This window comes from Aureimonas sp. D3, assembly GCF_001463805.1.
Taxonomy (GTDB): Bacteria; Pseudomonadota; Alphaproteobacteria; order Rhizobiales; family Rhizobiaceae; genus Aureimonas; species Aureimonas ureilytica_A.
Genome location: NZ_BBWM01000032.1, coordinates 54717 through 109554, shown reverse-complemented (window position 1 = coordinate 109554; position 54838 = coordinate 54717). Strand labels below are relative to the sequence as shown.

The following is a 54838-nucleotide window of genomic DNA, read 5'->3' as shown; positions in this document are numbered from 1 at the left end:
CATGCCGCTCCACCGGGACATCAGCCTCTCGGGCGGCCCGCTCCAGAAGCGCCGTGTTGGCGATGTCGGAGATCGGATCGTCCTCGGCCTGAACCAGGAACAAACGCGGGCAGCGGGCGCGCACATGCGTCTCGACCGACCAGTCCGCGCTCATCGCGCGCGATGGATGATGCCCGACCAGTTGGACGCGCGTGGACGTGTGATCATAGGGCGGCAGCAGCGTCACCACGGGATAGATCAGCGCCGCGCGTGCCGGTCGCGCCGAGCCGCTGTCCAGCCCATCCACGGGCGCATAGGAGGCGAAGGCCGAGCGCGTGGCGGCAAGCCCCATGAGATGCCCCCCGGCCGAAAAGCCGAGGACGCCGATCCTGGCGACATCGAGTTTCAGCCGCCCGGCCGAGCCCGCGACAAGACGCAGGGCGCGCTGTGCATCCTGCAGGGGCGCAAGCGGCCCGTTGGTCCAGCCCTCACCGGGCAGGCGATAGCGCAGGACGAAGGCCGTGACACCGCGCGCCGCAAGCCAGCGTGCCGCCGGCCGCGCCTCGGTTTCCATCTGAATGCGCTTGTAGCCGCCGCCCGCCGCGACCAGCACGGCCATGCCGTTCGCCCGCTCAGGCCGATAGAGTTCGAGCGCCGGCACCGCGATGTTGCGGATCGCGCCCTTGTCGCTCACCTCGACGGGGCCGCTCGGCCCGCCGCCGCCCAGCGGGAGATTCGGCCAGAGCGGGAGGATGTCAGAGGCCTCGCTTGGTTCCATCCGGTCCCGCGCCCGCGCGACCATAGGCGAGCATAGAAGGCCCGTCGCGCCGAGGATCAGATGGCGGCGGTTGATCCGCATGACGGCTCCTTCGCTCGGTTGGAACTGTCCATGCGTCGATGGGAGCCGGTGCGCCGCCTATCCCCACGGCCCGCGCTTGCCTCGATCCGATCGCCCCGGCCCGCTCGGCGGTACGGAACCACCGCCCCAGGGGCCTTGGCGAGGCGGCTGCGCGCCCATGCGAGGGGGCACACCCATGTGAGGAGGAAGGAAAGAGCCCCCGCCCTCGCCTTCCATCGACAGAAGCGCGTCGATGCGGTTCTGCGTGTCGGGATGCGTCGAGAAGAGACTGTCCATCCGCTGGCCGTTCAGCGGGTTGATGATGAACATATGCGCGGTCGCGGGATTGCGCTCGGCCTCCATGTTCACCGTATGGCCGGCCGAGCCTGCGATCTTGGCGAGCGCGGAGGCGAGAGCGCGCGGGTCGCCGCAGATTTCCGCGCCGCGCCGGTCGGCCGAATATTCGCGCGTGCGCGAGATCGCCATCTGCACGATCATCGCCGCAAAGGGCGCGACCAGCGTCGCGACCAGAATGCCGATCAGCCCGAGCGGATTGTTGTTCTCGCGGTGGCCGCCGAAGAAGAACGCGAAATTGCCGAGCATGGAGATCGCGCCGGCCAGCGTCGCGGTGATCGTCATGGTCAGCGTGTCGCGGTTCTGCACATGGGCGAGTTCATGGGCCATGACGCCAGCAACCTCGTCCGGCGTCAGGCGGTTGAGAAGGCCGGTGGTCGCGGCGACGGCCGCGTTCTGCGGGTTGCGGCCCGTGGCAAACGCGTTCGGCTGGTCGTTCTCGATGAGGTAGACACGCGGCATGGGCAGGCCGGCGCGGGCGGCGAGCGAGGCCACCATATGGTAGAAGTCGGGCGCCGTGCGCTCGTCCACCTCATGCGCGTTGTACATGCGCAGGACCAGCCTGTCGGCGTTCCAGTAGGAGAAGAGATTGGTGCCGAGGGCGAAGAGGAAGGCGATCATCATGCCGCCGCGCCCGCCCAAGAGAAAACCGACCCCCATGAAAAGGGCGGTCATCCCGGCAAGCAGCATGGCCGTCTTGATCTGGTTCATGGGTCGATGCGTCCTTGCTCGGCGCGGGCGACACGTGGGAGGGCTTGCGGTCGGCGCCGTTTCAACCGATCTGCCGTAGAAGATGTGGGCGCGCACCTCGTTCGCGTCAACAAAGCGGGCCGGCTGACACGCCGCCACTCGCAAGACCGGAAAGGACCCTGCCATGAGCGAAGCGGAAAACGGAGCACCGAAAGAGACCCGCATTCTATCGCCCGCCGCCCAGCGCGCCCTGGCGGAGGCGCAAGCGCGCCGCGCGGCGGGCGAGGCGGAAAAGCTGGCGCTGGGCGACCTGCCGCCCGAGGTGAACGGGCGCAACGGCCCCGAGCCTGCCCGCTACGGCGACTGGGAAAAGAACGGCATCATCTCCGACTTCTGACCGCACGGGTTTGAGGCGGCGGGTTTGCCCAGCCGCCGCACGCCCGTCCTTGGATCGCGGCCAAGGCCGCCGCAGGCGCGCGCTCGCTGCCGACGTCGCATCCCTTTGCGCGCCCAACCGTTGCCTGGAGACGACGATGGCCTTGTCTCAGCTCGGTCTGCGTTCCGTGACCTGACTCTTGCCATAAGCGCGGAATAGGAATTTAATCTTTGCGGAGTAGGAACGCTGCCATGCGACTGTTCTGCCTTTTCCTCCTTCTCGGCCTCTCGCCCGCCTTGGCGGCGGACGAAGAGGCGCCGCCTCGCGAAATCCTCGGCCCGGTCAATGCGCGCGTTCTGAAAGTGCGCGACGGCGACACGGTGGAGGTCGAGGCCTTCATCTGGCCGCTTCAGACGGTGACCGTCGCGGTACGCCTGCGCGGCGTCGATGCGCCGGAACTCAAAGGCGAATGCGAGGCCGAGCGCGCCGCCGCCCGCCATGCGCGCGATCGCATGAGCGAGCTGGTGGGCGATGGGTTCGTCCAGCTGCGCCGCATCTCGGGCGACAAATATTTCGGCCGCGTCCTCGCCGATCTGGCGAGCCCCACGGAGCCCGATATCGGCCAGCGACTGCTGCGCGAAGGGCTGGTGGATGCCTATGACGGCGGCCGTCGGCGGAACTGGTGCGCCACGATCGGCGCGCTGAAACCCGGCCAGCCGCTCGGTAAGGGCTGACCGCGCCGCATCCGAATGCCGTTGCGGTTGGGGAGCATCGGCCTGGTGAGACGGTGCGTCCCCGCGTGCGGGCAAGATCCGGGGTTACTTCCTTTCCGGTCAGGGGAGCACGAGCCGGGTTCCAACCAACCCTTGTCCCCCTGCCCCAAACGATTATGTTCTGGCTTGCAAGGGGACGACCTCTTGCGTGCTCATGGCGCTGTTCGGCTTTCGGGACGACCCGGTCTTTTTCCAGGGGTGTTCCCATGGCCTATCTCCTTCTCCTCGTCGCCGGCCTGCTCGAAGTCGGCTGGGCGTTTTCCATGAAACTGTCGGACGGGTTCTCGCGTCTCGGGCCGACGATTCTGACCTTCGCGTTGATGGCGGCGAGCTTCGCGCTCCTGTCGCTCGCCATGCGCTCGCTGCCGCTCGGCACGGCCTATGCGATCTGGACCGGCATCGGCGCGCTCGGGGCCTTTCTGGTCGGCATCCTGATACTGGGCGAAAGCGCCAGTCCCATGCGCCTTCTGGCGGCTGCCCTGATCCTCGGCGGCCTCGTCCTGATGAAGCTCTCCTCCTCATCATAAGGCACGCGTCGGGACTGGCCGCGCCCCGATTGGGGGACTAGAAGGTTTCACGTGAAACACCGGGAGCCTGCATGACCTCTTCCTCTTCCCGCATGGCCTTGGCCGAAAGCAAACTGGCCGAGGTCGTGAAGGACGCCGTCGCCGCGCTCTCCCCCGGCTTTGCCGTGCGCCTCTGGACGGGCGAGCGCATTGGCCCCGCAAGCGGCCCGGTGCTGACGATCCGCAGCGCCACCACGCTGGCGCGCCTCGTGTTCCGCCCGCGCATCGATACGCTGGTCGCGCTCTGGATGGACAAGAGCCTCGACGTCGAAAACGGGACGATCTTCGACATTGCGGAAGGACGCTCCAAGACCTCCTCGCGCGGGCTCCTGAAGCGGCTCGACAAATGGCGCATCGCCAAGGCGCTGCCCTCGCTCCTGACGCTGCGCAAGGCGGCGAAGGCGGAGGCCGACGAAGCCAAGGTCGGCGCGGATGCGGGGGCCAGCGGCTCCACCAAGGCTGCGATCCAGTTCCACTACGATGTCTCGAACCAGTTCTACGGCCTCTTCCTGGACGAGCGCATGGTCTATTCCTGCGCCTATTTCACCGAGTGGCACGACGATATCGACCGCGCCCAGCGCGACAAGCTCGACATGATCTGCCGCAAGCTGCGTCTCCAGCCCGGCGAGCGGATGCTCGACATCGGCTGCGGATGGGGCGCGCTGCTGATCCACGCGGCGCAGACCTATGGCGTGTCCGGCCATGGCGTGACGCTGAGCCAGGCGCAGTTCGATCTCGCCACCGCCCGCGTGCGCGCCGCCGGGCTGGAGGATCGCATCACGATCGAGCTGAAGCCCTTTCAGGAGTTGACCGGCACATTCGACAAGATCTCGTCCATCGGCATGTTCGAGCATGTCGGCTTTGCCAACCATGACGCCTATTTCGGCGCGGTGAAGCGCCTGCTGCGCCCGCGCGGGCTCTACCTTCATCACACGATCGCCCGGCCCGCCAAGAAGGACTTCAAGACCTTCATGAAGGGCTCGCGCGAGTATCGCGCGCTGACCCGCTACATCTTCCCCGGCGGCGAACTCGACTGGATCGGCCATTCGCTCCAGAAGCTGGAGGCCAACCGCTTCGAGGTGCACGACGTCGAGAATTGGCGCGAGCATTACGGGCGCACCTGCCGCCTCTGGGCGCTGCGGCTTCAGGCGCGGATGGACGAGGCCGTGGCCGAGGTCGGCGAGCCGCAGGCGCGGCTCTGGCTTTTGTATCTGGCAGGCTGCGCGCTGGCCTTCGAGCGCGGCACGGTGATGATCAACCAGACGCTGGCTTCGAAGCGCGACAAGGGCCCGTCCGGCCTGCCGCCGACCCGAGCCGATCTTTACCGATAGTCGCCGTTTCAGGCCCGTTCGGCTGGCCGACGCCGGCAGTTCCTCAAATATGAAAAAGCCCCGCTCGGCGGGGCCTTTTCCTGTCAGGCATGGATCGGGTGGCGCAGCGCCGGCAGGGCGGTGTCGTCATCCTCGACGAGGCCGCTTTGGGCCATGCGCCGGGTCTCGGCGGCGACGAGAAAGCGGATCTGCTCCTGCAGGCTCGTGATCTCTTCGCTCAGCTGGTTGATCTGGGCTTCCGTGCGCAGGTTGGTCTCGTAGTCGAGGCGCACTTCCAGCCGATCCTTCGCAGCCTGCCGGTTCTGGCTCATCATGATGACGGGAGCCTGGAGCGCGGCCACCATCGACAAAACCAGATTCAGAAAGATGAAGGGGAACGGGTCGAAGGCGTTCTCGGCCAGAACCACCGTATTGAGGACGGCCCAGCCGACCAGAAACACGGTGAAACCGATGATGAAGCTCCAAGAGCCGCCGACGCTGGCGACCCGATCGGCCAGACGATCACCGAAGGTCATCCCATCGTTGAACATCTCGTTGGGATCGCGCATCCGGGAGGCGCGGCGGAGCTGATAGGCAATGAGGCGGATGGCCGTGTTCATGGCTCACTCACTTGTCACGACGGGCCGCAAAACCCGTCGCGTAGCGAGCCGAAGGGATCAGCTCAGCGACAGGCTCTGCGGCACGTGCGATCGACTGGGATCGTTACTGGGCATGATCCTTGGGGACCAGTTGATGAAGGGAGCGCCGGGCCGAAACGGCGGGGCGCGTGAGGGGACATGAACCTGTCGCCCCCTTTGGTCAAGTCTGCGTGAGGTGAAAAAAGGAGAAGGCCGAAACTTTTCGGCAGGACTGCTGGGGAGCAGGTTGCGCTCAACGAAAAAAGGCCGCTCCCCATGAGGAGCGGCCTTCCGTGATGTGGGATGATGCCGGCAGGTCGTCAAACCCTTGCCGGATCGACATATCGCTTAGGCGTTCGAAAGAGGCTGCTCCAGCGAACCCGTGAGATACAAAGACCCAACCGGCTTCAAACAATCACTCGACATTGGATCACCTCCTTTCGTCCCGTTGAACATGACAAGAGAATGGGGGCGTCGAGACCATCCCGCAAGGGCGGACGGTGCGTCATTGCGGCACGGCGGGTTGGCGGTCGTCTCGGGGCGGATGGACGTCACACCATTTCGAGCGGGCCAACCCGCGAGGCATCGTCCCCCTCCCCGCCACCCGGTGAACCTCCGGGCATCCGTGTCCCCCCTCGCCCGTTCTGAGCGCCGCATCCATCAGGCGCCGCCGTATCCGGTGAAAGGGTGACGCCGCCTCGACCTGCGATGTCACAAGGTCGGTGAACGCTATCGTCGGACGGATTTCGGCGAGCCGTCCACGCGCCCTTGCAACTCCGGCGGGGGACCCGTATTCTAGACCCGGAATAAACGACCTCGCGTCCCGAACGACGTCGTTCCCCGGTTCTCCACGGCTCCAACGAGTTTTCCGCGATCCGCCGCCTGGGGTCTTTGGCCCAAGCGATGCGCAGGACGCTTCCCGCGTTCGGCATTTTGGGATGGTCGCGAACGAACTCGGATCAAAAGATCGGCCCCGTCCAGGCTCGACGCCAGATCGTGGCGGGCCGGAAGCGCCACCGCTCGAAGCCATTCGGGCGGCGTGGCCGGGCGAGTTCGAGCATTTACAAAGGGGATCACCCGGGCAAAGCCGCCGGATCGTCCCCATATGATTGTCTTCGGCACGGAAGGACCCATCGCGATGCGGACACCGAACTACAATTTCGAGCGCCAGGAACGCGATAAGGCCAAGGCCGCCAAGAAGGCCGAGAAGGCCGCCGCCAAGAAGGCCAAGAGCGGCTCTGCGGCGAACCTGAACGACGAGTCCGAGACGCTGCCGGAGACTTCCTCCTCTTCCGCGAGTTGACGCGGAGAAAGGCACACGCTGCCATGTCGACCCCTAACAAGACGCCCGCCAAGTCCGGCAAGACCGCTCCTCACGAGGAGCCCTACGAGCCGGAAGCCTTCGCCAAGAAATACGGCATTCCGCCCGGCGAGGCGAAGACGATCATCAAGCGCTACGGCCCGTCGCGCCGCAAGCTGGACACCTATATGGCGGCTCGCAACGCCTGAGCGGGATTTGCTCATCTGAGCGTGTCCCGCCTTGTCCGGGCGCGAAAGCCAACGCGGCTTTGTCTGGAAAGGCTCTGGAACCCGCCCCGGCAAAGCGTGTAAACTTTGCCATCGGATGATACGGCAAAAACCTGTGACACCGCCCGGACGCCTCGCGCCCGGGCCATTTCCATTGAACAAGGACCAATGATGAAGACAGACATGGATTTCACCACCCGCAGGCAGACCACCAAGGACGCCAAGGCGGCTCTTCTGGAGAAGGCGAAGGCTCGTCAGAACGATCCCGAGGTTCAAGCGCGCCGCGCAGAGCGGGCTGCCGTTGCCGCCGCGCGCGAGGAGCGGGAAGCTGCCAAGCGTCGCCAGCGTGAAGAAGAGCAGGCCGAGCGCCAGCGCGAAGCCGAGGCCCAGCGTATCGCTGCCGAAGAATTGGCCGCGCAGTCGGCGTCCTCCGAGCGCGAGCGTCTGATTGCGCAGGCTCTGGCGGATCAGGCCGCGCAGAAGGCCAAGCGCGACTCGCGCTATGCCGCGCGCCAAGCCCGCAAGAACTGATCGGCTGGGAACCAGCCGTCCGGCGGTCTGCTCCGATGCCAGATCGCCCATTCTACCCGCCATCATCCCGGCCCAACCGATTTTTTTCCGGAAGGATCGGTTCGCCGGCCGGGCGATGGCTGCGGGCGAACACCCTCTGACCGCACCTGAACAAGGTGAGATCAGGCCAAGCACCGGCCTCGACCGGCAACTCGACCGGGCCGGTTCGGCGGGTCCCGTTCGCCACGTTTCGTTGCGAAAGGCGGAGCCCGAGAGTTCCTCCCCTCAGACCCTTGCCCGGCATCCCGCATCGAGCGCGCTGGGCGCCGCGCGGAACGGAACCCAGTCCCCGCGCCTGCCGGCCTGTCAGCAAGCCGCTGGAAAGGCGAAGGCCGGGCCGGGTCGGACCTCCTTCGATACACCGATCGGTTTGCCGCTCGCCATCCGTTTGCGGGACGGCGACCGATCCGCCGGATGATGACGTCCGGGTCCGGCAAGGCCAAGCCTCAAGGATCGACGCGCCACTGGCCCGGTCCCGCCCGAACCGGAGCCGGCATCGTCCCTGAGCGCCGTCAGGCCCTGAGCGCCGCCTCGATATCGTCCAGAAGCTTATCGCGGCCGATGCCCGTCAGAAAGGGCAGGCCCTTGAAGGTCGGCTTGCCCAGATCGTCCGGCACCGGGGTCGTGGCGACCACGATGTCGGCATCGTCCACAAGGCTCCGCACCTCGGTCGCCTTGCACTGGCGCACGTCGACGGGAATGCCGCGCTCCTGCATGGCTTCTTCGATCGCGACCGCGACCACGGTGGAGGTCGCGACAGCCGTTCCGCAGGCGATGAGAACCGTCTTCTTCTTCATGGATGTTCGTCCTTCATGGGGGCCGGCGTCACGCCGAAATCAGGGAGAGAACCTCGTCCGGCGTGTGGGCGGCGGCGATGCCCTCCAGAACGCTCTGGTCCTGAAGAAGGCCCATGATCGACTGGAGCATGGTGATCTGCGCGTCCTTGTCGGTCAGCGCGAGGGCGAAGACGAGCCGAACGGGAATCCTCTCGTCCGGGTCGTCCATGCTGGCGAAGGGAACGGGCTCGTCCAGCACCGCCAGCGCCACGGCCGGGGCCAGCACATGCTCGCGATCCGTATGCGGGATCGCGGCATTGATGGCCCCCAGCGGCAGGCCGGTCGGCATGGTGCGCTCGCGTTCGATCACGGCCGGGCCGTAGCTCGGCCGCACGCGCCCCGCCGCTTCCAGCCGGGCGGCCAGAAGCCCGATCGCCTCTTCGGCCGAAGCAGCCGTGGCGTTCAGAACGATCAGCGAGGCGTCGAGTGTGGATGTCAGCATGAGTTCTCCCTTAGCGGCGCGCGGCAACCGAGGGCGCGGCACGATCCGAAACGCTTGAAGCTTCAGCAGGATCATCGGCACCCGCCAGTTTTTCAAAGGCGCGAGGCGCGGCGCGATAGGCGAAGAGAAGCGCCAGAATGGCAAGCAGGACGAGACCCAGACCCAGAAGCCCCAGACCTTCCGCCGCCTCGATCACGAGATAGGGGATGTAGAGGAACCCGTCCACGACGCTGGTGATGGCGCTGGCCTCGGGCGGAATGGCGAAGCCCGACGCCTGTGCCGTCGCGGTCATCAGCGGCGAAAGCGCCATGCCGACATAGAAGCCGAGGATCAGCGTCACCGTGCCGATCACCACCATGCGGAACACATTGCCATTGACGATGGGCGCGGCCATGGCGACCACGAAGGGGATGACGGCGAGATCGGCGAAGAGAATGATGCGGTTGCCCGGCAGGATGATCGACAGAAGAATGGCGACCGGCACGAGGATCAGCGCCGAGGCGATGGCGGCGGGATGGCCGATCAGAATGGCGGAGTCGAGGCCGACATGGATTTCCCGGTCGCCCGCGCGCTTCTGCACGAAGCTGCGCGCCGCTTCCGATACGGGGATCAGGCCCTCCATCAGGATCTTCACCATGCGCGGCAGAAGCAGCATGACGGCGGCGAGATTGACGCCCGTCTGGAGCGAGCGGGTGAGGACAGTGCCCCAGTCTCCGCTGCCGGCATAGGCGGCAAGACCCAGCACGAGACCGATCGCCAGACCCATGACGATGGGCTCGCCGAACACGCCGAGGCGGCGCTGCACGGTTTCGGTGTCGATGCGAATGTCCCGGACGCCCGGAATGCGGTCCATCAGCCAGTTGAGCCCGATGGCGACCGGCACGATCTGCGCGGAGGCGAGATGGGGCACGGAGACGCCCGGCACACCGTAGAAGCGCTGCACGCCCTTGGCCGTCCAGTCCGCCAACACCAGCGACAGCGCGGCCATGAGGGCGGCGGCGATCAGCCCGTAGCCGAGGCTCCCGGTGGCGGCGGTGACGAGCGAGCCGACAAAGGCGAAGTGCCAGAAATTCCAGACATCGACATTCAGCGTGCGCGTCAGCCCGCTGAAGAGCAGCGCGACATTGACGATGATGCCGATGGGGATGACCCAAAGCCCGACCGAGGAGCCGAAGGCGATGGCGGCGGCGGACGGCCAGCCGACATCCACGATGTCGCGGTGCATCCCCGTATTGGTGACGATGGCCTGCGCCACCTGCCCCAGCGTCGTCAGCATGAGGCCGAGCACGAGATTGATGCCCACGAAGGCGACGCCGATCGTGAGGCCCGCGCGAAAGGCGCGGCCGGGCTTGGCGCCGAGCACCAGCGCGATGACGAAGATGAGAATGGGGAGAAGGACGGTCGCGCCGAGCGCGTCCACGACCCCCTTCAACTGGCCGAGAATATCGTTCATGGCTTCCTCCCGAAGCGTGATGGCTTGCCCGAAGCGTGATGGCTTGCCCGAAGCGCGATGGCTTACCCGAAGCGCTGTCGCTCGCGCGAAGCGTTATCGCTGGCACGGGTCGCCCGGCTTGTGTCCGCCGGGTCGCCCGCCGAGAAAGGGAACACTTGATTCCATCGAGATCAAGATGTTCACGGCTTTTGTCCGAAATTTATCAAAAGCGAAGCGAGACGGCTTTCCATGAGGAGCGTCCGTCGGTCTCCCCAAAGCGAACGGAGCCTTTGGTTGGCTTCAGCAAGGCCCATGGAAAAGGGGGCCGCAGCCCCCTCACCTGATGCTCTGACCTGAAGCTCCCGGCTCAGGCCGGTGTCATCTTGCGGTTCTGGCGGTTGTCGATGAGATCGTCCACCACGGCCGGGTCGGCCAGCGTCGAGGTGTCGCCCAGCGCGCCGAAATCGTCCTCCGCGATCTTGCGCAGGATGCGGCGCATGATCTTGCCCGAACGGGTCTTGGGCAGGCCAGGCGAGAACTGGATCTTGTCGGGCGAGGCGATCGGGCCGATCTCGCCGCGCACATGGGCAACGAGTTCCTTTTTCAGCTCCTCCGAGGGCGTTTCGCCTTCCATGAGCGTGACATAGCAATAGATGCCCTGCCCCTTCACGTCATGAGGATAGCCGACCACGGCCGCTTCCGAGACCTTGGGGTGCGAGACCAGCGCGGACTCGACCTCGGCCGTGCCCATGCGATGGCCCGAGACGTTGATGACGTCGTCGACGCGGCCGGTGATCCACCAATAGCCGTCCGCATCCCGCCGCGCGCCGTCGCCGGTGAAATACTTGTTGGGATAGGTCGAGAAATAGGTCTGCTCGAAGCGCTCGTGATCGCCGAACACGGTGCGCATCTGGCCGGGCCAGGAGTCCGTGATGCAGAGATTGCCCTCGGTCGCGCCTTCCAGCACCTTGCCTTCGCCGTCCACCAGCTCGGGCTTGACGCCGAAGAAGGGGCGCGTCGCCGAGCCCGGCTTGAGGTCGATCGCGCCTGGCAGCGGGGTGATCAGGATACCGCCCGTCTCGGTCTGCCACCAGGTATCGACGATGGGGCAGCGCTCTTCGCCGACCACGCGGTAATACCAGTTCCAGGCTTCCGGGTTGATCGGCTCGCCGACCGAGCCCAGAAGCCGCAGCGAGCGGCGCGAGGATTTGGTGACGAACTCGTCGCCCGCGCCCATAAGCGCGCGGATGGCCGTCGGCGCGGTGTAGATGACATTGACGGAATGCTTGTCCACGACCTGCCAGAAGCGCCCGGCATCGGGATAGTTCGGCACGCCCTCGAACATCAGCGTCGTGCCGCCATTGGCGAGCGGGCCATAGACCGTGTAGCTGTGGCCGGTGACCCAGCCGACATCGGCCGTGCACCAGAAGACCTCGCCCACGCGCATGTCGAAGACATATTGTTGGGTCATCGAGGCCCAGACGAGATAACCGCCCGTCGTGTGCAATACGCCCTTGGGCTTGCCGGTGGAGCCCGACGTGTAGAGGATGAAGAGCGGGTCCTCGGCGCTCATTTCTTCCGGCTCGCACTCGGCGGACACGCGCTCGCGCGCCTCGTGCCACCAGTGATCGCGCCCTTCGGCCCAGGCGATCTCGCCGCCGGTGCGCTTCACCACCAGAACCTTCTCGACCGTGTGTCCGGCCTTGGCGGCGATCTCCACCGCCTTGTCGGCATTGGCCTTCAGCGGCACCTTGCGGCCCGCGCGCAGGCCCTCGTCGGCGGTGACGAGCACCTTGGAGCCCGAGCCCTCCATACGGCCCGCCAGCGCGTCCGGCGAGAAGCCGCCGAAGACCACCGAATGCACCGCGCCGATGCGCGCGCAGGCGAGCATCGCGACCGCCGCTTCCGGGATCATCGGCATATAGATGGACACGCGCTCGCCGCGCCGGACGCCCAGATCCTTCAGGACATTGGCCATGCGGCAGACATCGCCATGCAGCTCCTTGTAGGAGATGGCGCGCGACTCCTCCGGATTGTCGCCTTCCCAGAGGATCGCGGTCTGGTCGCCGCGCTCGGTCAGATGCCGGTCGAGGCAGTTGGCCGAGAGGTTGAGCGTGCCGTCCTCGAACCATTTGATGGAGACGTTGCCCGGCGCGAATGAGGTGTTCTTGACCTTCGTATAGGGCTTGATCCAGTCGAGCCGCTTTCCGTGCTCGCGCCAGAACCCCTCGGGGTCGTTCACGCTCGCCGCGTACCAGCTGTTGTAGTCGCTGAGCGTCAGCTGCGTGCCGGACTTCCACTCTTCCTTGACGGCCACCGTGGTCATCGTCTCGTATCCTCCCAGTCGAAAGCGGCCCGCCCTGCGGCGCGACTCACCTTGCGCCGAACTCTAGAGCGGTTCCCGGCGGGAGGAAATACGCGACATCGCCGAGGTCAATCGGCGCTCTTCACCGGGCCGCCGAGCACGTCGTCGATGTAAAGCTCGCGCACCAGCGTGCGCACGACGGCGACGACCGGCACGGCCAGGACGAAGCCCAGAAGCCCGAACAGGAGGCCGAAGATCACCTGCGCGCCCATGGTGAGAGCCGGCGGCAGCGAGGTCGTGTAGCGCTGGGCGATGGGCTGGGCGACATTGCTTTCCACGCCCTGGATCAGAAGATACAGGCCAAGCGCCCAGAGCGCCATGTCGACGCCCTGCGCCAAGGCCGCCAACACGATGATCGCGCCGGCCACGAAGGCGCCGACGGTGGGCACGAAGGCCAGAAGCCCGGCCTGAAGCGCCAGGAGGAAGGCGTTGTTGACGCCGATCAGAAGCAGGCCCGCCCAGGACACCGTGAAGATCAGCGCCATGGAAATGGCATCGCCCGCCACCCAGAGGATCAGCGAATGGGCGGCCTTCTTCAGGACTTCCGAGATGCGGGCGCGCTTTTCCTTGGGGAACAGCGAAACCAGCCCGTCGCGATAAAGGCTCGGCTGCCACGAAACGAAGATCGCAAGAAACAGCACCACGAAGAAATTGCCGACCGCGCCCAGCGCGCCGAACAGCGCCTGCCCCGCCTGCGAGGCGAGGCCCGAGGGCAGAAGATCCTGAAAGGACTGCGAACCCGAATCCCCGTTCACCGGCAGGCCCATGCCCTGGAGCGAGTGCATCAGCTTGTCGGCCTGCTCGCGCACGCCGGCCAGAAGATTGTTGAACTCCTGCACGAGGGCGAAGCCGCCCCAAGCAAGCGGCGCGAGGATCAGGACGAAGGTCAGGAGATAGACCAGCATCAGCGAGGCCCAGCGCGGCAGGCCGAGCCGCTGAAACAGGCGCGCCACGCCGCAGAAGATGGCCGCCAGAAGCAGCGACGCGAAGATCAGGAAGAAGCCCGTCGCGGCATAGGCGAAGACCACGACGCAGAGGATCATGCCGAGCACGATGGCGGCGATCGTGACCGCGCGATAGGCGACCGGCTGCGGCGTGGCGGGCCCGGACGACAGGCTGGAAAAGGGATTCTGCACGCAAAGCACTCCTGACAAACGCGCGGGCTCGACGCGCGACCGGACGAGAGCCGGCAGGCGTTGGAATATTGCTCGCGCGCGGCCGAAATCGAGAGCCGGCTGCATTTGGGTGCCATGGGTGCTCGACGGGAAGAGCTTGGCCGGAATGGACGTGACAAAGCGCTTGGAAATGCCGCTGTCATTCATGCTTCGCGAATGTCTGCCAGAGCCTGCGCATGCACGACGATGACCTGTACTTTCCCAATACGCTCATTGAGGCCGTGCTGCGCGACACGGGGGCCGGCTGGGCTGGGCTGCCGATCCGTCCCGTTCCCTCCACTGGAACCGACAATCATCTCTTTCGCATCGGGGATTGCCACGTGCTCCGTCTGCCCCGCCGGGCCTCGGCGGTGCCACTGCTCGTCAAGGAACTGGACTGGCTGCCGCGCCTGCAAGGCCTGCCGCTTGCTGTCCCTCGGCTCCGGCTGCGAACAGAGATCGATGTGGGATGGCCTTGCCCTTTCGGCCTATGGGACTGGATCGAGGGCAACATCGCATCGTCGAGCGCCCTTGCCGATCCTGTGGCCGCAGCGCGCGCGCTGGCCGAGTTTCTTCGGGCCCTCCAGTCTTTGCCGAGCCAGGGGGCGCCGATGGCCGGCGAGAGCAATCACCAACGCGGCGTCGCATTGACCGACATATCCGAGCGCACGCAGGCGGCGATCGGTGCCGTCGCGGACGAAGTCGATGTGCGGCACGCCCATTCTCTTTGGGAACGGGCCTTGTGCGAACGCTATGCCAGCCCTGGCGTCTGGCTGCATGGCGACCTCAAAGCCGACAACCTGATCGCTCGGGAAGGGTTTCTCGTCGGTGTCATCGACTGGGGCCTTTCGGCCGTGGGCGATCCTGCGGCAGACTATGCCGCGGCTTGGTCTTGGGTCGACCCTGCCGCCCGCACCGCGTTTCGCGACGCCTGTGCGATCAGCGAAAGCGACTGGCTCCGAGCAAAGGCTTGGGCGCTTTATGGAGCCGTGATCGCTCTGTCCTATTATCGAGGCGGTCGCAACGAGGCACTCTGCAGGCAATCCCGGCGGACCTTATCACGCCTCCGGCTTCTGTCTTGAGCCACCGGACCTCGTCCTTTCAAGACGCGGGTGCATGGCCAGGGCCACCCGCAAAGGGTCTCGACCCATAGCGGTTACAGCACCTCACATTCCTGTTATTAAACCCCGGAGATACCTGGAAGGACCTTCATCTCATGGAAGCCCTGCTTGCCCCGCTCGTCGCCGGCCTCATTGCGGTCATGTCCGCCGGGGGGCTGGCGGGCGTCGCGATTTTGATGGGGCTGGAGTCGGCCTGCCTGCCGCTGCCCTCCGAGATCATCATGCCCTTTGCCGGCTATGTCGCCTCACAGGGGCAATACAGTCTCCTCGCAGCGGCGCTGGCCGGGGCGATCGGCTGCAATCTCGGCTCGCATCTGGCCTATGAAGTCGGCGCGCGCGGCGGGCGGCCTTTCGTGGAGCGGCTGATCGCGCGGGCGCGCTGGGGCGCCAAGGAACTCGCGCTGTCGGATCGCTTCTTCGCGCGCTACGGCTCGCTCGCCATCTTCATCGGCCGCCTTCTGCCCGTGGTGCGCACCTTCCTGTCGCTGCCCGCCGGCATCGCGCGCATGAACCTCTGGCACTTCCACCTCTATACGTTCACCGGCTCCTTCCTCTGGTGCTACGCGCTGGCCTGGCTCGGCGCGAGCCTCGGCGAGCACTGGAACGAAACGCCCTGGGTCAAGACGGCCTTCCATGTCGCGGACGCGCTGGTGATCCTCGCCGTGCTGGCGAGCGCCATCTGGTTCTGGCGCAGCCGTCGCCGCAGCCGGGCCTGACGGATCGGGCGCGGCGGCCCTTAGAACCGGGGACAAAACCCTTCGGCCCGGCCGCCCTGCCCTCGCCTTCAGCTTCTCGTGCCGAAGATGGCCGAGCCGACGCGCACGCTGGTTGCGCCGAAGGGAATGGCCCGCTCGAAATCGCCGGACATGCCCATGGAGAGCTTTTCGACGCCCGCCTCGCCCGCGATCTTCTGAAGCAGCGCGAAATAAGGGCCGGGATGCTCCTCGGCAGGCGGGATGCACATGAGGCCCTCGATCTCCAGCCCATGCGCCTCGCGGCAATGGCGAACGAAATCCACGGCCTCGCGCGGCGGAATGCCGGCCTTCTGCGGCTCCTCGCCGATATTGACCTGCACATAAAGGCGCAGCGCCCTGCCCTGCTTGCGCATTTCCTTGGCGATCTCGGCGGCGATCTTCTCGCGGTCCACCGTCTCGATCACGTCGAACAAGGCCACCGCCTCGGCCGTCTTGTTGGACTGAAGCGGGCCGATCAGATGCAGTTCCAGATCAGGAAAGGCGTCGCGCAGGAGCGGCCACTTGCCCTGCGCCTCCTGCACCCGGTTCTCGCCGAAGACGCGCTGCCCGGCCTCGATCACCGGCCGGATCTCCTCGGCTTCGAAGGTCTTGGAGACGGCGACAAGCTGAGTGCTGCCGACGGCGCGCTCCGCTTCGGCTTCAGTGGCGCGGATGCGGGCCTCAATGGCTTGAAGGCGGTCGACAGCGGTCTCGCTCATGGCATTCCTTGAAGAAAAAGCCGGTTTGCATTAGGTTTCGGAGTGAGTGTCGGAGCGCTAACTCCGACACTCGTCGCCTTAGATAATAACGCGGACCCGGAGGATGACTTGCCAGCCTCTCCGGGTCCGTTTCATCTCAAGCGTGATGCTCAGTGGTATCAGCCACATTGCTCATCACTCCGAAAGAAGACAAAGCCGATGCCACGGCTGCGGGGGCTCATCCTCCGCAGCGGCGCGGGCTGGCGTCGCGCGTCTGCTTCTGCCTTCTTCGTCGCGCCTTATGCGGCTTGTTTGGCGGCTTGTGAAGAGCGGCCGGCGCGCTTGTCGCGAGCGGCATAAGGCAATATTGACGGATACGTCCGTCGTATCCGACGGCTCGATCCGTCGCTATCCGTTGGCGACTCCGCCCGCATCATCCGCACGAGACCGCTCCCGCAATGGCCATCGAACGCTACAATCCCCGCGCCGCAGAACCCCGTTGGCAGGAGCGCTGGGCTTCCGAAAAGCTTTTCGAGACCGACACCGACGCGCCGGGCGAGAAATACTATGTCCTGGAAATGTTCCCCTATCCGTCGGGGCGCATCCATATGGGCCATGTGCGGAACTACGCGATGGGCGATGTGGTCGCCCGCTACAAGCGCGCCAAGGGCTTCAACGTCCTGCACCCGATGGGCTGGGACGCCTTCGGCATGCCCGCAGAGAATGCCGCGATGCAGAACAAGGTCCACCCCGCCAAGTGGACCTACGAGAACATCGCGACCATGCGCGGGCAGCTCAAAAGCATGGGCCTGTCGCTCGACTGGTCGCGTGAATTCGCGACCTGCGACGTCGAATACTACCAACGCCAGCAGATGCTGTTTCTCGACCTTCTCGAGAAGGGCCTCGCCTATCGCCGCAAGTCCAAGGTCAACTGGGACCCGGTCGACAACACCGTGCTCGCCAACGAGCAGGTGATCGACGGGCGCGGCTGGCGCTCGGGCGCGCTGGTGGAGCAGCGCGAGCTGACGCAATGGTTCTTCCGCATCACCGATTATGCCGACGATCTGCTGGCGGCGCTGGATCACCTGCCCGGCTGGCCCGAAAAAGTGCGCACCATGCAGCGCAACTGGATCGGCAAATCGGAAGGCTTGCTGGTGCGCTGGGCGCTGGCGGAGGGATCGACCAAGCCTGATCTCTCCGAGGTCGAGGTCTTCACCACGCGGCCCGACACGCTGTTCGGCGCAAGCTTCCTGGCGGTCGCGGCCGACCATCCGCTCGCCAAGGCCGCTGCCGAGACCAACCCGGAATTGGCCGCCTTCATCGAGGACGTGAAGCGCGGCGGCACCTCGGCCGCCGAAATCGAGACGGCCGAGAAGCGCGGGTTCGACACGGGCCTGCGCGTCACCCATCCGTTCGACCCTGAATGGGTGCTGCCAGTCTATGTCGCCAATTTCGTGCTGATGGAATACGGCACGGGCGCGATCTTCGGCTGCCCCGCGCATGATCAGCGCGACTTGGACTTCGCCTGCAAATACGACCTGCCGGTGAACCCCGTGGTCCTGCCCGAGGGCGGCGATGCCGCGAGCTTCGCGGTCGAGACCACGGCCTATGACGGCGATGGCCGTCTGTTCCATTCGCGTTTCCTCGACGGGATGACGCCGGCGGAAGGTTTTGCCGAAGTCGCCAAGCGTCTGGAAGGCGCGACGCTGAACGGCCGCCCGCAGGCCGAGCGCAAGGTGAACTTCCGCCTGCGCGACTGGGGCGTGTCGCGCCAGCGCTACTGGGGCTGCCCGATCCCGGTTCTTCATTGCGAGAGCTGCGGCGTGGTGCCCGAAAAGCGCGAGAACCTGCCTGTTCGCCTGCCCGATGACATCGACTTCGACAAGCCCGGCAATCCGCTCGACCGCCATCCGACCTGGCGTCAGACCACCTGCCCGCATTGCGGCGGTCCCGCCTTACGCGAAACGGACACGATGGACACGTTCGTGGACTCGTCCTGGTATTTCGCGCGCTTCACGAGCCCGCGCGCCAACGAGCCGACCGTGCCCGAGACGGCAAATCGCTGGCTGCCGGTCGATCAGTATATCGGCGGCATCGAGCACGCGATCCTGCATCTTCTCTACTCGCGCTTCTTCACGCGGGCGATGCGCGCCACCGGCCATGTCGGCATGGACGAGCCCTTCAAGGGCCTGTTCACGCAGGGCATGGTGGTCCACGAGACCTATCGCGCCATGGGAGATGGAGCTCGGGAATGGGTGCCGCCCTCCGATGTCCTGATCGAGGAAGTGGACGGCCAGCGCCGCGCCAAGCGCCTGTCCACCGGGGCCGAGATCGAGATCGGCTCGATCGAGAAGATGTCGAAGTCCAAGAAGAACGTCGTGGACCCCGACGACATCATCGCCTCGCTCGGTGCGGACACCGCGCGCTGGTTCATGCTCTCGGACTCGCCGCCTGAGCGCGACGTGATCTGGACGGAAGCGGGCGCGGAAGGCGCGCATCGCTTCGTGCAGCGCGTCTGGCGCCTCGTGGCTGAGACGGCCGAGCATCTGAGCCCCAAGGCGGACGACGCTTCAGGCGAGCCGAGCGACGCTGCCAAGCTGGTGCGCCGCGCGGCCCATCGCACGGCGGCGGGTGTCGGCGACGATATCGAGCGCCTCGCCTTCAACAAGGGCGTCGCGCGCCTCTACGAGCTGGTCAACACGCTGTCCTCGGCCTTCACGCCGGACGCGCTGGCGGGCGACGCGAGCCTGCGCGAGGCGGCGCGCGAAAGCCTCTCCATCCTCGTGCGTCTCGTCGCCCCCATGATGCCGCATCTGGCGGAAGAATGCTGGACGGCCTTGGGCGAGAGTGGCCTGTGCGCGGCGCAGGGCTGGCCCCAGGTCGATCCCGCGCTGCTGGTGGACGACGAAATCGTCCTGCCCGTGCAGATCAACGGCAAGAAGCGCGGCGACATCACCGTCTCCGCCAAGGCCGACAAGGGTGAGATCGAGGCGGCCACGCTGGCGCTCGACTTCGTCAAGGAAGCCCTTGGGGGCGCGGCTCCCAAGCGCGTCGTCGTGGTTCCCGGAAGGATCGTGAATGTCGTCGTCTAGGCTCCGCCCCGCCCTTCGCCTCCTGCCGCTGGCCGCCGCCGCGCTCCTCGTCGCGGGCTGCACCTCCGGGCCGCTCTATGGTGCCAAGGGCATCGACCCGGCGACGGGCGCGCGATCCAGCGCGCTTGTCGCGCTCAAGGGCCGCGTGTCCATGCCGACGGCCCAGACGCGCACGTCGCAGGTCTTCCGCAACGCCATGCTCTACGCCCTGAACGGCGCGGAACCGGCCCGCGCGCCGCTCTACGACCTGCGCTACACCGTGACTTCCACGGATCAGGTGTCCTCGCTGGAAGCGGGCACCGGGGCGCCCTCGGCCAGCCTTTATCGCATGACGGTCGATTTCGACCTCGTGCGCCTGTCGGACGGGCGCTCGCTTGTGAAGGGTCAGCGCTTTGTCCTCGTGCCCTATGACCGCACGCAGCAGCTCTTTGCCGCCGAGCGCGCGGTAATCGACGCGCGCGATCAGGCGGGCAAGGCGGTGGCCGAGCGCGTCATGACGGTCGTTGCCCCGGCGCTCCAGCGCGAGGCCGCAAGCCCCGCGCCCGCCGCCACGCCGGCCAAGTAACGCCGGGGCCGGGGCTATGGCGCAGAAGAAGGCGGGAGAGGTCGAGGCGTTTCTGTCGCGCCCCGACACGTCCTTTCCCGTCGTGCTTCTGTATGGCCCCGATCCCGGCCTCGTATCGGAGCGCGCCGCCACCGTCGCCAGGCTCAGCGGCGCCGATCTCGCCGATCCGTTCAGCACCGTGACGCTGAACGCCGACGAGCTGGAGCGCGACATCGGCCGCCTGTTCGACGAGGCGCGCACCCTGTCGCTCTTCGGCGGGCGGCGGCTGATCCGCGTGCGCGGCGCGGGCAATGGCAAGAACCTCGCCGACGCCGTGGCTGATCTCGCCGCCGACCCGCCGCCCGGCGCCACCATCGTGATCGAGGCGGGCGATCTCAAGAAGACCGCCGCCCTGCGGCAGCAGGTGGAGCGCGGCCGCGCCGCCATGGCGCTGCCCTGCTATCAGGACGAGGCACGCGCCCTCGACAAGATGATCGACGAGGAACTGAGCGCGGCGAACCTGACGATCGATCGTCACGCCCGCGAGGCCCTGCGCGAGCGGCTGGGGGCCAATCGCCTGGCCTCGCGCGGGGAAGTGCAGAAGCTTTGCCTTTACGCGCTCGGCAAGGGCCAGATCACCGAAGACGACGTCGAGACCATCGTCGGCGACGTGTCGGCCGACACGGTGGACGAGACGATCGACGCCGCCGCGTCCGGCGAGGTGAAGAAACTGCCCGAACTGATCGAGCGCTTGCTGGCGTCGGGCACCGCGACCTTCCAGCTTCATTCCGCGCTCCTGCGCCATTTCCAGGGCTTGCAGATCATGCGGTCCGAGGTGGAGGAGGGGGGCGCGACGGTGGCGTCCGCCGTGGAGCGCCGCCGCCCGCATTTCCGTCGCAAGCCCGCCTTCGAGGCCGCGCTCGGTGCCTGGACGGGCGAGGCCATCGCTCGCACGCTCCAGCGCATCGAGGCCGACATTCTCCTGTCGCGCCGTGAAAGCGCGCTGGCCGTCACCATCATGCGCCGGACGCTCACCGATATCAGCGTGGAAGCGGCCCGGCTTCGCACACGCGGGCGGCGCTAGAAAGTCCATGCGGCCGAGTGGCAGGCGCTGCACCATTCGGTCGAAGATCAGGCGTAGCCAAAGGGGAGGGGAGCGATCGTGATGCGACAGGGACGGTTCACCCGAATGGAAAGCATGTTGATCGTGCTCGCCGTCACGCTTCCTCTTCAGGCTTCGCCGACGCACGCGCTCGACTGCGAGGGAGCAGACGACCAAACCAGCCTCAACTTCTGCGCCGGGCGGGCCTATAGCGAGGCCGACAGCCAGCTCAACGACCTTTATCGCGACCTGAAAGACCGTTTGAAGGGCGATCCGAACCGGCTGGGACATCTCGTCAGCGCACAGCGCGCCTGGATCGGCTTTCGCGATCTGGAATGCGAGTTCGCCATCTCGGCGCTTCACGGCGCAAGCGCTCAGCCCATGGCGAAAGCCGACTGTCTCCGCGCGCAGACCGAGCAGCGCATCAACGCTCTGAACGCCTATGCCCATTGCGAGGAGGGTGATCTCAGCTGCCCCATTCCGCCGCCTAGCGAGCAATCGAATTAGCCGGCTTATTCTGGAGCGCCCGAATGGCGAAATGGCCGAGTCTTCCGCAATTGCGAAGCTTTCTCGCCGTGGTGGAAACCGGCAACCTGTCGCTGGCCGCTCGCCGCCTTCATCTGACCCAGCCCGCCGTGTCCCAGCAATTGCAGGAGCTGGAGCGCATTCTGGACGTGCGGTTGCTGGACCGCGCAGCGGGTAGGGCGCAGCCAACACCGGCGGGCGAGGCACTTCTGGAACCCGCGCGCCGCGCGCTGGCCGCAATGGAAGACGCGGTGGAAACTGTGTCGCGCTATCGCGGCGAGGAAACCGGGCGGCTTCGCATCGGCACCGGTGCGACAGCCTGCGCCTTTCTTCTCCCATCCGTGCTGGCGAATGTGAAACGCGACATGCCGGGGCTGGAGATCAGCGTCAGCATCGGCAACACGGTGGACATTCTGCCCCGGATCGAAGCGGGGGAGATCGATGTCGGTCTCGTCACCCTGCCGGTCCCGATAAGCCGCTCGCTGGATACCACGCTTCTGATGCGTGAGCCGCTTCTGGCCCTGTTTCCAGCCAGCGACGTCCTACCCGACCGGGCGACGCCGCAGGCCATGGCTGCCGAGCCCTTGATCCTCTACGAGTCCGGTGGCCACACGCGTGGCGGGCTCGATCGATGGTTCGACGCCGCTGGCCTCACAGCCCATCCTATCATGGAACTCGGCAGCGTCGAGACGATCAAGCGGATGGTGGCGGGCGGGCTTGGCACGTCGATTCTGCCGGGGCTGGCTTTGGGGGAGCCGATCGCCGGTACGATCTCTCGCCCGCTCGACCCGCCTCTCTGGCGCGAACTCGGCCTCACCTTGCGCGCCAACAAGATCCGCGACCGGGGGCTGCGTCTGTTCCTGCGCGAACTCGAAGAGGCCGTGCGTCACGAGACGATGATCGGTAGCGCTGTCGTGCCAGACCGCGTCGCCAACCCGACAGGGGGGCAACAGTCGAGGTCGTGACGTGGCGGACAGAGCCGGGAAAGCCTTTGGATCGCCCTGTCGAACTTGGAGATAAGGCGAGATGCTCCGTCACACATCGAGGCTTCAGCGCGTCTGGCCGCAGGAACAATTGGCTGAAATCAGCGGGCGGAGCGAGCGCACGATCCAGCGCATCGAGAATGGCCGCTCCGCCAGCCGTGAAACCATGAAGGCTGTCGCTGCCACCTACGAGGTCGATCTCCCGCAACTCATGGAGATCAAGGACAAGGACATGCTCATTTCCCTTACGCAGCAAAGCCATCCCGACGGGGCCCTCGCCCTGGCGAGGGTTCGCCGCATCAAGCGCTTCTGCATCCAGCTTGGGCTCGATGCGACGATCATGGCCGGGCTGACGCTTCTCAACCTTCTGACCACGCCTCACAGCCTACGGGTCCAGCGGCCCGCTTTGGCCTGGGGCGTGGCTTTGGCCGTCAGCGGGCTGAGCACGTTTGATCGGCTGCCCTTCGTCACACCCGCCTGGAAGCGCCGGCAGATCGAGACATATCTCGACCGACGGCTTTGATCCGGCCCCGGCCCAAACCAACAATGGGAGCGGGCGAAACCCGCTCCTTCAGGGCAGTGGGCTACAGGCTGCGAATGCGCGGCTCGGCGCTTTCCGCCGACACGCGCGTCTGGAGCAGGCGGCAGAGGTGATCGAGTTGGTCGAGATGGCGGAAGTCGAGGCGCAGCGAGCCGCCTTCGCCGCGAAGCTCAATGGCGACGGGCAGGCCGAGCGTGTCCGACAGGAGCTTTTCCAGCGCCTGCGTGTCGCTTTCGCGCACTTCGGCGACGGAGGGCGGAGCAGGGGGCGTACGGCGCTTCTGCGCGGAGCCGCGCGGGGGAGCGGGTTCGGGCAGCGGCTCGCCGCGCGCCAGCGTTTCGGCCTCGCGCACGCTGAGGCCCCCGTCCACGATCTGACGCGCGAAGGCTTCCGGGTCGTCCTGCGAGACAGCCGTGCGCGCCGCGCCCGCCGACAATTCGCCCTTGGCCACCATTTCCTTCACGCTGTCGGGCAGCTTCAGAAGGCGCAGCGTGTTGGCGACATGGCTGCGGCTCTTGCCCAGGATGTCGGCCAGATCGGACTGCGTGTACTCGTGCTCGTCGATGAGCATTTGATAGCCCATCGCCTCTTCGATCGGGTCAAGATCGGCGCGCTGGACATTTTCGATAATGGCGATTTCCAGCGACTCGCGGTCGCTGATTTCGCGTACGACGACGGGGACCTGTTTGAGGCCCGCTTCCTGCGCCGCGCGCCAGCGCCGCTCGCCCGCCACGATCTCGAACGCGCCGCTGGCAGTCTTGCGCACCAGAATGGGCTGAACGACGCCGTGCTGGCGGATCGACGCCGTCAGTTCGGCCAGATCCGTCTCGTCGAAATGCCGGCGCGGATTGCGCGGATTGGGCGAAAGCTCGCTCACCGCCAGCTTGCGCTCGCCCGGCTCCTCGACGCGCGCGGCGCCCGGCAGCGGAAAGGGCGTGGCGGCGCGGGAGGGAACGGCGGAGGAGGCCGAGCCGCCGATCAACGAGGCGAGGCCCCGGCCCAGACGCTGGCGTCCCTTGTCTTCGCTCATTCTCATCGCTCCTTGCGGATCGGTCCGCTTCTGCTCTTGGCGGGCCGCGCCCGCATCCTGTTCATTCCGGGGGCGAAACGACCATCCGCCCGAACTCTCACTCGTCAGGCGGCCGCCAATTGCCGCTCGCGCTGGATCACCTCGGAGGCCAGCCGGATATAGGCTTGGCTGCCGGGGCATTTCATATCGTAGAGAATGGCCGGCTTGCCGAAGCTCGGCGCTTCCGACACGCGCACATTGCGCGGGATGATCGTCTCATAGACATGGTCGCCCATGAAGGAGCGGACATCCCGCACGACCTGACTCGCCAGATTGTTGCGCCCGTCATACATGGTCAGGACGATGCCGTGCAGCGACAGGGCCGGGTTCAGCGTGTCCCGCACCTGCTCCACTGTCTCCAGAAGCTGGCTGAGACCTTCCAGCGCGAAGAACTCGCATTGAAGCGGCACGAGGATCGCATCCGCCGCCGCCATGGCGTTCACCGTCAGGAGGTTCAGCGAGGGCGGGCAGTCCACCAGCACGAGGTCGAAAAGCGGCGTTTCCTCGGCGTGGAAGTGCAGCGCATCGCGCAGCCGATAGGCGCGGCTGGTGGAGCCCGAGATTTCCATCTCGACGCCCAGCAAATCCAGCGTCGAGGGAATGATCGAGAGATCGGGCACGGCGGTCGCCATCGCGGCCTGCGTGATCGAAGCGCTTTCCACCAGCACGTCATAGGAGGACACGGCGCGATCGTCCCGATCGACGCCGAGCCCGGTGGAGGCATTGCCTTGCGGGTCGAGATCGATCAGCAGCGTGCGCTTGCCGATGGCGGCGAGCGCGGTCGCCAGATTGATCGCCGTCGTGGTCTTGCCGACGCCGCCCTTCTGGTTGGCGATGGTGATCACGCGCATGCGCGAAACAGGGAGCGTATCCATACCGTCTCGTTCCTGTAGGCCTGCTTTCGCAAGCCCAAAGCTAGGGGAGCGGCGCCGCCTTGCGGGCGGCGCATCCGACACCTCTTGAAGGGGCGAAGCTCAGGCTCCCGCCAGAGCCTCGAGCCGTCGGATTTCCAGCATCACCGAGCCATCCTCGATCTCTGAGCTATGCTTTACCATGTCGAAGCGCCAATGGGCAGAAGCCGCCGCGATTTCCTCATCATGGTTTCGCCCCTTGGGGAACCAGCACTTGGCATCTGGCTTCAAATGCGGGGCGACGAGGGCACAGAGTTCATCCAGCGAGGCGAGGGCGCGCGCGCTGACAGCCTCGGCCCCGCCAATGATCTCGCCGCAATCCTCGATCCGCTCGACATGAACTTCGGCGGGCAGGCTCAGTTCGCGGATGACGGTGCGCAGGAAAGCCGCCTTCTTGGCATTGCTCTCCACCAAATGCATTTCGGCCCCCTCGCGCCCGCAGAGCGTGATGGCGAGGACGAGGCCGGGAAAGCCCGCACCGGAGCCGAGATCGACCCAACGCGTGGCGTTGCGGGCCAGATGCGACAACCAGAGCCCGTCTTCCAGATGCCGGGTCCAGATTTCGGGAATCGTGGAGGGCGAAATCAGATTGATGCGCGTTTGCCATGTGCGGAGAAGTTCAACATAGGCGTCGAGCTTTTCCACTGTTTCACGTGAAACACCGTGACGCGACAGAACGAGCGAGCGTTCCTCGGCGAGCTTCGCGTCGGTCGCCGCGCGGCCCATGCGCGGACGGGAAGCGGGACGGGCAACCGCCGTGCGGGCGAAGGGGCGGATGGAGCGTTCAGGCTGCTTGCGCACGGTCGAACTTTCTGAGGGCCACGAGAATGATGGCGAGAGCGGCGGGGGTCATACCGTCGATCCGTTCCGCCTCCGCGACGGTTGCCGGACGGCGCTCGCGCAGCTTGTGGCGAATTTCGTTGGAAAGGCCCTTGAGCGTGTCGAAATCGAGGTCGGTGGGGATGCTCCGCTCTTCCTCGCGCTTCAACCGGATCTGGTCGCGCCGCTGGCGCTCCAGATAGACGTCATAGGCCGCTTCGATCTCGATGCGCTCGCGCACGGTGCCCTGGATGGAGGCGAGTTCCGGCCAGACCGGGATCAGCATATCGAGTGTCGTGTCAGTATTGGACAGGAGCGTCCAGGCTGAACGCGTGCGCCCGTCCTGATTGACGGCAAGGCCCTTGCGGGCCGCCTCGGCCGTGGTGATCGTGGCGCCTTCCAGAAGCCTGCGCGCTTCCCCCAGCGCCGCCTCGCTCTTGGAAAAGACCTCGGCGCGCCGGGCATCCACCAGACCCCATTCAAGGCCGAGCGGGGTCAGGCGGCGGTCGGCATTGTCGGCCCGCAGCGACAGGCGGAACTCGGCCCGGCTGGTGAACATGCGATAGGGCTCGGTGACGCCCGTGCGGGTGAGATCGTCCACCATGACGCCGAGATAGGCGTCGCCCCGTCCGATCACGACCGGCTCCACGCCGCTCGCGCGCCGCGCCGCGTTGAGCCCAGCCAGGAGCCCCTGCGCGCCCGCTTCCTCGTAGCCCGTCGTGCCGTTGATCTGACCGGCCAGAAACAGGCCGGGCGCCTTGGAAACTTCGAGCGAGCGCGTCAGCTCGCGCGGGTCCACGTGGTCGTATTCGATGGCATAGCCGGGTTTCAGAATGCGGACCTGCTCCAGTCCCGGCAGAGAGCGCAGGAAGGCTTCCTGCACATCCTCCGGCAGCGAGGTGGAGAGACCGTTCGGATAGACCGTGTCGTCGTCCAGCCCTTCGGGCTCCAGAAACACCTGATGGCCGTCACGGTCCCCGAACTTGACGATCTTGTCCTCGATCGAGGGGCAATAGCGCGGGCCGACGCCTTCGATCTCGCCCCCATAGAGCGCGGAGCGGTGGAGGTTCTCGCGGATGATGCGATGCGTCTCGTCGGTCGTGCGGGTGATGCCGCAGTTGATCTGCGGATTGTCGATCCGCGTCGTCAGATAGGAAAAGGCGTAGGGCTCCTCGTCGGGGCCCTGTTTGTCGAGGCTCGCCCAGTCGATCGTGCGCCCGTCGAGCCGCGCGGGCGTGCCCGTCTTCAAGCGGCCGAGCCGAAGCCCGAGCCGCGCCAGCGTGGCGGACAGGCCGAGCGAGGGCTTTTCGCCGACGCGGCCCGCCGGAATCTTGACCGAGCCGATATGGATCAGCCCGTTCAGAAACGTGCCCGTGGTGATCACCACCGCGCCGCAGCCGATGCGCCGGCCATCTTCCAGGATCACCGCCTCGACGCGGTTGCCCTCGCCGAAGCTCAAGTCGAAGGCATCGCCCTCGACGATCTCCAGGCCGGCTTGCGCACGGACCATCTCCTGTACGGCGGCCTTGTAGAGCTTGCGGTCGGCCTGCGTGCGCGGCCCGCGCACGGCTGGGCCCTTGCGCCGGTTGAGAAGGCGGAACTGGATGCCGCCGCGATCGGCCGCCTCGCCCATGATGCCGCCCAGCGCATCGATCTCGCGCACGAGATGGCCCTTGCCGATGCCGCCGATGGCCGGGTTGCAGCTCATGGCGCCGACCGTGGCGAAGCTATGGGTCAGGAGAACCGTGCGCGCGCCGGCGCGAGCGGAGGCAGCGGCGGCCTCGACGCCTGCATGGCCACCGCCGATCACCACGACGTCGGCAGAAAACTCGCTCAAATTCTGGGTCATGGGTTTGTTAAGACCCGAGCCGGGTCCGCTGTCAACGGAAGGCGAGACGTGGGCGGGAATTGACCTGCCACCACGCGGCCTGCTGGGCTAGGATGACACCTGTTTCATCGCCGCTGGCCCAGCCCGTCCATGAGTGAAATGCAGCTGACCGAACCCTGGAGCACCGAGCGCTTTTTGCGCTGGCAGGAAGGCGAAGACGCGCTCCACGAACTCGTGGGTGGATTTCCCCTGAAAATGCCGGAAGGCGTGTCGCGTCGCCAGAATCGTCTGGTGGTGGAGTTGATCGGCTGGCTCGGCCCGGCCCTGCGGGGAACGCCATTCGCACCCTTCACCCGGCGCTTCGGCATGGAAACGAGGCCCGGTCAGATCCGTCGCCCCGCGATGGGTGTCGATACCGTGGCGACCTCGCCGGAAGCTATGGTCGCGACCGCGCCCGTCGCCGTTTTCGAGTTCCTGTGCGATCCGCGCTTCGACTTCGATCGGCTGCGCAAGATCGAGGACTATAAGCAGGCGCCGTTTCTGAGGCACATCGTCTGTCTGTGCGAAGACCGACCGCTCGCGTTCCATGCATCCCGCCTCACAGGAGCGGGTTGGGATGGAACGAGGATCGAGGGTCTAAACGCCTCGATTCCGCTTGCCGCTCTCGGGACCAACCTTCCGCTTCGCGAGATCTACAACGGCGTTTCGGCCTGATCGGACGCCGGGCGCGGCGGCGCCCGCAGGCGGCTCATGGTGAAGGCGTCCACCAGCACGCCGTCGCGCAGGATCGACTGGCGCTCGCGCCCTTCGATCTCGAAGCCGCTCAGCTCATAGAGGCGGATGGCGCGGGCATTGTCGACGTTCACCGAAAGTTCCAGCCGCGTCAGGCCCAGCCAATTGTCGGCCAGGTCGAGAATGGTCTCCATCAGCCGCCGCCCGATGCCGCGTCCCGTATAAGCGTCGTGAACGCCCATGCCGATCCCGCCGACATGGGCCCGCCGTCCGGTCCAGCGCATGAGATGGATCGTGCCGACCAGTTCACCGTCCAAAAGCGCGACGAGAAGCGTCGCGTTCGGCCCGCCTTCGAACAAACGCTTGCGCGCGCTTTCCTCGCTCTCGAAGGGAAGGCGCAGCGTGCCGTGCCGGTAGCCTGGCAGGTTCATGAGCGCGGTGAGGCCGGTGAGGTCTCGCGGTTCGGCGGCGCGGATCGTCAGGTCCATTCTCGCTGTCTGCTCCTTACTTCCCGATGCAGAATTCCGAAAAGATGAGGCCGAGAAGGTCTTCCACCCCGACGCGTCCCGTCAAGGCACCGAGCCGGTCGGACGCCTCGCGCAGGGTCTCGGCGGCAATCTCGGGCGGCAGCGCCGCGTCGTAAGCCGAGAGGCGCTCGGCGCATTGGCGCAGGAGATCGCGGTGGCGCGCGCGCGCCGGCAAAAGCGCGGATGGATCGCCCGCCGCCTCGCGGGCGAAGGCGGCGATGCGGCGCGTCAACTCGTCCAGTCCTTTGCCGGTGCGCGCAGAGAGCGAGAGATCGGAGTTAGCCGGCAAAGTCGAAGGAAGATCGGCTTTGGTCGCCACCCGTAACACCGGCGTGCTGCCTGCCTCGATCGCTGCTTCTTCGGGCGCGGCAGGGTCGATCAGATGCAGCACCAGATCGGCCGCTTCGATGCGCGCGCGGGCGCGCGACACGCCGATCGCCTCGATCTCGTCGTCCGTTTCGCGCAGACCCGCCGTGTCGGACAGGAGGATCGGCAGCCCTTCCATGTCGAGCCTCGTTTCGATCACGTCCCGCGTCGTGCCGGGAATGGCGGAGACGATGGCGACCTCGCGCGCGGCGAGCGCGTTGAGAAGGCTGGACTTGCCGGCATTGGGTGCGCCAGCGATCGCGACGCGGAACCCATCGCGCAGGATTTCGGCCCGGTGCGCGCCGGCCAGATGCTCCTCGATCTCGGCTCTGAGGTTGGCCACCGCTTCGCTCGTGCCGGCGGACACGCTCTCATCGACATCGCCTTCGTCGGAAAAGTCGAACGAGGCTTCCAGAAGTGCGCGGATGCGCGAGAGCTGGCGCATCCAGCGCTCATAGAGCGCACGCGCCTCGCCGCCCGCCTGGGCCATGGCCTGGAGGCGCTGCCCTTCCGTTTCTGCCGCCAGAAGATCGGCCAGCCCCTCGGCTTCCGTCAGGTCGATCCGCCCATGGGTGAAGGCGCGGCGGGTGAATTCGCCGGCTTCCGCCAGACGCAGGCCGGGCAGGGCAAGGAGCGCGCTGGTCAGCGCCGCCACAACGGCCCGCCCACCATGGAGATGGAACTCGGCCAGATCCTCCCCGGTCGCGGTAGCGGGGCCGGGAAAGAACAGGACGAGCGCGCGGTCGATCTCCGTTCCGTCCCCTGCGCGCAGGCGGCGCAGGCTGGCGCGGCGCGGCTCGGGCAGACCGCCCGCCAGCGCCCCCAGCGCGTCAGCCGCTGCCGGCCCGCTGACGCGGACCACGGCAATGCCCGCCGGCAGCGAGCCGGAGGAAAGAGCAAGGATCGTGTCGTCAGGCAAAGAAGCGGTCATGGCGTTCCCAGCAATGGTGGCGCTCGACCCTTCGCCGGGGTCCAGCGCGGGCCGCATCGACCCTCGTTTCGTTGGCACATTCGGCACGGGCCGCGTCAAGCGCCAAATCGGTTTGCGAGGCTCGGGCCGGCGGAAGGGTCGCGAGCGGGCGGCCATTTCCCGAACTTCGATCGATCAAGATATATCTTTTTCACTTGCACGAGCTCGGATCTGAATGTATCTAAAGATATATCTTAAGCCACCGGAGAACCTAAAATGAGACAGGAATACGAAACACGCTGCCGTCACGGCCAACACCATGGCGGCGGGCTGGGGGCTTTGTTCGCCATGGGTCGCAACCCGTTCGGACGGGGCGGGGGTCGGGGCCATCGGCATGGTGGCCCTGGTGGCGGCATGGGAGATGGCGAGGGCGACGGGCGGATCGGCCGCTTTCTGCTGCAGGGCGATCTTCGCCTTCTCGTGCTAGCGCTGATCGAGAAGGAGCCGCGCCATGGCTACGAGATCATTCGCCATGTCGAGGAGATGACGCAGGGCTTCTATGCCCCGTCGCCCGGCATCGTCTATCCCACGCTCAGCTATCTCGAAGAAGCCGGCTATATCCTCTCCGAAAGCGAAGGCAACAAGAAGCGCTACGCCGTCACCGACGAGGGGCGCGCCTATCTCGCCAGCCATCGCGAGGCCGCGGACGGCATTCTGGGTCGACTGACCGAGCTTGCCGAGCGCCTGAAGCAGCGGCGCGAGCACCATGCCTCACGCGGCGAGAAGCACGGGCCGGAGCTGCCCCGCAGCGTCGAGGCCGCGCTTCTGAACCTGCGCGAGGTCGCGGCCCGCGCGCTGGCGGCGGACGAAAAGCGCTCCAGCGAGATCACTCGGCTTCTTCTGCAAGTGGCCGACGATCTGGAGCGCGGATCAGGCGGCTCGGCCAACGTCTGAAACGGCGCCACTCTCGCGCCCCGCCGAGGAGGCAGAGAGGGCGAAGACGCTTTTTCAAGATGATGTCTCAAGGCCGCCGGGTCCGCTCGGCGGCCCTTTGCGTTTATGGGTGCCCTCGTCGCACCGGGTCCGTGTGCCACTGAGAGCGTCTCGCAAAAGCTTGGCATAGCGAATGGTCGATGGTGTTGCGCTTGGGGGCGAGGAGCCAAACGCAGTCGATGCGAGGGCGCATCGTCGAGCCTTCGCGACGGTCCTTGCGGACGGCCGAGCCGCGTGGCTCACTCTAGGAACCCCGGCGAAAAGCTCCGGCGAGCGGATCCAGAGAGGTCTTGTGAGGCCTTCCTATGGATGCCACGCCCGATGCCTCGCTTGGAGCGGCTCGTCAGCAGATACTGGCCACGCGAGCGAAGGTCGGCGGCGATGGCACGGCCTCTTGCCTGGCGGCTTCGGAGCGGCTTCAAAGGGCGCATCCAGCGGAGACGCCCCATGCCCGTCACGATCTATCACAACCCCGCCTGCGGCACCTCGCGCAACGTTCTCGCCATGATCCGGCAATCGGGCGAGGTGCCGGAGGTGATCGAATATCTGAAAACGCCGCCGTCGCGCGAGCGCCTGGTCGAACTCTTGGAGCTCATGGAGATCGGCCCCCGCGCCCTGCTACGCGAAAAGGGTACGCCCTTCGCCGAGCTGGGTCTCGGCGATCCCGCGCTGTCCGACGAGGCTTTGATCGACGCGATGCTGGCCCATCCCATCCTCATCAATCGCCCGATCGTGGTGACGGAAAAGGGCGCGAAGCTCTGCCGCCCGTCGGAAGAGGTGCTGGACTTGCTGGAGCATCCCTTGAGCGCCTTCACCAAGGAAGACGGGACTGTGGTGTCCCGTGCCTGACGCTCAGCCGCGCACACCGATGACGCGCGCGTCCGTTGCGGCCTTCAGATCGTTCGGCGTCGTCTCGAACACATGGAAGGGCGTGCCGGCGGCAGCCCAGATGGCGTCGAAGTCCAGCAAGTCCTCGTCCATGAAGACGGGCAGCGGCGAGGTCGCGCCGAGCGGCGCGACGCCGCCGATGGCGAATCCTGTGTGCTCGCGCACGAAATCGGCGTCCGGCCGCTCGAGGGCCTCGCCGATCGCGCCAGCCACCGCCGCCTGATCCACCCGGTTGGCGCCCGACACGAGCAGGAGATAGGCCTGTCCCGTCACTGCGCCCCGGAACACCAGACTTTTGACGATCTGCCCGACCTCGGCCGAGACAGCCTTCGCCGCTTCCTCGGCGGTGCGGGCGATCACCTCGGTCTTCACCACCCGAAAGGGCAACGCCTTGGCGAGCGCGGCGATCTCAACCCGGCGCACGGCATCGGGCAGGTCGGCAAGGTCGGTCATGTCTGTCTCCCGCAAAGGCGTCGGCTTCTTCCATAAAGTCCGCGCCGGGCGGGCGGCAAGGCGGACGGGCCCATGAAAAAGGCCGCCGGCGCATCGCACCGGCGGCCTTTCGAGCCTTCACGTCCGAGAACGCCGACGCGCTCCCGGAAAGGCTTACGTGTTCATGGAGTCGAAGAAATCGGCATTGCTCTTCGTCTGCTTGAGCTTGTCGATGAGGAATTCCATCGCGTCCGTCGTGCCCATGGGCGAGAGGATGCGGCGCAGCACGAAGATCTTCTGCAGATCCTGACGCGGCACGAGGAGGTCTTCCTTGCGCGTGCCGGACTTGAGAATGTCCATGGCCGGGAAGATGCGCTTGTCCGCCACCTTGCGGTCCAGCACGATTTCCGAGTTGCCGGTGCCCTTGAACTCTTCGAAGATGACTTCGTCCATGCGCGAGCCGGTGTCGATCAGCGCGGTCGCGATGATGGTCAGCGAGCCGCCTTCCTCGATATTGCGCGCCGCGCCGAAGAAGCGCTTGGGCCGCTGGAGGGCGTTGGCGTCCACACCGCCCGTCAGCACCTTGCCCGACGACGGAACCACCGTGTTGTAGGCGCGGCCCAGGCGGGTGATGGAGTCGAGAAGGATCACGACATCGCGCCCATGCTCGACCAGACGCTTGGCCTTTTCGATCACCATTTCGGCGACCTGAACGTGGCGGCTCGCCGGTTCGTCGAAAGTGGAGGAGACGACCTCGCCCTTCACCGAGCGCTGCATGTCGGTGACTTCCTCGGGCCGCTCGTCGATGAGCAGCACGATGAGGTAGCACTCGGGATGGTTGGCCGTGATCGAATGGGCGATGTTCTGGAGTAGAACGGTCTTACCCGTGCGCGGGGGGGCGACGATCAGCGCACGCTGGCCCTTGCCGAGCGGGGCGACGAGATCGATGACCCGGGCGGAGATGTCCTTCTTCGTCGGGTCGGGGTTTTCCATCTTGAACCGCTCGTTCGGGTAGAGCGGCGTCAGATTGTCGAAATGGCTCTTGTGCTTGATCTTCTCGGGGTCGTCGAAATTGATCGTCGTGACCTTGAGAAGCGCGAAATAGCGCTCGCCGTCCTTCGGGCCCCGGATCGTCCCTTCCACCGTGTCGCCCGTCTTCAGGGAGAAGCGGCGCAGCTGCGAGGGAGAGATGTAGATGTCGTCGGGGCCAGGCAGGTAATTCGCGTCGGGCGAGCGCAGGAAGCCGAAACCGTCCTGCAGCACTTCCACGACGCCTTCGCCGATGATCTCGATCTCCTGCGCGGCGAGGCGCTTGAGAATGGCGAAGAGCAGTTCCTGCTTGCGCAGGGTGGACGCGCTTTCGACCTCGTTCTCCTCAGCGAAGGCGACGAGTTCGGCGGGCGTCTTGTCTTTCAGATCCTGGAGTTTGATCTCAGGCATGGGCGGGCTCCACCCCATCGGCCGGGCCTTGCAAGCCGTCTGCCATGGGGACAGTCATCAGGGGAGGATACTCGGGCCGGGATGATACGAATGCGTATGGTTCGGCGTCGAATGGGCGGGGCACAGCTATGCAGCCGCACCGCACCGTAAGGCGGGATACGGCAAAGCTTATAGCCATTCCGTCGCAGCTTCGCAAGATGGCGCGCACGAGGCCAGGAACGAAACAGGCGGGCCTCCCCCAGGGAAGACCCGCCTGCTTTTCACTGATGCTGACGATCAGGAAATCGATTTAGAAGAACAGGAAGATCACGCCGGCCAGCGCGAAGCCGATGAGGCCGATCAGGGTTTCCAGCACTGTCCAGGTCTTGAACGTGGTCTTCACGTCCATCTCGAAGAAGCGGCCGACCAGCCAGAAGCCGGAATCGTTGACATGGCTGAGGACGACCGAGCCGGACGCCAGCGCCAGAACCGTGGCGCAAAGCTGCACCTCGGAATAGCCTGCCGCCGCCACCGCCGGCTGCACGAGGCCCGCCGCCGTGATGAGGGCCACCGTCGCCGAGCCCTGCGCCACGCGCAGCGCGGCGGCGATCACGAAGCCGGCGACGAAGATCGGCATGCCCAATCCGTCCAGCGTGGTGGCGAGCGCATCGCCGATGCCGCTGGCACGCAGGATGCCACCGAACATGCCGCCTGCGCCGGTGATCAGCGTGATGGCGCAGATGGGTCCGAGCGCGGAGTCCAGAATGCCTTCCACCATCTTGGCCGTGCGACCGCGCCGGATGCCGAGCACATAGCTCGCCACCAGAACCGCGATGAGCAACGCGACGGGCGTTGCGCCGAAGGCGCGGCCGATCTGATACCAGGTGGCGTTCGGATCGACCCAGCCCTGCGCGCGGGAGAAATCGAGGCCGGTGTTCACGAAGATGATGGCGAGCGGCAGGAGAAGGATGCCGATCACCGTGGAGGGCTTGGGCGGGTTCGGGTCCTGCTCCACCTGCTTGCCGCCCGACAGGATGTCGGGCACGGGCAGGACGATGCGCTTGCCGATAAACGAACCGAAGATCTGGCCGCCGATCAGCCAGGCCGGAATGGCGACGAGAATGCCGAGCAGGATCAGAAGCCCGACATCGGCCTTCAGAAGCTCGGAGGCCGCGACCGGGCCGGGATGGGGCGGCACGAAGACATGCATGGCCGAGAAGGCCGCCGCCACCGGAATGCCGTAGAGGAGGAGCCCGCCGCCGAGCCGGCGCGCGACCGTGAAGACGATGGGCAGCATGACCACGAGCCCGGCGTCGAAGAAGATCGGAAAGCCGAACAGCAGCGAGGCGAAGCCGAGAGCGAAGGGCGCGCGCTTCTCGCCGAAGCGATGGATCAGCGCGTCCGCCAGCGACTGCGCGCCGCCCGAGACTTCCAGAAGCCGGCCCAGCATGGCGCCGAAGCCGATCAAGAGCGCGACGCCGCCGAGCGTCTGGCCGAAGGCTTCGGTGAGCACCGGCACGATCTTGGCCGGTGGAATGCCGGCGACGAGGCCGGTCACGAGGCTGACCATGGTCAGCGCCAGAAAGGCATGGATGCGGAACTGGATGATGAGAAGCAGGAGAAGCAGAACCGCAACCGCCGCGATGACGAGAAGCGGCCCGGTCCCCCAGACATGGGCGAGCGCCGTGGAATTCATTTCTATGCACCTGTGGGGCGGGGAGGGGGCGCCGCCCCGCGTGGGGCGGGCGCGCAGGATTGGCGCGTCAGAGCGCGCGCAGCATCTCAGGGCGCAGGAGTTCGAGCTGGCGCAGGGCCTCGCTCACCACCCCGTCCGGGTCCTGCTCGACGGAAACCTTGATCCCGTCCTCGTCGCCGTCCAGGGGCTCGAAATCGGCATATTGGGAGGCAAGGAGGGACGGGGGCATGTAATGGCCCTTGCGCTCGGCCAGACGCGCGCCGATCACGCCCTGAGGCGCGTCGAGTTCCACGAAGCGCACGCGCGCCTCGGCCCCGCGCAGAATGTCGCGATAGCGCCGCTTCAGCGCCGAGCAGGTGATGACGGTGCTTTCGCCCATCCCCGCCTCGTCCGAGATCCAGTCCCGGATCGAGGCGAGCCAGGGGGCGCGGTCCTCATCGTTCAGAGGGATGCCAGCGGACATCTTGTCGATATTGGCCTTCGGATGGAACTCGTCCGCCTCGGCGAACTTCCAGCCCAGACGCTGCGACAGAAGCTTGGCCGTGGTGGTCTTGCCCGTCCCCGACGGCCCCATCACGACGAGGCACAGGGCGGGTTTGGAAGCGTTCGAGGGCACGGGCTTTCTCCGGAGCACGAGATGAGAAGGCGGACATAGGATCGTCCGCTCCATCGGTGCTAAATCACTCCCGAGCCGAGAAAAGCAAGTTGAACGTGTGGCCGGATGCTGGCGCGCCGGGGTTTGGGACCTGGGTCGGGCGCACGTCGCAAAGCGTTGTCGCATCGGATGGGGAAGCGCTTGCTCAGGCCGAGCCTCAGCTCAAGGCGCTGCGACAAGCGTGTGGGGCTGATCCTGTGACCAGCGTCCGCGGCCCGCCGCAAGGGCGGGCCGATGTCGATCCTTCGATCAGAAGGGCTTGACGATCACCAGGATGACGATGGCGATGAGGAGCAGCGTCGGCCCCTCGTTCATGAGGCGCCAGTGGCGGCTGGTCTTGGTCATCTCGTCCCGCTCCAGCTTCTTGCGCGCGGCCGAGAAATAGCCGTGCAGCCCGCTCATCAGAACCACCAGCGTGAGTTTGGCGTGCAGCCAGCCGCCCTGGAAGTGATAGACCTCGATCGCCAGCCAGAGGCCGGAAACCCAGGTGACCACCATGGCGGGGTTGACGATGGCGCGCATCAGGCGGCGCTCCATCACCTTGAAGGTCTCGGCCTGGGGGCTGCCGACGCCCGCCTCGGTGTGGTAGACGAACAGGCGCGGCAGGTAGAACATGCCGACCATCCACGAGATGACGGCGACCACGTGCAGGGCCTTGACCCAGAGCATGGCGTCCACCGGCACCAGCGCGAAGAGCAGCGCGGCCAGAACGGCCCCCACCCCCAGCGATACGAGAACCGAGCGATCTTTCGCGGGCGCGGCTGTGGCCATGATGCGTCTCCCTTCGCCAGCCGAAGCGGGATCGCCTCGGCATCGGACCATGGGGATCGAAGCCTGACGGATCGGATGCGCCGCCCTGAGCTCCTAGCCGATCCCAGGTCCGGCTTTCGAACGGCTCTAATCGAGAACCACGCCGCGCGGCAAGGCGACCGCCCGCGATCCAAGACCGCAGGCCCGCTCGCAAGAGCGGTCCTCGGCTTCCCTCACCAACATCGGAGATCATCCATGAATCCCCATGACGCTTTCATCGTGCTGACCGGCGGTCCCGGCGGCGGCAAGACGAGCTTGATCGAAGCCCTGGCCCGAGAGGGCTTCCGCACCGCGCCTGAGAGCGGCCGGGCGGTGATCCGCGAGGAAATGGCGCGCGGCGGCTCGGCTCTCCCTTGGGGCGACCGCGCGGCCTATGCGAAGGCCATGGCGGCGCGGGACGAAGCCGCCCACGCGGCAGCGTGCAGGGCAGGCGGCGTCACGATCTTCGACCGGGGCCTGCCGGACGTGCTCGGCTATCTCGCGCTCTGCGGCCTGCCCGTGCCGGATGATCTCGCCCGAGCCGCGCGTCGCCTGCGCTACACGAACCCGGTCTTCCTCGCGCCCTTCTGGCCGGAGATCTATGCCGGCGACGCCGAGCGGCGGCAGGACGCAGCGGAGGCCGCCGAGACCGCCCGAGTCATGCGCTGGACTTACCAAGGGCTCGGCTACGAGGTCACGGACCTGCCGCTCGCGCCGGTGCCTAAGCGCGTTCGTTTCCTGCGGGAGCGGATGAGGCTCTAGGAAGCCCGCTGACGCACGAGGCGCATGAGATGCTCCACATGGGTGATCGGAGCGTCCGGCGTGATCCCATGGCCCAGATTGAAGACAAGAGGGCCATCGCCCAGTTGATCGAGGATGGCGTTGACGCCCTCCTCCAGCGCCCGGCCGCCGGCGATCAGCCGCAGCGGGTCGAGATTGCCCTGCACGGCCCCCTCCGTCTGGAGCCGGCGCGCCTGCTCGAAGGGCACGCCCCAGTCGAGGCCGAGCGCATCGACGCCGGTCTTCTCGCGGTAGGTGTCGAGGAAGGCGCCGGCCCCCTTGGGAAAGCCGATGATCTTGGCATTCGGCACCATGGCGCGCAGGCGCTGCACGAGATGGCGCACCGGCGCGATGGCGAAGCGCTCGAAGCTCGCCTCGTCCAGAACTCCCGACCAACTATCGAAAATCTGCGCGCAGTCCGCCCCGGCCTGAAGCTGGCGGGCGAGATAGTCGGCGCTCATTTCAGCGAGCAGCATGAGAAGCTCGTCCATGGCTTCGGGGTGCTCGTAGCCGAACAGGCGCGCGGGGGCCTGAGTGGGCGTGCCATGGCCGGCGATCATATAGGTCGCGACCGTCCAGGGCGCCCCGCAAAAGCCGATCAGCGCCGTCTCGTCGGGCAGCGCGGCGCGAATGCGCGCCACCGTCGCGATCACCGGGGCGAGATGCGTGTCGGCATGGCTGGGGTCGAGGCCCGCGATCTCATGGGGCGCGATCGGGTCCATCATCGGTCCCTCTCCCTGCACGAAGCGCACGTTGCGCTTCAGGGCGTCGGGGATCACCAGAATGTCCGAAAAGAGAATCGAGGCGTCGAAGCCGAAGCGGCGGATCGGCTGAAGCGTCACTTCGGTCGCGAGTTCGGGATTGTAGCAGAGATCGAGAAAGCTGCCCGCCTTCGCCCGGACCTCGCGATATTCCGGAAGATAGCGACCCGCCTGCCTCATGAGCCAGACCGGGGGAGGGAAGACGGTCTCGCCGGCGAGGACGCGCAGAAGCTTTCGCTGTTCCATGAGGAGCTTTCCAGAAGGCTCGTCGCGAAGGCCGTCGAGCCTTGGCGCTGTGGGGTCGTGGTTCAGCCCCGGACATGGCGGGGAACGGGCGCTTCGTCCAGCCCCGCCCGAAGGGCAGGGGCTTCCTCGCTTCGCTTTTTCCGATGCGAAAGGCGGGCGGGATCGCAGATCCCCAGCCCGCTCTTCCAACAAAGAAAGTCTTATAGAAAAGGATTCTGATTCTATGAGTCGGTGGATACTGGTAATTCACAGAGCCCCGCAAACGGCGCGGTTTTGCGCCGCGGCCCAGGCGTTTGCGCAGGGTCGGATTCCCTCAAGGATTCCAACGCTTGGAGGTGGCGGGCCGGAAGTTTCCCCCCGTTTTTCACAAGCCCTGCTCCACAAGGCGTCAGCGGCCTTCCTCTGTGGATGAAACAGGGGTTTTCCCGACCCCCTCTGTGGGCTCGTTTCGCTTACCCAAGCTTGTCCCCGGTTGCTCACAGGGGGTCGAGAATCCCGGTCATATCGGGCCCGTGACCTTGCTCCGAAAGCCGATCGGAGTCCGTCTTGTCATGATGAACGATTCTTAACCACAATGGATCCCCGGCGCGTCATCTCCGCGTCACGGTGACGGGGCGATGACGGGGCCGGTAGAACGGCTCTTGTTCTCGGGCGTGTTCCGACTTTAGGAAGCGTCCAGATTTCAACGGGAAACGAGCCGCATGGGCAAGCCGATCGTCCTGGCCTCGGGCAGCGTGCACCGACGCGAGCTTCTGCAAAATGCCGGGATCGACTTTGCGGTCGATCCCTCGACGCTGGACGAGCGCGCGCTGGAAGCGCCGCTGACCGAAAGCGGTGCCTCGCCCGAGGACGTGGCCCTCATCCTCGCCGAGGCCAAGGCGGCCGATGTGTCGGAGCGCCATCCCGGCGCGCTGGTGATCGGCGCGGACCAGACCCTGTCGCTCGGCGACGAACGCTTCCACAAGCCCGCCGACATGGAAGGGGCGCGCCGCGCGCTGTTGAAACTGTCGGGGCGCACGCATGTCCTGTCGAGCGCGGTGGCGCTAGTGCGGGACGGCGAAACGCTCTGGCACCATGTGGATCAGGCGCGCATCACCCTGCGCGACCTCTCGCCCGCCTTTATCGGCCGCTATCTGGCCGAGGTCGGCGATGCCGCCCTCTCCAGCGTCGGCTCCTATCAGGTGGAGCGCCAGGGCATTCAGCTGATGGAGCGCATCGAGGGCGATTTCTTCACGATCATCGGCCTGCCTGTCCTGCCTCTCGTGGCCGAGCTGCGCCGCCGGGGGCTGGTCGATGGCTGAACCCAAAGCCTTCGTCACGGGCTGGCCGATTCATCATTCGCGCTCGCCGCTGATCCATGGCACATGGCTGCGCGAGCTGGGGCTTGCCGGCTCCTATGAGCGCATCGCGGTGGAGCCCGCCGCCTTTCCGACCTTCCTTTCGAACCTGCGTGAAGCCGGATTCACCGGCGGTAACGTCACGATCCCGCACAAGGAAGCCGCCTTTGCGGGCGTGGCCCGCCGTGACGGTGCGGCCGAGGCGATCGGCGCGGTCAACACGGTCTGGTTCGAGGGGGGCCAGATCGTCGGCGGCAATACGGACGCCTACGGCTTTGCCGCCAATCTGGACGAGCGCCTGCCCGGCTGGCGGGATGCCGAGGAGGCGCTGGTGCTCGGCGCGGGCGGCGCGGCGCGCGCCGTGGTTCATGCGCTGGCCGAGGCCGGCATCGGGCGCATTCGCATCCTGAATCGCACGCCCGAGCGGGCCGAGGCGTTGGCGGGCAGTTTCGCGCGGCCCGGCCTGGAGGTCGAAGGCGCGGGGGCCGAGCGCGAGGCGGCGTGGCTGGCGGGCGCCGATCTCGTGGTCAACACGCGGCCTTGGGGGCCCGGCGAAACCGAGCCCGACCTCTCGGCTCTTGCACAAGCCGCGCTGGTGACCGACATTGTCTATGTGCCGCTCGAAACCCCGATCCTCAGGGCGGCGCGGCAGCGCGGGCATCGGACAGCCGATGGCCTTGGCATGCTGCTGCATCAGGCGGTACCGGGGTTCGAGCGGTGGTTCGGCCGGCGGCCGAGCGTGTCGGAAGAACTGCGTCAGGCGCTTCTCGCCGATATCGAGGCCGCACGCTGAACCGGGCATGGCCCGACGCCGGATTTTCGTAACGATGCGGGCGCGTTTTCGCCCCGCTTCGACGCCTTCGAAAGCCTGCGTCCATCTTTGGGGGCGATGCTCACGAGTTCCAGCGCGTTGGGGAGGGTCCACATCATGGACAATCGTAGTACCGCCTTTGCCGACCAGGGCGACATCTCCGACATCGAGACCGAAATCTCGGATGCGGAAGCGGCCATCGAGAGCCTGTTCGAAGCCTATGCGGCCGGGTTCGACGATTTCGACGCCGAGGCGATCCTCGCCTGTTTCCAGTTTCCGGTGACGATCTGGCAGTCCGGGCGCGGCAATGTCTTCAACGACGAGGAAGAGCTAGCCGAGAATGTCGATGCGCTGCTCGCCGTGTTCGAGCGCGAGGAAATCGTTCAGTCGCGCTTCGACATCGTGGAAGCGGCCGGCGACGACGGCGCGGCCTTCGCGGTTCTCGACTGGCGGCAGGAGCGCGACGACGGCGAGGCGGCGCTGGAATTTCGCTGCCGCTACGCTTTGGTGCGCGACGAGACCGGCACGGCCTGGCGCATCGCGCTCGCCGTGACGGAGTGAGAGCGGCTTGATCCTCCTCGGGCTGACCGGCTCCATCGGCATGGGCAAGAGCACGACGGCGGCGATGTTCGCCGCGCGCGGCTGCCCCGTTCATTCCGCCGACGAGACGGTGCATCGCCTCTATGCCGGACGCGCCGCGCCGCTGGTGGAGGCGCGCTTTCCCGGCACCGCGCCCGGCGGCACGGTGGACCGTATCCGTTTGTCGTCGGCCGTTCTGAACGACGCAGCCGCGCTGCGCGATCTGGAGGCCATCGTTCACCCCTTGGTGCGCGAGGAAGAAGCGCGCTTCGTGGAGGAGGCGCGGGCATCGGGCGCATCCGTCGCTGTCCTCGACATTCCCCTTCTGTTCGAAACGGGCGGCGAGGCGCGGGTGGACCGGGTCGTGGTGGTGAGCGCCCCGGCCGAGATCCAGCGCGCGCGGGTTCTGGCCCGGCCCGGCATGAGCGAGGCGCGCTTCGAGGCGATCCTTGCCAAGCAGATGCCGGACGCCGAGAAGCGCCGACGCGCCGATTTCGTGATCGACACCGGAAAGGGTATGACCGAAGCCGAAGCCGAGGTGGAGGCGATCCTCGCCCGGCTGCGCGAGACGGCCAAAGACCCCCTTGCGCCGGCGCGCCGATCGGCCGAGATGAAGAGGCAGGACAGGGGGTCGGAACCTCTCTGACCATTTGGCCGGGGCGACCCGGCGGGTCTTGTCCGCCCCGCTTCTGGCCAGCCCTGTCGATGCCGCCGGCATCGTCTGCGGTTGCTCCCTTACGGACCCAAATGATTCCTCGCCGGCCATCTGCTGGCGAGTTGGCCGACAGCATCTGAGGAACATCCATGCGCGAGATCGTCTTCGACACGGAAACCACCGGCCTCGACTTCGAGCAGGACCGCGTCATCGAAATCGGCGGCATCGAACTCTGGAACCACATTCCGACGGGCCGTGAGTTTCACAAGTTCATTCGCCCGGACGCTCGCAAGGTCGATCCCGCCGCCTTCGACATTCACGGCATTTCCGACGATTTTCTGAAGGACAAGCCGGTCTTCGCCGAGATCGTGGACGAGTTCGCCGAGTTCTTCGAAGGCGCGGCGCTGATTGCGCATAACGCGGCCTTCGACATTCGCTTCCTCAATGCCGAACTGGCGCGGGTCGGCCGCCCCGCCATTCCGCCCGGCTTGGTGATCGACACGCTGCCCATGGCGCGGCGCAAGTTTCCGATGGCACCCGCGACGCTGGATGCGCTTTGCTCGCGCTTTTCCATCGACACGACCAAGCGCGACAAGCACGGCGCGCTGGTCGACTCCGAGCTTCTGGCGCAGGTCTATATCGAGCTGATCGGTGGCCGGCAGTCGGCATTGCGGCTCGACATGGACAATGACGGGCTGAACGACCGGGGCGTGGAGATCGTCCACTGTGCCGCCAAGCGCCCGGTGCCCCTGCCGCCGCGCCTGTCGGTGGCCGAAGACGAGGCCCATCGGCGCTTCATCGCCTCGCTCGGCGAGGGCGCGGCCTGGACCGCGCATCTGCCGCCCGTCAGCGAGGGCTGAGGCGAGCGGCCTCGGCCGGCGCCCGTCGCGATTTCAGATTTCGTCCGCTTCCACGCGGTTTCGCCCCGCCAGCTTGGCGCCGTAGAGAAGCGCGTCGGCGCAGGACAGAAGGCTCTGCGCCGAGATGCTGGGGCCACCGATCGCTGTGACGACGCCGAGACTCGCCGTGACGACGCCCGCTTCCGGCGACAGGTCGTGGGGAATGGCGAGCGCGGCGATGGCCGTTCGGATCGCCTCGGCGATGTCGCGGGCCTCCGCTGGCGGCGTGCACGGCAGGATGCAGACGAATTCCTCGCCACCATAGCGCGCCGCCAGATCGACCGGCTTTCGCATCGCGGCGTCGATCGCCTGGGCGACCTGACGCAGGCAGTCGTCCCCCGCGATATGGCCGTGATAATCGTTGAAGGCCTTGAAGTGATCGACGTCGAGCAGGATCAGCGAAAGCGGCTCGCCCGACTGCGCGTGGCGCTGAACCTCCTTCGCCAGGACCATATCGAAATGGCGACGATTGGAAATCTCGGTCAGCCCGTCCGTGATGCTGAGCCGGTAGATTTCCTGGTGCAGGGCTTCCATCCGCGCTTCGGTCATCTTGCGCTCGGAAATGTCGCGCACGATGGCGCAATTATACTCCCGGCCGCCGAAGCGGACATAATGCGCCGTGATCTCGATCGGAACGGCCTGGCCCAACTTGTTGGTGTTGGTGCTCTCGATCTTGATGACGCCGACCCGCTTCAGCTCCTCCCAATGGCGATACCAATAGGCCTCATCCACATCGGGATCGACATCGCAGACCCGCAGCTGCGAGAACTCTTCCGCGCTATAGCCGAGTAGCCGTGTCGCCGCCTCGTTGACGAAGACGTAGCGCCCATCGGGATCGGCCCAGATCACCATGTCGGCCAAGGCATTGATCGAATAAAGCGCGAGCGCCGAGCGTTCGGCCGAGGCGTCCAGGCGGTCTGCCCCGTCGTCAGCCAAGCCGGTGCGATCGCCCTGGCGATCGGGGGACTCCATCATCACAACGTTCAGACGGGACAATCGAGCCTCTCCGCCCATGGGTTAGATTGATCTTCACTAGGTGGCTACGCAAGGGAAGGGAAGCGGAATCCCGACTTTTTCAACACGTGAAACGTGTATGAAAAAGGCGCCGCCGGTGGTGTCACCGAGGCGCCTTTCCAATCGGGTCAAGCGATGGCGATCAGACCGTCTGAACCTGCGAGCGGGCGCGCTCTTCGGCCATGCGCTGCGTGAAGAGCGCGGCGAAGTCGATCGGGTCGATCATCAGCGGCGGGAAGCCGGCATTGCGCGTGACATCGGCGATGATCTGGCGCGCGAAGGGGAAGAGAAGACGCGGGCACTCGATGAAGAGAACCGGCAGCATGTGCTCCTGCGGGAAGCCAGCCAGACGGAACACGCCGCCATACTGAAGTTCCACGTGAAACAATGTCTCGGCGCCTTCGCCAGCCTGGGCGTTCAGCGTGAGCTTGACGTCATACTCGTTGTCGCCGTCCTGCACGGGGACCGCGCCGACATTGACGCCGATATTGATGCCGGGGGCGCGGGGCTGCGCGCGCAGGACGCCGGGCGCCTGCGGGCTCTCGAAGGACAGGTCCTTGATGTACTGCGCCAGGATGTTGAGGCTCGGGGCCTCCTGCTGCGGCTCGGCGCCGTTGACGCCGTTCTGATGGGTCTCGGACATGAGGTCCTCGCGGAGTTGACTGGAGAAGAAACGCCGTTGACTCCGGCGCAGCGGATGGGGGCTGCGCTACCACGGCGCCGGGTGCGAAAACAAGAAGGGGCGGTGATCCGCCCCTTTCCGCTTCGTCTCGAACAGCGGGAGCCGGGTCCGCTCAGTGCAGCGTCGGCTTGTCGTCGGGCTTGCCGTCCGGTCCGTTGGGGCGGCGGAAGGGCTCGTCGCGCTCCAGCTGAATCCAGGGGCTGGAGCCGTCGGCGCGGCGCGCGAACTCGCCGTCCGTCAGGTCCACCACATGCGGGCGCACCGGCGGGCGGGCGCCATAGCCCGGCGCGGTGGTGACGGTGATGCGCCGGCGCAGGGCGCGCCAGACGAGATCGCGCACCGGCGGCAGGAAGAGCGCGAGGCCCACGATATCGGACAGGAAGCCGGGGATGATCAGAAGGATGCCGGCCAGCGTGATCATCGCGCCGTGCACGATCTCGCGCTCGGGCAGGCGGCCGGCCCGCGCCTCGGCCTGCGCGGCGCGCAGCGTCGAAAGCGTCTGACGCTTCAGAAGGCCAGCGCCCACCACCACGGACAGGATCACCAGAAGCAGGGTCCAGCCGATGCCGATATGGCTGCCGACCCAGATGAAGGTGCCGATCTCCAGAAGCGGCAAGGCCAGTAGGATGACCGGAACAAGGATCAGCGGCATGGCGGGTCGAACTCTCCTCCTCGAAAAGCGGGTGCCGTTTGCCGGGATCATTCCCGAACTTCGGCGGCCCGCTGGACAGGAGAACACATAAGACGCGTTTTCGTGAATTTGAATGCACGGCCCGGTGTCTCTATATGCTGAGTCGATCAAGTCTTCTTGCAGGGTAGATCCGGCTTCATGGGTTTCGGGACGATCTTTTTCATCGTGGTGGCGGCCGTGGTGCTGTATCAGCTCCGCAGCGTGCTCGGCCGTCGTACGGGCCATGAGCGCCCGCCCTACGACCCGTACTCCCGCACCAACGACAATGCCGTGGGGCGGCCTGAGGGCAATGTCGTGACGCTTCCCTCGCGCCGCGTCCCGGCCGAAGAGCCGGCCAATCGCTACGAGGCGATCGACAAGGCTGCGCCGATCGGCACGCCGGTCAATGAAGGTCTGCGCCGGATTCAGGACGCCGATTCCACGTTCGACATCGAGCAGTTCCTCAACGGCGCGCGCACGGCCTATGAAATGGTCGTGACGGGCTTTGCCGATGGCGACCGCAAGCTTCTCAAGAACCTGCTCTCGCCGGAGGTCTATCAGGGCTTCGAGACGTCCATCAACGAGCGTGAGGCGAAGGGCGAGCGGGTGCAGTCCTCGTTCGTGGGCATCGACAACGCCACCGTGGTCGCGGCCGAGCTGAAGGGCCGCGAGGCCTTCGTGACGCTGCGCATCGTCTCTCAGCTCATCTCCGCCACGCTCGGCCCCAAGGGCGAGGTGGTGGACGGCGACCCCGAGACGGTGGCCGAGGTGCGCGACGTCTGGACCTTTGCCCGCGACACGCGCTCGCGCGATCCGAACTGGAAGCTGGTGGAAACCGAATCCGAGGAGTAGACCCCTCGGCAGTTCAAGGTTTCGACGCCATGTCTCCTCCCGATCTGCCGCCCTGGCGGCTCCTGTCCTTCGAGGCGATGCCCGACTGGCCGGCTGTCGATCCGACGCCGGCCTTTCTGGCGTTTTCACGCTCCGCTCCGGCGCTTCTCTCCGCAGAGGCTGGCGCGCGGGGGGAGCCGTTTCGCGCGGCAGCCGAGGGGGCCTTGCGCGATCCCGCCCGAACCCCGGACGAGGCGCGGCGCTTCTTCGAGCGCTTCTTCCGCCCGGCGCGCTTTTTCCGCCCGGCGCGCTTTGCGGACGATGCGCCGGGTTTCCTGACCGGCTATTACGAGCCCGAGCTTCCCGCCTCGCGCACGCGCTCGCCGGCCTTTCCCGTTCCGCTCTACCGCGCGCCGCCCGATCTCGTGCGCTTGCCCCCATCCGAGCCGCTGCCCGAAGGGCTGGAGGAAGCACAGGGCTTCGCGCGGCTGGATGCCTCCGGCCGCCTCGTGCCCTATCCCGATCGCGCGGCGATCGAGGATGGCTGGCTGTCGGCGCAGGGGTTGGAACTCGTCTGGCTGGCCGACCCCGTGGACGCCTTCTTCGTTCATGTGCAGGGCTCGGCCCGGCTGCGGCTGGAGGACGGCTCCACCCTGCGTGTCGGCTACGCCGCCAAGAACGGGCACCGCTTCACCGCGATCGGCCGCGTGCTGGTGGCGGAGGGCGAATTGCCGCTGGAAGAAGCCGATATGGCGGGCATCCGCCGCTGGCTCGCCGCGCACCCGGAGCGCGCGCCGGCCCTGATGCGCCGCAATCGGTCCTTCATTTTCTTTCGCGAGATCGAGGGCGCGGACCCCAATGCCGGGCCGATCGGAGGGCAGGGCGTGTCGCTGACTCCCTTGGCCTCGCTCGCGGTGGATGCCGGGTTCATCGCCTATGGCACGCCGATCCTGGTGGATGCGCCCGACCTCATTGTGGAAGGCGCGCCCTTTCGTCGGCTCGTCATCGCGCAGGACACGGGCTCGGCCATCATCGGCGCGGGGCGCGGCGATCTCTTCACGGGCTCGGGCGAGACGGCGGGTACGCTCGCCGGGATGATCCGCCATTCCGCGCGCTGGACCGTCTTTCTGCCTCTTAGCCTCGGCGAAGCGCCATGAAGAAGCGCCGCTCCCGCTCCCTGTCGCAGGAGGAGGCCCGGCTCTGGGTCTCCATCGCGCGCACCGCGACGCCGCTCAAAGGCAAGGGCCTGCCCGACCTGCCGGAGGAGGACATTGCGCCACCTCCCCCTCCGCCGCCCGTGCATCCCAAGCCACCCACCACCAAAACCCGCGTGCGCGCCGATATGGACCTGCCGCAGGCTTGGAGCGCGCCGCCCGGTGCCGCATCAGGCCCCGCACCCTCGGCCCCCTCGCGCCTGCCACCACTGCATCCGATCGAGCGGCCCGTCCGGCGCAAGATCGGCAAGGGCCGCATCGCGCTGGACGATCGCATCGACCTGCACGGCCAGACCGAGGCGACGGCCCATGGCATTCTCCTGTTCTTCCTGCGGCAGGCGCAGGTCAGGGGGCTGCGGCATGTGCTTGTCATCACAGGGCGCGGCGCGTCCTTCGGCTCCACCGGCACGTTGAAACGCGCCATGCCGCATTGGTTCGCGACCGGTGAATTCCGCTCGCTCGTGGCCGGCTACGAGCCCGCCGAGCGCGGCCATGGCGGCGAGGGGGCGTTCTATGTCCGGGTGCGCCGGAAATGACCCCTTTCGGTGAAAAGCTGCGGGAGCTGCGCCGCGAGCGCGGCATCACGCAGGGCCAGATGGCGGCGGCGCTGAACGTGTCCTCGGCCTATCTCTCGGCGCTGGAACATGGCCGGCGCGGTCGCCCGAGCTGGGATCTGCTCCAGCGCATCATCGGCTATCTCAACGTCATCTGGGACGATGCGGAGGAGCTTCAGCGCCTCGCCGCCCTGTCGCATCCCAAGGTGACGGTGGAGACGGGCGGGCTCAGCCCCGAGGCGACGACGCTCGCCAACCGGCTGGCCGAGACGATCGGCACGCTCGCACCCGAAGATATTTCCGCGCTTCTGGCGCATCTGGAAGAGGCCGCCGCGCGCGCAGAAATCCTGCGCCGGGCGCGGCGTCAGCGCCGTTGAGAGCCTGATCGGCAAGCCGTGGTGATGTGTGCGGCGGGCTCTCTGCGCTGTCGGCCTCGCATGACCAAGGCGCGCAATCTCGAGTTGCTCAGCGATGTCGAGGGGAAGATTCGCGCTCTCCGCAAACCCGATCCGGGTCGGACGACCTGTCGCAGCCTATCACGATCTCGCGATGCAACCGGGTTCGAGACGCTCCGTTAGCTCCCTCATGATGTTCGAGGCCGCGCCGATCCGTGGCGGCCGGACTTCCGGCGGGACAATTCCATGCGCAATCTTCTTGGCCCATCCAGCCTTCGCGCGCGCCTGCGCCTTGCACCGGCGCTCGTCACGCTTGCTCTCGCGCTGGCCGGCCCGGCTGCGGCGCAAGGCTCGGGCGGGGAGGGGCAAAGCGGAAAGGGCGAGGCCGAGAAGGCGTCCGGCGTCGAGCTGCCGCTGATCGGCCGGGTCGAACTGCCCGGCTTCATGGCCGGCTGGTTCGGCGGTGAGGAGGAGAAGCAGAAGGGCGGCGGGCAGGCCGAGCGCGAGGGCGATGACCAGAAGGGCGAGCCGCCCGCCGTGATCGTCCAGCGCGTCGAAACGCGTGCCGTGGGCGACACGTTCGAATTCATCGGCACGATCCAGCCGATCGAGAAGGTGGCCGTGCGCGCCCGCGTAGAGGGCTATATCCAGGATGTCGCCTTCAATGGCGGACAGCAGGTGAAGCGCGGCGATCTCCTGTTTCAGATCGAGCCCGCGCAATACGAGGCGGCCGTGCGCGCGGCAGAGGCGCAGCTTTCCGGCGCGCAAGCGACGCGCAATCAGGCTCAGCGCAATTTCGACCGGCAGAACGAACTGGCGCGTTCGGGCGTCACCGCCCGCGCCACGCTGGAAGACGCGACCGCCAATCTGGAAAACGCCGAAGCCCAGCTGCTTCAGGCGCAGGCTTCGCTGACGCAGGCCCAGCTGAATCTGTCCTACACGCGCATCGAGGCTGCGATCGACGGGGAGATGTCCGCGCCGCTCATCACGCGCGGCAATTACGTCTCCGCGACCAGCGGCGATCTCGCGGTTCTCACCCAGATGAACCCGATCTGGGGCGTCTTCCCGATCGGCGAGGATCAGCTCGTCACCTGGCAGCGCGTCGGGCCGCAGCAGGCCGATGAAACGCCGGTGGCGAGCGCACGGCCCAATGGGCAAGCGGGTGGTGAAGCGCAAGGCGACGCGGCAGCGGGCGAGGAGGACATGGTCGCCTCGTCCGAAATGACCTCCTCCACGGGCGGCGAGGGCGCAGCGCCCATCGCTACGGCCGCCGGCACGGGCGCGGCCGGTGCGCCGCCTCTGCCGGACGGCGCGCAAACGGTGAGTGCCACCGCCAATGCGTCCGACCGGGCGGTCGCGACGGACTATCGCCTTCAGCTTCGACTGCCGAACGGCGCGCTCTACGAGCCGCCCGGCCGCTTCGATTTCGTCGGCAACAGTGTCAACCAGACGACGGGAACGGTGGAAGCGCGCATCCGCTTTCCCAATCAGGGCGAGTTCCTGCTGGCCAACCAGAACGTGACCCTGGTGGCGAGCGAGCGCAACCCGCCGACGCTCCCCGTCGTGCCGCAGGCCGCAATCCAGTTCTCGCGAGAGGGACGCGCTGTGCTCGTCGTGACCCCGGACAATGGCGTCGAGCGCCGCCCGATCGAGGTCGGCCGCACGATCGACAATATGAGCGCCGTGACCAAAGGCCTGAACGGCGGCGAGACGCTGATCCTGCGCGGCTCGGCCAAGGTCAAGGAGGGTACCAAGGTGCGCCCCGTGACGCAGCAACAGGCCGAGGCCGAAGCGCAGGCCCGCCGCCAGACGCGCCAGCCGTCCGAGGGCGGCCAAGGCACGGAAAGCGAGGGCGCGGGAGGTAACGGCGCTGCGGCCGGTGGCGGCAGCGGGACCGAGGGCGGCGCGTCGTCAGGTTCGTCCGCTTCGGGCTCGTCCGCCCGATGATCTCCGATCTCTTCATCCGCCGCCCGCGCCTTGCCGGCGTCATCTCCATCGTCGTGGTTCTGGCGGGTCTTCTGGCGATCCTCGTCCTGCCCGTTTCGCAATATCCCGAGATCACGCCGCCGACGGTGAGCGTGTCCGCCAACTATCCCGGCGCGGATTCCACCGTGCTGGCGCAGGCCGTGGGCGATCCGCTGGAGCGCGCCATCAACGGTGTCGAGGACATGATCTACATGTCTTCGACCTCGACGGATTCGGGCACCTATTCGCTCTCCATCACCTTCGCCATCGGCACCGACCCCGACATCGCGCAGGTCAACGTGTCGAACCGCGTGCAGCTCGCCACCGCGCAGCTTCCCGAAGCGGTGACACGCCAGGGCGTCACGGTGCGCTCGCGCTCGCCCAACTTTCTGATGGCGGTCGCCTTCTTCTCCGAAGGCGGGCAGATTTCGACCATCGATATCGGCGCCTATCTTTCGTCCGACGTGGTGACCTCGCTTCAGCGCGTGGAGGGTGTCGGCGACGCCAATGTGCTGGGGAATGCCGATTATTCCATGCGCGTCTGGACCGATCCGGCCCGCATGGCCGCGCTTTCCATCGCCCCGTCCGACATCACGGCGGCGATCGCAGCCGAGAACCTGCCGGCCTCCACCGGCCAGATCGGCGGCGCGCCCGCGCCGGACGGTCAGGCCCTCGTCTATACGATCACCTCGCAAGGCCAGCTGAACACGGCCGAGCAGTTCGAGAACATCGTGGTGCGCGCCGAGCCCTCCGGGGCCATTGTGCGGCTGAAGGATGTGGCACGGGTCGAGCTTGGCTCGGAGAGCTACGCGGTCAACACCTATGTCCGCGACAATCCGGGCAAGACGATCCAGATCAACCAGGCGCCCGGCGCCAACGCGCTCCAGACCGTCACCGCCATCCGCGCCGAGCTGGACCGGCTCCAGTCCTCCTTCCCGCAAGGGCTGCAATACGAGATCATCTACGATTCCACGCAATTCGTGGATGCGACGATTCATGAGATCGTGCTGACGCTCGCCATCACCGCCGTGATCATCGTGGTGGTGGTCTTCGTCTTCCTGCAGGACTGGCGCTCGACGCTCATTCCCGCGCTCGCCATCCCCGTGTCGCTGATCGGCACCTTTGCCGTGCTCTTGGCGATCGGCTTCACGATCAATGTCATCACGCTTCTGGCGCTGATCCTCGCCATCGGCCTCGTGGTGGACGACGCCATTCTGGTGGTCGAAAACGTCCAGCGCGTCATGACCGAGCGAAAGATCGACCGCGTGGAGGCGACGCGCCTCGCCATGCGCGAGATCACCGGGCCGATCGTTTCGACGACGCTGGTCCTGCTCGCCGTGTTCCTGCCGACCACCTTCCTGCCCGGCCTGTCCGGCCAGCTCTATCGCCAGTTCGGCATCGCGCTGTCGGTCTCGATGGTGCTGTCCTCCATCGTGGCGCTGACGCTGACGCCGGCCCTCACCGCCGCCATGCTGCGCCCGCCCAGCGCCGCCTGGGGTCCGCTGCGCTGGTTCAATGTCGGGCTCGACAAGACGCGCAATGCCTATGCGCGCTCGGTCGGCTTTCTGGTGCGCCGCGTGCTTTTGGCGCTCGGCGTGCTCGCGCTCGGCTTTGCCATCGCCTTCGTCTCCTTCGTGAACCTGCCCTCGACGCTCCTGCCGGACGAGGATCAGGGCGCGATCCTGTTCGACGTGTCGCTACCCGACGGCGCTTCGCTGCAGCGCACGACCGAGGCCATGCTGGAGATCGGGGACATTCTTTCCCAAACGGAGGGTGTGAACGCCTATGTGCTGAATGCCGGCTATTCGCTGCTCCAGTCCTCGCAGCGCTCCTCCGGCGGTCTTGGCATCGTCACGCTCAAGCCTTGGGGCGAGCGGCGCGATCTCTTCGCCATTCTGGCTGAACTCAATGGGCGCTTCGCCGCCATTCCCGGTGTGCAGGTGGCGGCCTTCCCGCCGCCGCCGATCCCCGGCCTCGGCTCGGTCGGCGGCTTCACCTTCGAGCTTCTGGCACAGCAGGGGCAGGACCCCGCCGAGGTGGCCCAAGTCGCCAGCGCCTTCGTGGCGGCGGCCAACGAGCGGCCCGAGATCGAAACGGCCCGCACGACCTTCTCGGCCGACGTGCCGCGCCTCTACATGAAAATCGACCGCGACCGCGCGCAAACGCTCGGCCTCAGCGTCTCCGACATCTACAACACGGTCGGCGGCGCCATGGGCGAAACCTATGTGAACCAGTTCATCTATCAGGGGCAGATCTTCCAGGTCCGCCTCCAGGCCGAGGCGGACGCGCGCACCAAGACGGCCGATATCGGCCAGCTCTACGCCAAGAACTCCGGTGGTGAGATGGTGCCGCTGCGCTCGCTGGTCTCGGTGGACACGACCTTCGGCCCCTATTCCGTACCGCGCTTCAACCTCTTCACCGCCCCGCAGATCACCGGCCAGCCGGCTGCGGGTTATTCCTCGGGCGCGGCGCTGACCGCCCTCGAAGAGGTGGCGCGCGAGACCCTGCCGGCGGGCTACAGTTACCAGTTTTCCGGCACCTCCTATCAGGAGCGGCAGGCGGGCTCGGTCACCTATCTCGCCTTCGGTCTGGCCTTCGTCTTCGCCTATCTCTTCCTCGTCGCACAGTATGAAAGCTGGCTCCAGCCGCTGACCGTCATGCTCTCCATCGCCATCGCGGCGGCGGGCGCGGCGGGGGCGCTGGCCCTGTTCGGCCAGACCTCCAACATCTATTCGCAGATCGGTATGGTCATGCTGATCGGTCTGGCCGCCAAGAACGCCATTCTGATCGTGGAGTTCGCCAAGGAGCGGCGCGAGCTGGATGGGATGGAAATCACGGAAGCCGCCATCACCGGCGCACGCCAGCGCTTCCGCGCGGTCCTGATGACGGCGCTCGCCTTCATCCTCGGCCTCGTGCCGCTGGTGACGGCGAGCGGTGCGGGCGCGGCCTCGCGCAACGCGATCGGCATCGCCTCGATCGGCGGCATGTTGGCCGCGACCATGATCGGCATCTTCATCGTGCCGGCCCTCTTCGCCCTGTTCGAGCGGCTGGGCGAAGGGCGGGGCGGCAAGTTCTGGGGCCGGGAGAAGAACCGCGCCAAGGAACGGCGTGATCCGAACGAGCGCCTGCCCTGGCATTTCGGGGCACGCGGCAAGGACAAGGAAAAGGCTACGAGCGAAGGCGGCACGGCGGTTCCGGCCGAATGACGGAGCGAGGGCCGCCTCAACCTGCCCCGATGCCCGCCATCCCACTCCCGCCCCATCCACGTCTGCCGGGTTCGCGCCCGGCACGCACGCTCGAAACGCTGCGGCTTCTGGACGACATCACGCCACTCGCTCCCGGCCGCAGCCGACCCGAGCCTCGCCATGGGCCGGATCGCCCCGCACCCGACCGGCCGTGCCGCATCGCCGTGGTCGGCAATGCGCCGGAGGCAGGGCGGATCGGCCCGGCGGTGGACCGGGCGGACTGGGTGATCCGCTTCAACAATGCACAGGGCTTCGGCGCGGCGACGGGGCGGCGGCTCACCCATCTCGTTCTCATGAATTTCGGCGGGCAGACGCGCGAGTGGCTGGAGGATGTGAGCTTCCGCCGCCGCGCCGCGATCCGCCACGCGCAGAGCTTTCTTCTGCCGATCGATCCTGGAATCGAGGAGCGACGCCGCCCGACGCCCTTGGCCGAGAAGCGGGCGGGAGGCGAGCATGACTGGACGCCCGAGCTCTGTGCGCGGCTGAGCCTGCACGGCGCGCCGGTCTGGCTCTTCAACGATCCGCTGTTCTTCGCCGCCCGCGCGGCATTGAGCTGCGAGGGCGGGCGCGAGGATGGGGTGCCGAGTTCGGGCTTTCTGGCGCTCTACTGGCTGGTGAGTCGCCCGCGGCGCGTGAGGCGGACCATCGATGTCTATGGCTTCGGCTTCGCCGGCTGGGAGGGGCATGACTGGGCGGCCGAGCGGCGCTGGGTGGAGCGGCGCGAGCGGGAAGGCCGGCTGCGCCTGCATCCGCTGCGGTCGGCCTGACTACTGCGGGAAGATGGCACGCAGGTCGTCCAGCTTCTCGTTCACGAGCCAGCCGTAATAGTTTTCCTCGGGCATCCGCGCGGGCTGGCCGCTCGCCTGCCGCCGGATGTTCTCCGCCTTCAGCCGTCGCGCGCGGGTGATCGGATCGCCCACATTGTAGAGCGTCGCGGTGATGCCGGGGTTCTTGGAAATGTCGAAGCCGGCGATCT

At 66.7% G+C, this 54838-nt stretch carries 56 protein-coding genes (2 of these 56 only partly in view); 31 read left to right on the top strand and 25 right to left on the bottom strand.

What is annotated here, in order from left to right; all coding sequences use genetic code 11:
- Together AUL36_RS08935 and htpX are read right to left on the bottom strand one after the other, a co-directional pair.
- Positions 1–838 carry the 5' portion of an alpha/beta hydrolase gene (locus AUL36_RS08935; RefSeq protein WP_202814746.1) on the bottom strand. It extends 98 nt beyond the left edge of the window, so the window shows 838 of its 936 coding nt (coding positions 1–838); the start codon lies at positions 836–838; its stop codon lies off the left edge, out of view.
- A gap of 57 nt (positions 839–895) precedes the next feature.
- Complete coding sequence (gene htpX / locus AUL36_RS08930; protein WP_058602183.1) at positions 896–1882, bottom strand: zinc metalloprotease HtpX; 987 nt, start codon at positions 1880–1882, stop codon at positions 896–898.
- A 163-nt stretch (positions 1883–2045) separates the two neighbouring features.
- Here htpX and AUL36_RS08925 point away from each other — a divergent pair, with 163 nt between their 5' ends.
- From AUL36_RS08925 to AUL36_RS08910, 4 genes are all read left to right on the top strand, one after another.
- Complete coding sequence (locus AUL36_RS08925; protein WP_062219862.1) at positions 2046–2258, top strand: DUF1674 domain-containing protein; 213 nt, start codon at positions 2046–2048, stop codon at positions 2256–2258.
- A gap of 230 nt (positions 2259–2488) precedes the next feature.
- Positions 2489–2971 (top strand): thermonuclease family protein, encoded by a 483-nt coding sequence (locus AUL36_RS08920; protein ID WP_058602185.1) that lies wholly within the window; start codon positions 2489–2491, stop codon positions 2969–2971.
- A 245-nt stretch (positions 2972–3216) separates the two neighbouring features.
- On the top strand, positions 3217–3537 hold the full coding sequence (locus AUL36_RS08915) for a DMT family transporter (protein WP_058602186.1): 321 nt from the start codon (positions 3217–3219) through the stop codon (positions 3535–3537).
- A 71-nt stretch (positions 3538–3608) separates the two neighbouring features.
- A complete protein-coding gene (locus AUL36_RS08910) occupies positions 3609–4907 on the top strand; it encodes an SAM-dependent methyltransferase (RefSeq protein ID WP_082655726.1) in 1299 nt (432 codons plus the stop codon).
- A gap of 83 nt (positions 4908–4990) precedes the next feature.
- Here AUL36_RS08910 and AUL36_RS08905 read toward each other — a convergent pair whose 3' ends face one another.
- Positions 4991–5506, bottom strand: coding sequence for a DUF1003 domain-containing protein (locus tag AUL36_RS08905; RefSeq protein ID WP_058636333.1), 516 nt, complete (start codon positions 5504–5506; stop codon positions 4991–4993).
- Between the two features lie 1156 nt (positions 5507–6662).
- Here AUL36_RS08905 and AUL36_RS24200 point away from each other — a divergent pair.
- From AUL36_RS24200 to AUL36_RS08890, 3 genes are all read left to right on the top strand, one after another.
- A complete protein-coding gene (locus AUL36_RS24200; protein ID WP_192843365.1) occupies positions 6663–6827 on the top strand; it encodes a hypothetical protein in 165 nt (54 codons plus the stop codon).
- Between the two features lie 23 nt (positions 6828–6850).
- The gene (locus AUL36_RS08895) at positions 6851–7033 is read left to right on the top strand and encodes a DUF3606 domain-containing protein (RefSeq protein ID WP_062219857.1); all 183 of its coding nucleotides are present in this window, start codon (positions 6851–6853) and stop codon (positions 7031–7033) included.
- Between the two features lie 189 nt (positions 7034–7222).
- A complete protein-coding gene (locus tag AUL36_RS08890; RefSeq protein WP_244493367.1) occupies positions 7223–7582 on the top strand; it encodes a DUF6481 family protein in 360 nt (119 codons plus the stop codon).
- Between the two features lie 551 nt (positions 7583–8133).
- Here the strand turns inward: AUL36_RS08890 and AUL36_RS08885 are convergent.
- The 5 genes from AUL36_RS08885 to AUL36_RS08865 all read right to left on the bottom strand — a co-directional run bounded on the left by AUL36_RS08885 (position 8134) and on the right by AUL36_RS08865 (position 14018).
- On the bottom strand, positions 8134–8418 hold the full coding sequence (locus tag AUL36_RS08885; RefSeq protein ID WP_058602192.1) for a PTS sugar transporter subunit IIB: 285 nt from the start codon (positions 8416–8418) through the stop codon (positions 8134–8136).
- A gap of 28 nt (positions 8419–8446) precedes the next feature.
- Positions 8447–8899: a PTS sugar transporter subunit IIA gene (locus AUL36_RS08880; RefSeq protein ID WP_062219855.1), complete on the bottom strand. Its 453-nt coding sequence runs from the start codon at positions 8897–8899 to the stop codon at positions 8447–8449.
- Between the two features lie 10 nt (positions 8900–8909).
- Positions 8910–10352: a PTS galactitol transporter subunit IIC gene (locus AUL36_RS08875; RefSeq protein WP_062219853.1), complete on the bottom strand. Its 1443-nt coding sequence runs from the start codon at positions 10350–10352 to the stop codon at positions 8910–8912.
- 346 nt (positions 10353–10698) lie between these two features.
- Positions 10699–12657 (bottom strand): acetate--CoA ligase, encoded by a 1959-nt coding sequence (gene acs, locus AUL36_RS08870; protein WP_062219851.1) that lies wholly within the window; start codon positions 12655–12657, stop codon positions 10699–10701.
- A gap of 107 nt (positions 12658–12764) precedes the next feature.
- Positions 12765–14018 (bottom strand): AI-2E family transporter, encoded by a 1254-nt coding sequence (locus AUL36_RS08865; protein ID WP_062219849.1) that lies wholly within the window; start codon positions 14016–14018, stop codon positions 12765–12767.
- Between the two features lie 29 nt (positions 14019–14047).
- Between AUL36_RS08865 and AUL36_RS08860 the strand changes: the two genes are divergently transcribed.
- Positions 14048–14932: an aminoglycoside phosphotransferase family protein gene (locus tag AUL36_RS08860; protein WP_062219847.1), complete on the top strand. Its 885-nt coding sequence runs from the start codon at positions 14048–14050 to the stop codon at positions 14930–14932.
- Between the two features lie 134 nt (positions 14933–15066).
- On the top strand, positions 15067–15687 hold the full coding sequence (locus tag AUL36_RS08855) for a DedA family protein (RefSeq protein WP_062219845.1): 621 nt from the start codon (positions 15067–15069) through the stop codon (positions 15685–15687).
- Between the two features lie 68 nt (positions 15688–15755).
- On the opposite strand, the gene AUL36_RS08850 is transcribed toward AUL36_RS08855, so the two are convergent.
- Positions 15756–16424, bottom strand: a complete 669-nt coding sequence (locus AUL36_RS08850) for a YggS family pyridoxal phosphate-dependent enzyme (protein WP_062219843.1) — start codon at positions 16422–16424, stop codon at positions 15756–15758.
- Positions 16425–16861: 437 nt separating this feature from the next.
- Here AUL36_RS08850 and leuS point away from each other — a divergent pair, with 437 nt between their 5' ends.
- The 6 genes from leuS to AUL36_RS08820 all read left to right on the top strand — a co-directional run bounded on the left by leuS (position 16862) and on the right by AUL36_RS08820 (position 23172).
- The gene (gene leuS, locus AUL36_RS08845) at positions 16862–19495 is read left to right on the top strand and encodes a leucine--tRNA ligase (protein WP_062219842.1); all 2634 of its coding nucleotides are present in this window, start codon (positions 16862–16864) and stop codon (positions 19493–19495) included.
- Complete coding sequence (locus AUL36_RS08840; RefSeq protein ID WP_062219840.1) at positions 19482–20060, top strand: hypothetical protein; 579 nt, start codon at positions 19482–19484, stop codon at positions 20058–20060. The genes leuS and AUL36_RS08840 overlap by 14 nt, the downstream gene beginning before the upstream one ends.
- Before the next feature lie 16 nt (positions 20061–20076).
- A complete protein-coding gene (gene holA / locus AUL36_RS08835; protein WP_062219838.1) occupies positions 20077–21123 on the top strand; it encodes a DNA polymerase III subunit delta in 1047 nt (348 codons plus the stop codon).
- Positions 21124–21228: 105 nt separating this feature from the next.
- The gene (locus tag AUL36_RS08830) at positions 21229–21648 is read left to right on the top strand and encodes a lysozyme inhibitor LprI family protein (RefSeq protein ID WP_244497081.1); all 420 of its coding nucleotides are present in this window, start codon (positions 21229–21231) and stop codon (positions 21646–21648) included.
- A gap of 23 nt (positions 21649–21671) precedes the next feature.
- Complete coding sequence (locus tag AUL36_RS08825; RefSeq protein ID WP_082655725.1) at positions 21672–22631, top strand: LysR family transcriptional regulator; 960 nt, start codon at positions 21672–21674, stop codon at positions 22629–22631.
- Between the two features lie 61 nt (positions 22632–22692).
- The gene (locus tag AUL36_RS08820) at positions 22693–23172 is read left to right on the top strand and encodes a 2TM domain-containing protein (RefSeq protein WP_062219836.1); all 480 of its coding nucleotides are present in this window, start codon (positions 22693–22695) and stop codon (positions 23170–23172) included.
- Between the two features lie 61 nt (positions 23173–23233).
- Here the strand turns inward: AUL36_RS08820 and AUL36_RS08815 are convergent, their stop codons facing one another.
- The 4 genes from AUL36_RS08815 to mnmG all read right to left on the bottom strand — a co-directional run bounded on the left by AUL36_RS08815 (position 23234) and on the right by mnmG (position 27838).
- A complete protein-coding gene (locus AUL36_RS08815) occupies positions 23234–24220 on the bottom strand; it encodes a ParB/RepB/Spo0J family partition protein (RefSeq protein ID WP_058602201.1) in 987 nt (328 codons plus the stop codon).
- A 104-nt stretch (positions 24221–24324) separates the two neighbouring features.
- Complete coding sequence (locus tag AUL36_RS08810) at positions 24325–25134, bottom strand: ParA family protein (protein ID WP_058602202.1); 810 nt, start codon at positions 25132–25134, stop codon at positions 24325–24327.
- A 99-nt stretch (positions 25135–25233) separates the two neighbouring features.
- On the bottom strand, positions 25234–25971 hold the full coding sequence (rsmG, locus tag AUL36_RS08805) for a 16S rRNA (guanine(527)-N(7))-methyltransferase RsmG (RefSeq protein ID WP_062219834.1): 738 nt from the start codon (positions 25969–25971) through the stop codon (positions 25234–25236).
- The gene (mnmG, locus tag AUL36_RS08800; RefSeq protein WP_062219832.1) at positions 25955–27838 is read right to left on the bottom strand and encodes a tRNA uridine-5-carboxymethylaminomethyl(34) synthesis enzyme MnmG; all 1884 of its coding nucleotides are present in this window, start codon (positions 27836–27838) and stop codon (positions 25955–25957) included. Before mnmG ends, rsmG begins: the two co-directional genes overlap by 17 nt.
- 129 nt (positions 27839–27967) lie before the next feature.
- Between mnmG and AUL36_RS08795 the strand changes: the two genes are divergently transcribed.
- Positions 27968–28531: a Uma2 family endonuclease gene (locus tag AUL36_RS08795; protein WP_062219830.1), complete on the top strand. Its 564-nt coding sequence runs from the start codon at positions 27968–27970 to the stop codon at positions 28529–28531.
- Here AUL36_RS08795 and AUL36_RS08790 read toward each other — a convergent pair.
- Both AUL36_RS08790 and mnmE read right to left on the bottom strand, forming a co-directional pair.
- Entirely contained in the window at positions 28510–29037 is a 528-nt protein-coding gene (locus AUL36_RS08790) for a GNAT family N-acetyltransferase (protein ID WP_062219828.1), read from the bottom strand. The two genes, AUL36_RS08795 and AUL36_RS08790, sit on opposite strands and share 22 nt — an antisense overlap.
- A gap of 16 nt (positions 29038–29053) precedes the next feature.
- Positions 29054–30373, bottom strand: a complete 1320-nt coding sequence (mnmE, locus tag AUL36_RS08785; RefSeq protein WP_062219900.1) for a tRNA uridine-5-carboxymethylaminomethyl(34) synthesis GTPase MnmE — start codon at positions 30371–30373, stop codon at positions 29054–29056.
- A gap of 255 nt (positions 30374–30628) precedes the next feature.
- Here mnmE and AUL36_RS08780 point away from each other — a divergent pair, with 255 nt between their 5' ends.
- Complete coding sequence (locus tag AUL36_RS08780) at positions 30629–31306, top strand: PadR family transcriptional regulator (RefSeq protein WP_244497079.1); 678 nt, start codon at positions 30629–30631, stop codon at positions 31304–31306.
- A 486-nt stretch (positions 31307–31792) separates the two neighbouring features.
- Positions 31793–32194, top strand: coding sequence for an arsenate reductase (glutaredoxin) (arsC, locus tag AUL36_RS08775; RefSeq protein WP_062219825.1), 402 nt, complete (start codon positions 31793–31795; stop codon positions 32192–32194).
- Positions 32195–32197: 3 nt separating this feature from the next.
- On the opposite strand, the gene AUL36_RS08770 is transcribed toward arsC, so the two are convergent.
- The 5 genes from AUL36_RS08770 to hemJ form a co-directional block, all read right to left on the bottom strand.
- The gene (locus AUL36_RS08770) at positions 32198–32686 is read right to left on the bottom strand and encodes a YbaK/EbsC family protein (RefSeq protein WP_062219823.1); all 489 of its coding nucleotides are present in this window, start codon (positions 32684–32686) and stop codon (positions 32198–32200) included.
- 153 nt (positions 32687–32839) lie between these two features.
- On the bottom strand, positions 32840–34105 hold the full coding sequence (gene rho, locus AUL36_RS08765) for a transcription termination factor Rho (protein WP_019994620.1): 1266 nt from the start codon (positions 34103–34105) through the stop codon (positions 32840–32842).
- A gap of 289 nt (positions 34106–34394) precedes the next feature.
- On the bottom strand, positions 34395–35780 hold the full coding sequence (locus tag AUL36_RS08760) for a GntP family permease (RefSeq protein WP_058635915.1): 1386 nt from the start codon (positions 35778–35780) through the stop codon (positions 34395–34397).
- Positions 35781–35847: 67 nt separating this feature from the next.
- A complete protein-coding gene (locus AUL36_RS08755; protein ID WP_306302828.1) occupies positions 35848–36396 on the bottom strand; it encodes a gluconokinase in 549 nt (182 codons plus the stop codon).
- A 288-nt stretch (positions 36397–36684) separates the two neighbouring features.
- Positions 36685–37206: a protoporphyrinogen oxidase HemJ gene (gene hemJ / locus AUL36_RS08750; protein WP_062219821.1), complete on the bottom strand. Its 522-nt coding sequence runs from the start codon at positions 37204–37206 to the stop codon at positions 36685–36687.
- Positions 37207–37440: 234 nt separating this feature from the next.
- Here hemJ and AUL36_RS08745 point away from each other — a divergent pair, with 234 nt between their 5' ends.
- Positions 37441–37986, top strand: coding sequence for an AAA family ATPase (locus AUL36_RS08745; protein ID WP_062219819.1), 546 nt, complete (start codon positions 37441–37443; stop codon positions 37984–37986).
- Here the strand turns inward: AUL36_RS08745 and hemE are convergent.
- Positions 37983–39011 carry a uroporphyrinogen decarboxylase gene (hemE, locus tag AUL36_RS08740; RefSeq protein WP_062219817.1) on the bottom strand — a complete coding sequence of 343 codons (1029 nt, stop codon included), beginning with the start codon at positions 39009–39011 and terminating at the stop codon, positions 37983–37985. The genes AUL36_RS08745 and hemE overlap by 4 nt on opposite strands.
- 701 nt (positions 39012–39712) lie before the next feature.
- Here hemE and AUL36_RS08735 point away from each other — a divergent pair.
- The 5 genes from AUL36_RS08735 to dnaQ all read left to right on the top strand — a co-directional run bounded on the left by AUL36_RS08735 (position 39713) and on the right by dnaQ (position 43253).
- Positions 39713–40312 carry a Maf-like protein gene (locus AUL36_RS08735; protein WP_062219815.1) on the top strand — a complete coding sequence of 200 codons (600 nt, stop codon included), beginning with the start codon at positions 39713–39715 and terminating at the stop codon, positions 40310–40312.
- Positions 40305–41141: a shikimate dehydrogenase gene (locus tag AUL36_RS08730; RefSeq protein ID WP_062219813.1), complete on the top strand. Its 837-nt coding sequence runs from the start codon at positions 40305–40307 to the stop codon at positions 41139–41141. The genes AUL36_RS08735 and AUL36_RS08730 overlap by 8 nt, the downstream gene beginning before the upstream one ends.
- Before the next feature lie 135 nt (positions 41142–41276).
- Complete coding sequence (locus AUL36_RS08725) at positions 41277–41720, top strand: hypothetical protein (protein ID WP_058635910.1); 444 nt, start codon at positions 41277–41279, stop codon at positions 41718–41720.
- Positions 41721–41727: 7 nt separating this feature from the next.
- Complete coding sequence (coaE, locus tag AUL36_RS08720) at positions 41728–42384, top strand: dephospho-CoA kinase (protein WP_082655724.1); 657 nt, start codon at positions 41728–41730, stop codon at positions 42382–42384.
- Between the two features lie 158 nt (positions 42385–42542).
- Positions 42543–43253: a DNA polymerase III subunit epsilon gene (gene dnaQ / locus AUL36_RS08715; RefSeq protein ID WP_062219811.1), complete on the top strand. Its 711-nt coding sequence runs from the start codon at positions 42543–42545 to the stop codon at positions 43251–43253.
- Positions 43254–43286: 33 nt separating this feature from the next.
- On the opposite strand, the gene AUL36_RS08710 is transcribed toward dnaQ, so the two are convergent.
- The 3 genes from AUL36_RS08710 to AUL36_RS08700 all read right to left on the bottom strand — a co-directional run bounded on the left by AUL36_RS08710 (position 43287) and on the right by AUL36_RS08700 (position 45640).
- Complete coding sequence (locus AUL36_RS08710; protein WP_244497078.1) at positions 43287–44288, bottom strand: GGDEF domain-containing protein; 1002 nt, start codon at positions 44286–44288, stop codon at positions 43287–43289.
- A gap of 160 nt (positions 44289–44448) precedes the next feature.
- Positions 44449–44949, bottom strand: coding sequence for a protein-export chaperone SecB (secB, locus tag AUL36_RS08705; protein ID WP_058602218.1), 501 nt, complete (start codon positions 44947–44949; stop codon positions 44449–44451).
- A 151-nt stretch (positions 44950–45100) separates the two neighbouring features.
- Positions 45101–45640 (bottom strand): FxsA family protein, encoded by a 540-nt coding sequence (locus AUL36_RS08700; RefSeq protein WP_058602219.1) that lies wholly within the window; start codon positions 45638–45640, stop codon positions 45101–45103.
- A gap of 177 nt (positions 45641–45817) precedes the next feature.
- Here AUL36_RS08700 and AUL36_RS08695 point away from each other — a divergent pair, with 177 nt between their 5' ends.
- The 7 genes from AUL36_RS08695 to AUL36_RS08665 all read left to right on the top strand — a co-directional run bounded on the left by AUL36_RS08695 (position 45818) and on the right by AUL36_RS08665 (position 54629).
- On the top strand, positions 45818–46510 hold the full coding sequence (locus AUL36_RS08695; protein WP_062219809.1) for a Tim44/TimA family putative adaptor protein: 693 nt from the start codon (positions 45818–45820) through the stop codon (positions 46508–46510).
- 29 nt (positions 46511–46539) lie between these two features.
- Entirely contained in the window at positions 46540–47646 is a 1107-nt protein-coding gene (gene mltA / locus AUL36_RS08690) for a murein transglycosylase A (RefSeq protein WP_062219807.1), read from the top strand.
- Entirely contained in the window at positions 47643–48239 is a 597-nt protein-coding gene (locus tag AUL36_RS08685; RefSeq protein ID WP_062219805.1) for a Smr/MutS family protein, read from the top strand. The genes mltA and AUL36_RS08685 overlap by 4 nt, the downstream gene beginning before the upstream one ends.
- Positions 48236–48634 carry a helix-turn-helix domain-containing protein gene (locus tag AUL36_RS08680; RefSeq protein WP_058602223.1) on the top strand — a complete coding sequence of 133 codons (399 nt, stop codon included), beginning with the start codon at positions 48236–48238 and terminating at the stop codon, positions 48632–48634. Before AUL36_RS08685 ends, AUL36_RS08680 begins: the two co-directional genes overlap by 4 nt.
- A 264-nt stretch (positions 48635–48898) precedes the next feature.
- Positions 48899–50599: an efflux RND transporter periplasmic adaptor subunit gene (locus AUL36_RS08675; RefSeq protein WP_062219803.1), complete on the top strand. Its 1701-nt coding sequence runs from the start codon at positions 48899–48901 to the stop codon at positions 50597–50599.
- Positions 50596–53823, top strand: coding sequence for an efflux RND transporter permease subunit (locus AUL36_RS08670; RefSeq protein WP_062219801.1), 3228 nt, complete (start codon positions 50596–50598; stop codon positions 53821–53823). The genes AUL36_RS08675 and AUL36_RS08670 overlap by 4 nt, the downstream gene beginning before the upstream one ends.
- Positions 53824–53852: 29 nt before the next feature.
- A complete protein-coding gene (locus AUL36_RS08665) occupies positions 53853–54629 on the top strand; it encodes a hypothetical protein (protein ID WP_062219799.1) in 777 nt (258 codons plus the stop codon).
- On the opposite strand, the gene AUL36_RS08660 is transcribed toward AUL36_RS08665, so the two are convergent.
- Positions 54630–54838: the final stretch of a DUF1402 family protein gene (locus tag AUL36_RS08660; protein ID WP_062219797.1), read on the bottom strand. It continues 757 nt past the right edge of the window; 209 of the gene's 966 nt are visible here — the last part of the coding sequence; its start codon lies beyond the right edge, outside the window; it ends in the stop codon at positions 54630–54632.

Bases quoted from the DNA above. Each gene is read 5' to 3' on its own strand.
- htpX (WP_058602183.1), bottom strand. From the start codon at position 1,882: ATGAACCAGATCAAGACGGCCATGCTGCTTGCCGGGATGACCGCCCTT.
- AUL36_RS08925 (WP_062219862.1), top strand. From the start codon at position 2,046: ATGAGCGAAGCGGAAAACGGAGCACCGAAAGAGACCCGCATTCTATCG.
- AUL36_RS08920 (WP_058602185.1), top strand. From the start codon at position 2,489: ATGCGACTGTTCTGCCTTTTCCTCCTTCTCGGCCTCTCGCCCGCCTTG.
- AUL36_RS08915 (WP_058602186.1), top strand. From the start codon at position 3,217: ATGGCCTATCTCCTTCTCCTCGTCGCCGGCCTGCTCGAAGTCGGCTGG.
- AUL36_RS08910 (WP_082655726.1), top strand. From the start codon at position 3,609: ATGACCTCTTCCTCTTCCCGCATGGCCTTGGCCGAAAGCAAACTGGCC.
- AUL36_RS08905 (WP_058636333.1), bottom strand. From the start codon at position 5,506: ATGAACACGGCCATCCGCCTCATTGCCTATCAGCTCCGCCGCGCCTCC.
- AUL36_RS24200 (WP_192843365.1), top strand. From the start codon at position 6,663: ATGCGGACACCGAACTACAATTTCGAGCGCCAGGAACGCGATAAGGCC.
- AUL36_RS08895 (WP_062219857.1), top strand. From the start codon at position 6,851: ATGTCGACCCCTAACAAGACGCCCGCCAAGTCCGGCAAGACCGCTCCT.
- AUL36_RS08890 (WP_244493367.1), top strand. From the start codon at position 7,223: ATGAAGACAGACATGGATTTCACCACCCGCAGGCAGACCACCAAGGAC.
- AUL36_RS08885 (WP_058602192.1), bottom strand. From the start codon at position 8,418: ATGAAGAAGAAGACGGTTCTCATCGCCTGCGGAACGGCTGTCGCGACC.
- AUL36_RS08880 (WP_062219855.1), bottom strand. From the start codon at position 8,899: ATGCTGACATCCACACTCGACGCCTCGCTGATCGTTCTGAACGCCACG.
- AUL36_RS08875 (WP_062219853.1), bottom strand. From the start codon at position 10,352: ATGAACGATATTCTCGGCCAGTTGAAGGGGGTCGTGGACGCGCTCGGC.
- acs (WP_062219851.1), bottom strand. From the start codon at position 12,657: ATGACCACGGTGGCCGTCAAGGAAGAGTGGAAGTCCGGCACGCAGCTG.
- AUL36_RS08865 (WP_062219849.1), bottom strand. From the start codon at position 14,018: ATGAATGACAGCGGCATTTCCAAGCGCTTTGTCACGTCCATTCCGGCC.
- AUL36_RS08860 (WP_062219847.1), top strand. From the start codon at position 14,048: ATGCACGACGATGACCTGTACTTTCCCAATACGCTCATTGAGGCCGTG.
- AUL36_RS08855 (WP_062219845.1), top strand. From the start codon at position 15,067: ATGGAAGCCCTGCTTGCCCCGCTCGTCGCCGGCCTCATTGCGGTCATG.
- AUL36_RS08850 (WP_062219843.1), bottom strand. From the start codon at position 16,424: ATGAGCGAGACCGCTGTCGACCGCCTTCAAGCCATTGAGGCCCGCATC.
- leuS (WP_062219842.1), top strand. From the start codon at position 16,862: ATGGCCATCGAACGCTACAATCCCCGCGCCGCAGAACCCCGTTGGCAG.
- AUL36_RS08840 (WP_062219840.1), top strand. From the start codon at position 19,482: ATGTCGTCGTCTAGGCTCCGCCCCGCCCTTCGCCTCCTGCCGCTGGCC.
- holA (WP_062219838.1), top strand. From the start codon at position 20,077: ATGGCGCAGAAGAAGGCGGGAGAGGTCGAGGCGTTTCTGTCGCGCCCC.
- AUL36_RS08830 (WP_244497081.1), top strand. From the start codon at position 21,229: ATGGAAAGCATGTTGATCGTGCTCGCCGTCACGCTTCCTCTTCAGGCT.
- AUL36_RS08825 (WP_082655725.1), top strand. From the start codon at position 21,672: ATGGCGAAATGGCCGAGTCTTCCGCAATTGCGAAGCTTTCTCGCCGTG.
- AUL36_RS08820 (WP_062219836.1), top strand. From the start codon at position 22,693: ATGCTCCGTCACACATCGAGGCTTCAGCGCGTCTGGCCGCAGGAACAA.
- AUL36_RS08815 (WP_058602201.1), bottom strand. From the start codon at position 24,220: ATGAGCGAAGACAAGGGACGCCAGCGTCTGGGCCGGGGCCTCGCCTCG.
- AUL36_RS08810 (WP_058602202.1), bottom strand. From the start codon at position 25,134: ATGGATACGCTCCCTGTTTCGCGCATGCGCGTGATCACCATCGCCAAC.
- mnmG (WP_062219832.1), bottom strand. From the start codon at position 27,838: ATGACCCAGAATTTGAGCGAGTTTTCTGCCGACGTCGTGGTGATCGGC.
- AUL36_RS08795 (WP_062219830.1), top strand. From the start codon at position 27,968: ATGAGTGAAATGCAGCTGACCGAACCCTGGAGCACCGAGCGCTTTTTG.
- AUL36_RS08790 (WP_062219828.1), bottom strand. From the start codon at position 29,037: ATGGACCTGACGATCCGCGCCGCCGAACCGCGAGACCTCACCGGCCTC.
- mnmE (WP_062219900.1), bottom strand. From the start codon at position 30,373: ATGACCGCTTCTTTGCCTGACGACACGATCCTTGCTCTTTCCTCCGGC.
- AUL36_RS08780 (WP_244497079.1), top strand. From the start codon at position 30,629: ATGAGACAGGAATACGAAACACGCTGCCGTCACGGCCAACACCATGGC.
- arsC (WP_062219825.1), top strand. From the start codon at position 31,793: ATGCCCGTCACGATCTATCACAACCCCGCCTGCGGCACCTCGCGCAAC.
- AUL36_RS08770 (WP_062219823.1), bottom strand. From the start codon at position 32,686: ATGACCGACCTTGCCGACCTGCCCGATGCCGTGCGCCGGGTTGAGATC.
- rho (WP_019994620.1), bottom strand. From the start codon at position 34,105: ATGCCTGAGATCAAACTCCAGGATCTGAAAGACAAGACGCCCGCCGAA.
- AUL36_RS08760 (WP_058635915.1), bottom strand. From the start codon at position 35,780: ATGAATTCCACGGCGCTCGCCCATGTCTGGGGGACCGGGCCGCTTCTC.
- hemJ (WP_062219821.1), bottom strand. From the start codon at position 37,206: ATGGCCACAGCCGCGCCCGCGAAAGATCGCTCGGTTCTCGTATCGCTG.
- AUL36_RS08745 (WP_062219819.1), top strand. From the start codon at position 37,441: ATGAATCCCCATGACGCTTTCATCGTGCTGACCGGCGGTCCCGGCGGC.
- hemE (WP_062219817.1), bottom strand. From the start codon at position 39,011: ATGGAACAGCGAAAGCTTCTGCGCGTCCTCGCCGGCGAGACCGTCTTC.
- AUL36_RS08735 (WP_062219815.1), top strand. From the start codon at position 39,713: ATGGGCAAGCCGATCGTCCTGGCCTCGGGCAGCGTGCACCGACGCGAG.
- AUL36_RS08730 (WP_062219813.1), top strand. From the start codon at position 40,305: ATGGCTGAACCCAAAGCCTTCGTCACGGGCTGGCCGATTCATCATTCG.
- AUL36_RS08725 (WP_058635910.1), top strand. From the start codon at position 41,277: ATGGACAATCGTAGTACCGCCTTTGCCGACCAGGGCGACATCTCCGAC.
- dnaQ (WP_062219811.1), top strand. From the start codon at position 42,543: ATGCGCGAGATCGTCTTCGACACGGAAACCACCGGCCTCGACTTCGAG.
- secB (WP_058602218.1), bottom strand. From the start codon at position 44,949: ATGTCCGAGACCCATCAGAACGGCGTCAACGGCGCCGAGCCGCAGCAG.
- AUL36_RS08700 (WP_058602219.1), bottom strand. From the start codon at position 45,640: ATGCCGCTGATCCTTGTTCCGGTCATCCTACTGGCCTTGCCGCTTCTG.
- AUL36_RS08695 (WP_062219809.1), top strand. From the start codon at position 45,818: ATGGGTTTCGGGACGATCTTTTTCATCGTGGTGGCGGCCGTGGTGCTG.
- mltA (WP_062219807.1), top strand. From the start codon at position 46,540: ATGTCTCCTCCCGATCTGCCGCCCTGGCGGCTCCTGTCCTTCGAGGCG.
- AUL36_RS08685 (WP_062219805.1), top strand. From the start codon at position 47,643: ATGAAGAAGCGCCGCTCCCGCTCCCTGTCGCAGGAGGAGGCCCGGCTC.
- AUL36_RS08680 (WP_058602223.1), top strand. From the start codon at position 48,236: ATGACCCCTTTCGGTGAAAAGCTGCGGGAGCTGCGCCGCGAGCGCGGC.
- AUL36_RS08675 (WP_062219803.1), top strand. From the start codon at position 48,899: ATGCGCAATCTTCTTGGCCCATCCAGCCTTCGCGCGCGCCTGCGCCTT.
- AUL36_RS08670 (WP_062219801.1), top strand. From the start codon at position 50,596: ATGATCTCCGATCTCTTCATCCGCCGCCCGCGCCTTGCCGGCGTCATC.
- AUL36_RS08665 (WP_062219799.1), top strand. From the start codon at position 53,853: ATGCCCGCCATCCCACTCCCGCCCCATCCACGTCTGCCGGGTTCGCGC.